General features: G+C 65.3%; 55 protein-coding genes, 1 tRNA gene and 1 other RNA gene (2 of these 57 running past the window's edge). 16 read left to right on the top strand and 41 right to left on the bottom strand.

The genetic code is table 11. The annotated features are described in order from the left end of the window. Together secD and yajC are read right to left on the bottom strand one after the other, a co-directional pair. On the bottom strand, positions 1-1,597 hold the 5' portion of the coding sequence (secD, locus tag FG91_RS20255; RefSeq protein WP_037518804.1) for a protein translocase subunit SecD. It extends 17 nt beyond the left edge of the window; only the first 1,597 of its 1,614 coding nucleotides appear in the window; its start codon is at positions 1,595-1,597; the stop codon falls past the left edge of the window. A gap of 55 nt (positions 1,598-1,652) precedes the next feature. Continuing rightward, positions 1,653-1,982 carry a preprotein translocase subunit YajC gene (gene yajC, locus FG91_RS20250; RefSeq protein ID WP_052182143.1) on the bottom strand — a complete coding sequence of 110 codons (330 nt, stop codon included), beginning with the start codon at positions 1,980-1,982 and terminating at the stop codon, positions 1,653-1,655. 258 nt (positions 1,983-2,240) lie between these two features. On the opposite strand from yajC, the gene FG91_RS20245 reads away from it, so the two are divergent. The 3 genes from FG91_RS20245 to FG91_RS20235 all read left to right on the top strand — a co-directional run bounded on the left by FG91_RS20245 (position 2,241) and on the right by FG91_RS20235 (position 4,402). Continuing rightward, positions 2,241-2,317, top strand: a tRNA-Pro gene (locus FG91_RS20245). A 179-nt stretch (positions 2,318-2,496) separates the two neighbouring features. After that, positions 2,497-3,552, top strand: a complete 1,056-nt coding sequence (locus FG91_RS20240) for a proline racemase family protein (protein ID WP_037518802.1) — start codon at positions 2,497-2,499, stop codon at positions 3,550-3,552. Between the two features lie 76 nt (positions 3,553-3,628). Then, complete coding sequence (locus FG91_RS20235) at positions 3,629-4,402, top strand: TSUP family transporter (protein ID WP_037518799.1); 774 nt, start codon at positions 3,629-3,631, stop codon at positions 4,400-4,402. On the opposite strand, the gene FG91_RS20230 is transcribed toward FG91_RS20235, so the two are convergent. Next, positions 4,399-4,725, bottom strand: coding sequence for an EF-hand domain-containing protein (locus tag FG91_RS20230; RefSeq protein WP_037518797.1), 327 nt, complete (start codon positions 4,723-4,725; stop codon positions 4,399-4,401). The two genes, FG91_RS20235 and FG91_RS20230, sit on opposite strands and share 4 nt — an antisense overlap. A 97-nt stretch (positions 4,726-4,822) precedes the next feature. Next, positions 4,823-5,800, bottom strand: coding sequence for an NADPH:quinone oxidoreductase family protein (locus tag FG91_RS20225; RefSeq protein WP_037518794.1), 978 nt, complete (start codon positions 5,798-5,800; stop codon positions 4,823-4,825). 71 nt (positions 5,801-5,871) lie between these two features. Here FG91_RS20225 and FG91_RS20220 point away from each other — a divergent pair, with 71 nt between their 5' ends. Together FG91_RS20220 and FG91_RS20215 are read left to right on the top strand one after the other, a co-directional pair. Next, positions 5,872-6,441: a glycoside hydrolase family 108 protein gene (locus FG91_RS20220; RefSeq protein ID WP_052187974.1), complete on the top strand. Its 570-nt coding sequence runs from the start codon at positions 5,872-5,874 to the stop codon at positions 6,439-6,441. A 65-nt stretch (positions 6,442-6,506) separates the two neighbouring features. Continuing rightward, positions 6,507-6,920: a holin family protein gene (locus tag FG91_RS20215; protein ID WP_037518792.1), complete on the top strand. Its 414-nt coding sequence runs from the start codon at positions 6,507-6,509 to the stop codon at positions 6,918-6,920. Positions 6,921-7,021: 101 nt separating this feature from the next. Here the strand turns inward: FG91_RS20215 and FG91_RS20210 are convergent, their stop codons facing one another. The 12 genes from FG91_RS20210 to dapA all read right to left on the bottom strand — a co-directional run bounded on the left by FG91_RS20210 (position 7,022) and on the right by dapA (position 20,544). Further along, the gene (locus tag FG91_RS20210) at positions 7,022-7,504 is read right to left on the bottom strand and encodes an SRPBCC domain-containing protein (RefSeq protein ID WP_037518790.1); all 483 of its coding nucleotides are present in this window, start codon (positions 7,502-7,504) and stop codon (positions 7,022-7,024) included. Beyond that, positions 7,501-10,140 carry an alanine--tRNA ligase gene (gene alaS / locus FG91_RS20205; protein WP_037518787.1) on the bottom strand — a complete coding sequence of 880 codons (2,640 nt, stop codon included), beginning with the start codon at positions 10,138-10,140 and terminating at the stop codon, positions 7,501-7,503. Before alaS ends, FG91_RS20210 begins: the two co-directional genes overlap by 4 nt. A gap of 72 nt (positions 10,141-10,212) precedes the next feature. Then, a complete protein-coding gene (locus tag FG91_RS20200) occupies positions 10,213-10,722 on the bottom strand; it encodes a hypothetical protein (RefSeq protein WP_235212118.1) in 510 nt (169 codons plus the stop codon). A 67-nt stretch (positions 10,723-10,789) separates the two neighbouring features. After that, positions 10,790-11,416, bottom strand: a complete 627-nt coding sequence (locus FG91_RS20195; protein ID WP_037518783.1) for a glutathione S-transferase family protein — start codon at positions 11,414-11,416, stop codon at positions 10,790-10,792. Between the two features lie 9 nt (positions 11,417-11,425). Beyond that, a complete protein-coding gene (gene speB / locus FG91_RS20190) occupies positions 11,426-12,247 on the bottom strand; it encodes an agmatinase (RefSeq protein ID WP_037518781.1) in 822 nt (273 codons plus the stop codon). A 147-nt stretch (positions 12,248-12,394) separates the two neighbouring features. Beyond that, positions 12,395-13,474, bottom strand: a complete 1,080-nt coding sequence (gene recA, locus FG91_RS20185) for a recombinase RecA (RefSeq protein ID WP_037518780.1) — start codon at positions 13,472-13,474, stop codon at positions 12,395-12,397. 121 nt (positions 13,475-13,595) lie between these two features. Then, positions 13,596-13,949 (bottom strand): response regulator, encoded by a 354-nt coding sequence (locus FG91_RS20180; RefSeq protein WP_037518778.1) that lies wholly within the window; start codon positions 13,947-13,949, stop codon positions 13,596-13,598. Further along, positions 13,939-16,323, bottom strand: a complete 2,385-nt coding sequence (locus FG91_RS20175; protein WP_037518775.1) for a hybrid sensor histidine kinase/response regulator — start codon at positions 16,321-16,323, stop codon at positions 13,939-13,941. Before FG91_RS20175 ends, FG91_RS20180 begins: the two co-directional genes overlap by 11 nt. Before the next feature lie 89 nt (positions 16,324-16,412). Beyond that, the gene (locus FG91_RS20170; protein ID WP_052187972.1) at positions 16,413-18,467 is read right to left on the bottom strand and encodes a M13 family metallopeptidase; all 2,055 of its coding nucleotides are present in this window, start codon (positions 18,465-18,467) and stop codon (positions 16,413-16,415) included. Between the two features lie 96 nt (positions 18,468-18,563). Next, a complete protein-coding gene (locus FG91_RS20165; RefSeq protein ID WP_081940701.1) occupies positions 18,564-19,178 on the bottom strand; it encodes a DUF2062 domain-containing protein in 615 nt (204 codons plus the stop codon). Beyond that, a complete protein-coding gene (gene smpB / locus FG91_RS20160) occupies positions 19,175-19,660 on the bottom strand; it encodes an SsrA-binding protein SmpB (RefSeq protein WP_037518768.1) in 486 nt (161 codons plus the stop codon). The genes FG91_RS20165 and smpB overlap by 4 nt, the downstream gene beginning before the upstream one ends. An 8-nt stretch (positions 19,661-19,668) precedes the next feature. Then, positions 19,669-20,544: a 4-hydroxy-tetrahydrodipicolinate synthase gene (gene dapA, locus FG91_RS20155; protein WP_037518766.1), complete on the bottom strand. Its 876-nt coding sequence runs from the start codon at positions 20,542-20,544 to the stop codon at positions 19,669-19,671. Positions 20,545-20,644: 100 nt separating this feature from the next. Here dapA and FG91_RS20150 point away from each other — a divergent pair, with 100 nt between their 5' ends. From FG91_RS20150 to FG91_RS21905, 3 genes are all read left to right on the top strand, one after another. After that, positions 20,645-22,675, top strand: coding sequence for a lytic transglycosylase domain-containing protein (locus FG91_RS20150; RefSeq protein ID WP_037518763.1), 2,031 nt, complete (start codon positions 20,645-20,647; stop codon positions 22,673-22,675). Between the two features lie 6 nt (positions 22,676-22,681). Next, a complete protein-coding gene (greB, locus tag FG91_RS20145) occupies positions 22,682-23,170 on the top strand; it encodes a transcription elongation factor GreB (RefSeq protein WP_037518761.1) in 489 nt (162 codons plus the stop codon). 162 nt (positions 23,171-23,332) lie between these two features. Further along, entirely contained in the window at positions 23,333-23,941 is a 609-nt protein-coding gene (locus FG91_RS21905) for a hypothetical protein (protein ID WP_152568196.1), read from the top strand. Positions 23,942-24,090: 149 nt separating this feature from the next. Here FG91_RS21905 and FG91_RS22100 read toward each other — a convergent pair whose 3' ends face one another. The 9 genes from FG91_RS22100 to FG91_RS20105 all read right to left on the bottom strand — a co-directional run bounded on the left by FG91_RS22100 (position 24,091) and on the right by FG91_RS20105 (position 31,521). Continuing rightward, positions 24,091-24,246, bottom strand: coding sequence for a hypothetical protein (locus FG91_RS22100; RefSeq protein ID WP_156419570.1), 156 nt, complete (start codon positions 24,244-24,246; stop codon positions 24,091-24,093). Positions 24,247-24,322: 76 nt separating this feature from the next. Next, positions 24,323-24,711, bottom strand: an RNA gene (gene rnpB / locus FG91_RS21200) — RNase P RNA component class A. Between the two features lie 41 nt (positions 24,712-24,752). Further along, on the bottom strand, positions 24,753-25,442 hold the full coding sequence (locus tag FG91_RS20135; RefSeq protein WP_037518757.1) for an N-acetylmuramoyl-L-alanine amidase: 690 nt from the start codon (positions 25,440-25,442) through the stop codon (positions 24,753-24,755). A gap of 67 nt (positions 25,443-25,509) precedes the next feature. Then, complete coding sequence (locus FG91_RS20130) at positions 25,510-26,367, bottom strand: CheR family methyltransferase (protein ID WP_037518754.1); 858 nt, start codon at positions 26,365-26,367, stop codon at positions 25,510-25,512. Further along, positions 26,364-27,476 carry a chemotaxis-specific protein-glutamate methyltransferase CheB gene (gene cheB, locus FG91_RS20125; RefSeq protein ID WP_037518752.1) on the bottom strand — a complete coding sequence of 371 codons (1,113 nt, stop codon included), beginning with the start codon at positions 27,474-27,476 and terminating at the stop codon, positions 26,364-26,366. The genes FG91_RS20130 and cheB overlap by 4 nt, the downstream gene beginning before the upstream one ends. A 10-nt stretch (positions 27,477-27,486) precedes the next feature. Then, positions 27,487-27,861 carry a response regulator gene (locus FG91_RS20120; protein ID WP_037518749.1) on the bottom strand — a complete coding sequence of 125 codons (375 nt, stop codon included), beginning with the start codon at positions 27,859-27,861 and terminating at the stop codon, positions 27,487-27,489. Positions 27,862-27,937: 76 nt separating this feature from the next. Further along, positions 27,938-28,375, bottom strand: a complete 438-nt coding sequence (locus FG91_RS20115; RefSeq protein WP_052187970.1) for a chemotaxis protein CheW — start codon at positions 28,373-28,375, stop codon at positions 27,938-27,940. Continuing rightward, positions 28,372-30,762: a chemotaxis protein CheA gene (locus FG91_RS20110; RefSeq protein ID WP_037518744.1), complete on the bottom strand. Its 2,391-nt coding sequence runs from the start codon at positions 30,760-30,762 to the stop codon at positions 28,372-28,374. Before FG91_RS20110 ends, FG91_RS20115 begins: the two co-directional genes overlap by 4 nt. A gap of 117 nt (positions 30,763-30,879) precedes the next feature. Further along, complete coding sequence (locus FG91_RS20105; protein WP_037518742.1) at positions 30,880-31,521, bottom strand: histidine phosphotransferase family protein; 642 nt, start codon at positions 31,519-31,521, stop codon at positions 30,880-30,882. A 247-nt stretch (positions 31,522-31,768) separates the two neighbouring features. On the opposite strand from FG91_RS20105, the gene FG91_RS20100 reads away from it, so the two are divergent. Together FG91_RS20100 and rpoH are read left to right on the top strand one after the other, a co-directional pair. After that, a complete protein-coding gene (locus FG91_RS20100; RefSeq protein ID WP_037518739.1) occupies positions 31,769-32,725 on the top strand; it encodes an RluA family pseudouridine synthase in 957 nt (318 codons plus the stop codon). A gap of 83 nt (positions 32,726-32,808) precedes the next feature. Next, positions 32,809-33,708, top strand: a complete 900-nt coding sequence (gene rpoH, locus FG91_RS20095) for an RNA polymerase sigma factor RpoH (RefSeq protein WP_037518737.1) — start codon at positions 32,809-32,811, stop codon at positions 33,706-33,708. Between the two features lie 58 nt (positions 33,709-33,766). On the opposite strand, the gene FG91_RS20090 is transcribed toward rpoH, so the two are convergent. After that, on the bottom strand, positions 33,767-34,567 hold the full coding sequence (locus FG91_RS20090) for a transporter (protein WP_037518735.1): 801 nt from the start codon (positions 34,565-34,567) through the stop codon (positions 33,767-33,769). A 91-nt stretch (positions 34,568-34,658) separates the two neighbouring features. Here FG91_RS20090 and mtgA point away from each other — a divergent pair, with 91 nt between their 5' ends. Further along, positions 34,659-35,366: a monofunctional biosynthetic peptidoglycan transglycosylase gene (gene mtgA / locus FG91_RS20085; RefSeq protein WP_037518732.1), complete on the top strand. Its 708-nt coding sequence runs from the start codon at positions 34,659-34,661 to the stop codon at positions 35,364-35,366. 17 nt (positions 35,367-35,383) lie between these two features. Here the strand turns inward: mtgA and FG91_RS20080 are convergent, their stop codons facing one another. The 7 genes from FG91_RS20080 to FG91_RS20050 form a co-directional block, all read right to left on the bottom strand. After that, complete coding sequence (locus tag FG91_RS20080) at positions 35,384-36,277, bottom strand: hypothetical protein (protein WP_152568195.1); 894 nt, start codon at positions 36,275-36,277, stop codon at positions 35,384-35,386. Between the two features lie 76 nt (positions 36,278-36,353). After that, positions 36,354-36,890: a J domain-containing protein gene (locus FG91_RS20075; protein ID WP_037518727.1), complete on the bottom strand. Its 537-nt coding sequence runs from the start codon at positions 36,888-36,890 to the stop codon at positions 36,354-36,356. A 54-nt stretch (positions 36,891-36,944) separates the two neighbouring features. Further along, positions 36,945-37,730, bottom strand: coding sequence for a polyphosphate kinase 2 family protein (locus tag FG91_RS20070; RefSeq protein WP_037518725.1), 786 nt, complete (start codon positions 37,728-37,730; stop codon positions 36,945-36,947). An 85-nt stretch (positions 37,731-37,815) separates the two neighbouring features. After that, the gene (locus FG91_RS20065; RefSeq protein WP_037518723.1) at positions 37,816-38,688 is read right to left on the bottom strand and encodes an alpha/beta fold hydrolase; all 873 of its coding nucleotides are present in this window, start codon (positions 38,686-38,688) and stop codon (positions 37,816-37,818) included. Positions 38,689-38,691: 3 nt separating this feature from the next. After that, positions 38,692-40,482 carry an aspartate--tRNA ligase gene (gene aspS, locus FG91_RS20060; protein ID WP_037518721.1) on the bottom strand — a complete coding sequence of 597 codons (1,791 nt, stop codon included), beginning with the start codon at positions 40,480-40,482 and terminating at the stop codon, positions 38,692-38,694. A 105-nt stretch (positions 40,483-40,587) separates the two neighbouring features. Continuing rightward, positions 40,588-42,099 (bottom strand): FAD-binding protein, encoded by a 1,512-nt coding sequence (locus FG91_RS20055; protein WP_037518719.1) that lies wholly within the window; start codon positions 42,097-42,099, stop codon positions 40,588-40,590. Beyond that, positions 42,099-42,428, bottom strand: a complete 330-nt coding sequence (locus FG91_RS20050) for a hypothetical protein (protein ID WP_037518717.1) — start codon at positions 42,426-42,428, stop codon at positions 42,099-42,101. The genes FG91_RS20055 and FG91_RS20050 overlap by 1 nt, the downstream gene beginning before the upstream one ends. Before the next feature lie 109 nt (positions 42,429-42,537). Here FG91_RS20050 and rnd point away from each other — a divergent pair, with 109 nt between their 5' ends. Beyond that, entirely contained in the window at positions 42,538-43,713 is a 1,176-nt protein-coding gene (gene rnd / locus FG91_RS20045) for a ribonuclease D (RefSeq protein WP_037518714.1), read from the top strand. A gap of 79 nt (positions 43,714-43,792) precedes the next feature. Further along, positions 43,793-44,182, top strand: a complete 390-nt coding sequence (locus FG91_RS21175; protein ID WP_161785682.1) for an MliC family protein — start codon at positions 43,793-43,795, stop codon at positions 44,180-44,182. A gap of 5 nt (positions 44,183-44,187) precedes the next feature. Here the strand turns inward: FG91_RS21175 and FG91_RS20035 are convergent, their stop codons facing one another. The 4 genes from FG91_RS20035 to FG91_RS20020 are packed head-to-tail and all read right to left on the bottom strand — an operon-like array spanning position 44,188 to position 49,782. After that, positions 44,188-45,639: a Ppx/GppA family phosphatase gene (locus FG91_RS20035; protein WP_235212117.1), complete on the bottom strand. Its 1,452-nt coding sequence runs from the start codon at positions 45,637-45,639 to the stop codon at positions 44,188-44,190. 50 nt (positions 45,640-45,689) lie between these two features. Further along, the gene (locus FG91_RS20030) at positions 45,690-47,864 is read right to left on the bottom strand and encodes an RNA degradosome polyphosphate kinase (protein ID WP_037518709.1); all 2,175 of its coding nucleotides are present in this window, start codon (positions 47,862-47,864) and stop codon (positions 45,690-45,692) included. Next, positions 47,855-48,511 carry an HdaA/DnaA family protein gene (locus FG91_RS20025; RefSeq protein WP_037518707.1) on the bottom strand — a complete coding sequence of 219 codons (657 nt, stop codon included), beginning with the start codon at positions 48,509-48,511 and terminating at the stop codon, positions 47,855-47,857. Before FG91_RS20025 ends, FG91_RS20030 begins: the two co-directional genes overlap by 10 nt. Beyond that, a complete protein-coding gene (locus tag FG91_RS20020) occupies positions 48,511-49,782 on the bottom strand; it encodes a hypothetical protein (protein WP_037518705.1) in 1,272 nt (423 codons plus the stop codon). The genes FG91_RS20025 and FG91_RS20020 overlap by 1 nt, the downstream gene beginning before the upstream one ends. A gap of 85 nt (positions 49,783-49,867) precedes the next feature. On the opposite strand from FG91_RS20020, the gene purM reads away from it, so the two are divergent. Then, positions 49,868-50,974: a phosphoribosylformylglycinamidine cyclo-ligase gene (purM, locus tag FG91_RS20015; RefSeq protein WP_037518704.1), complete on the top strand. Its 1,107-nt coding sequence runs from the start codon at positions 49,868-49,870 to the stop codon at positions 50,972-50,974. Next, on the top strand, positions 50,967-51,917 hold the full coding sequence (gene purN, locus FG91_RS20010) for a phosphoribosylglycinamide formyltransferase (protein ID WP_037518702.1): 951 nt from the start codon (positions 50,967-50,969) through the stop codon (positions 51,915-51,917). The genes purM and purN overlap by 8 nt, the downstream gene beginning before the upstream one ends. A 57-nt stretch (positions 51,918-51,974) precedes the next feature. Here purN and ndk read toward each other — a convergent pair whose 3' ends face one another. The 4 genes from ndk to FG91_RS19990 form a co-directional block, all read right to left on the bottom strand. Next, entirely contained in the window at positions 51,975-52,397 is a 423-nt protein-coding gene (gene ndk / locus FG91_RS20005; protein ID WP_037518700.1) for a nucleoside-diphosphate kinase, read from the bottom strand. A 111-nt stretch (positions 52,398-52,508) separates the two neighbouring features. After that, positions 52,509-52,970, bottom strand: coding sequence for a hypothetical protein (locus tag FG91_RS20000; RefSeq protein WP_152568193.1), 462 nt, complete (start codon positions 52,968-52,970; stop codon positions 52,509-52,511). Positions 52,971-52,987: 17 nt separating this feature from the next. After that, positions 52,988-53,437, bottom strand: a complete 450-nt coding sequence (locus FG91_RS19995) for a DNA polymerase III subunit chi (protein WP_037518694.1) — start codon at positions 53,435-53,437, stop codon at positions 52,988-52,990. Positions 53,438-53,457: 20 nt separating this feature from the next. Continuing rightward, complete coding sequence (locus FG91_RS19990; RefSeq protein ID WP_037518692.1) at positions 53,458-54,903, bottom strand: leucyl aminopeptidase; 1,446 nt, start codon at positions 54,901-54,903, stop codon at positions 53,458-53,460. Between the two features lie 133 nt (positions 54,904-55,036). Here FG91_RS19990 and FG91_RS19985 point away from each other — a divergent pair, with 133 nt between their 5' ends. Continuing rightward, positions 55,037-55,911: the 5' portion of an LPS-assembly protein LptD gene (locus FG91_RS19985; RefSeq protein WP_037518690.1), read on the top strand. The gene runs 1,429 nt beyond the window's last position; only the first 875 of its 2,304 coding nucleotides appear in the window; the start codon lies at positions 55,037-55,039; its stop codon lies beyond the right edge, outside the window.

Genomic DNA, 55,911 nt, shown 5'->3' with positions numbered 1-55,911 from the left:
TCGGGCGCTTGGTGCGCAGCCAATGGGCTACGAACATGCGCGTGACAGTGACGGCGGTGAAAACGCTGGTGACGATGCCGATGGTCAGCACCACGGCGAAACCCTTGATCGGGCCCGAGCCGAACCAGAACATCAGCGACGCCGCGATGACGTTGGTGACGTTCGCGTCGAAAATCGCGCGGCTCGCTTCGGAATAGCCAAGCTCGACGGCCTGGAAGACCTTGCGCCCGCGCTTCAATTCCTCGCGTATGCGCTCGTTGATCAGCACGTTCGCGTCGACCGCGGCGCCGATGGTGAGCACGAAGCCCGCGATACCCGGCAAGGTCAGCGTGGCATTGAACCCCGCCATGATCGCGATGATCAGGAAGACGTTAAAGATCAGCGCGATACAGGCGTAGACGCCGAACCGGCCGTAAACGACGATCATCAGCACCAGCACCGACACCGTCGCGATGATGCCCGCGATCGCGCCCTTGCGGATCGAATCGGCGCCGAGTTCGGGGGTCACCGTGCGTTCTTCGACCACGGTCATCTTCACCGGCAACGCGCCAGAGCGCAGCGAAATCGCCAGCGCATTGGCGCTCGCGACGCTGAAGCTGCCCGAAATCTGCGCGCTGCCGCCCAGGATCGGCTCGTTGATCGACGGCGCCGACAACACCTTGCCGTCGAGCACCATCGCGAAGCGCTTGCCGACGCTCTGCGCCGTCACCTTGGCAAAGGTGTTCGACCCGCCCGAATCGAAGCGGATCGAAACGACCGGCTGATTGTTCTGCGGGTCATAGCTTTGCTTGGCGTCGATCAGCTGCTCACCGCTGATCATCACCTGGCGGCGCAGCACTTCGAACGCGGCGCCACTGCCCTCGCCCTCGGCATAGGGAACGATTTCGCTGCCGACCGGGACGCGGCCCGCGGCGGCTTCGGCGGGATCGGCGTTGGCGTCGACCATGCGGAATTCGAGGCGTGCGGTCTTGCCGATCAGTTCTTTCAGCGCCGCCGGATCCTGCAGGCCGGGGACCTGCACGACGACGCGGTCGTCGCCTTCGCGAATGATCGTCGGTTCGCGCGTGCCGAGCGCATTGACGCGCTTGTCGATGATGTCGCGCGCCGTATCCATCGCGTTCGCGACGGCCTGTGCCTGCCCGGCTCCCGTCGGGGTCATCTCGATCCGCGTCGAATCGACGACGGTGATGTTCCAGTCGCGCTGGCCCGTCAGCTGCGCACCGCGCGTCTCGCTGAACAGCCGCTCGCGTGCGCTGTCGAGCTTCGCGAGATCGCGGACGAGGAAGCTGATTTTGCCGCCCGTGGTCGACAGCTCGCCGATCGCGATATCGTCGTCGGGGCCGCTTTCACCCCGCATCGCGGCACGCACGGTCTTTTCCATATTCGCGAGCTGCGTCTTGCGCAGGTCGGCGATGTCGGCTTCGAGCAGCAAGTGGCTACCGCCGGCAAGGTCGAGGCCCAGATTGACCTTCGCCTGCAGGACCGACGGCAGGCTTTCCCGCGTCTTTTCGGGAAGGAAGCTGGGAACGGAAAAGAGGATACCCAGCAGCAGGATGATGCTGATGCCGATGGTTTTCCAGCGCGGGAAATCGAGCATGGTCTATAGATCCGATAGCAAGAGCGGGCCAGCGAGGAACGCGGGGCCCGCCGCGTCAGTCGTTGGCGGGCTTGCCACCGGGCTGGAGAACGTCGGCGAGGGTCGACTTGACGACCTTGATTTTCACGCCCTGTGCGATTTCGACATCGACGAAATCATCGTCGACGCGCGTGATCTTGCCAACGATGCCGCCGCCGGTCACGACCTGGTCGCGCGGCTTGACCGCCGCGACCTTGGCGCGATGTTCCTTGGCGCGGACCTGCTGCGGGCGGATCAGGAAGAACCAGAACACCGCAAAGATCAGCAGATAGGGAACCAGCATCAGGAAACCGGCAGCCCCGCCGCCCGATCCGGCCGCCTGGGTCAGAAGCAATTGCGTCGACATGAGTGAAAAACTTTCCGTTCGTAAGCATTGCCAATTCCCTTGCGGAACCGGCACGCAAATATGGCGCGGCGCCTATCACGCAGGGAAGCCCCGCGCAACCGGTCGCTGCGCCCCTCCCCCTTGGCAAGCGTGGCCGAAATGGGAATGATGCCCGCCATATCAACCCCGCCCCGTCAATCGAGGCAATAACGCGCCATCCCCGCTTGCATCGCCCGCCAACCCGCGCTAGGGGCCTCGCCTGCCCTTACGGGGGCCGGTCGGGACGTAGCGCAGCCTGGTAGCGCATCACACTGGGGGTGTGGGGGTCGGAGGTTCGAATCCTCTCGTCCCGACCAATTTTACGGACAATCTGGCAGCATGCTGACGGGATCGCGCACCATCGCACCGGGGGCGACGCGCACGCACGTCCGCGCCAGCCGCCGCTGGATCGTCACGATCATTGGCGCGACCTCCCTTGTTCCTGGCGGTCCAAATCGTGCTTGCCTGAAACGCCGCGCTCGACTGAGATACGGATATGACATCGAATCGCGAAACCTCGATCATCCGCATCGTCGACATGCACACCGCAGGCGAGCCCGTCCGTATCGTCGAGGCCGGATATCCCCCGCTCGCCGGCAACACGATCCTCGAAAAAAGGCGCGATGCCCAGACGCGCTTCGATCATCTGCGCACGATGCTGATGCTCGAACCGCGCGGGCATGACGGCATGTACGGCGTGATCCCGACCGAGCCCTGCGCAGCGGGGGCCGACCTTGCCGTGCTCTTCACGCATCAGGAAGGATACAGCACGATGTGCGGCCACGCGACCATCGCGATCGGCCGCTGGGCGGTCGACACGGGTCGCGTCGCGCGCGTTGACGGCAAGGCCCGCTTCGGGCTCGAGGCCCCTTGCGGCGTCATCCAGGTCGATGTCGAGGCGGACGAAGCCGGCGTCGCCCGCGTCGCATTCGAGAGCGTCGAATCTTTTGCGAGCGCGTTCGATCGGACTGTTGAGGTTCCCGGCCTCGGCCCGGTCCGCGTCGACATCGCTTTCGGCGGAGCCTTCTACGCGATCCTGCCCGCGAGCCGGATCGGCCTGTCGCTGATGGAAACGCCGCTGGCAGAGCTCGTGCAGGCCGCGACCGCGATCACCGAGGCGATCCGTGCCAACGGGCCCATCGTCCATCCGACCGAACCCGATCTCGGCTTTCTCTACGGCACGATCCTGACCGACGATGTGGCGCTCGGCACGCATGGCGGCCAGCCCAGCTACAATCTTTGCATCTTCGCCGATGGACAGATCGACCGCTCGCCGACCGGCAGCGGGGTAACGGCGCGTATCGCGCTCGCCGCCGCGAAGGACGAGATGACGGTGGGGGACAGCTGCGAAATCCGGGGCGTGTCGAGCGAAGGCTTCGTCGGGACGCTCGCCGCGACGAGCGGAACCGGACTCGATGCCGCGTCGCGCGTCCGGGTCGCCGGCCAGGCCTGGTATTCGGGGCGCAGCGAGATGATCGCGGAGCCCGGCGACCGCTTCGGTGCGGGCTTCACTCTCCCGCGCCGCCTTGCCGAGCTCGACACGCCGGTGTGACGCAGCGCGTCTGCCGCATTGCTATGCGGCGCCGCGATACTGGCCAAGCCGGGCGATCGCACCTAGGAGCGCCCGTATGGAGTTCGCCCCCGAAATCTTCGCCTTCTTGATCGGCGTCGCCTTTGTCGCCGGGACGGTCGACGCGATGGCGGGCGGCGGGGGGCTCCTCACCATCCCCGCGTTGATGGCGGCCGGAGTCCCGCCGGTCTCGGCGATCGCGACGAACAAGCTGCAAAGCACGATCGGCACCGGCTCGGCCTTCCTGACCTTCTGGCGCGAGGGGCATGTCGACCTTCGCCGCTTCGCCTGGCCCGCGGCGGGCGCCTTTGCCGGCTCGGTGCTCGGCGCGACCACGGTCCAATATGTCCGCTCCGATTTCCTCGCCGCGCTCGTCCCGCTGCTGCTGATCGCGATGGGGCTCTATTTCCTGCTCGCGCCGCCGATGAGCAGCGTTGACCGCCACGCGCGCGTCGGCCCGCTCGGGCTCACCCTCATCGTTACGGCGCTCGGCTTCTACGACGGCTTCTTCGGCCCGGGCGCGGGCTCGTTCCTGACGCTCACGCTCGTCGCGCTCGGCGGGCTCGGGCTCGTTCGCGCGATCGGCAACGCAAAGTTCCTCAACCTCGCGACCAATGTCGCCGGCCTGCTCGCGATGATCGTCGGCGGCCATGTCCTCTGGCTGCTCGGTCTGTCGATGGCGGCCGCCAATGTCGCGGGTAACCAGCTCGGCGCGCGGCTCGCGATCCGCTTTGGCGGGCGCGGGGTGCGGCCGCTGCTTGTGGTCATGTCCTTCGCCCTGACCGCGAAGCTGCTCGCCGACCCCGCCAACCCACTCTGGACGCTCTTTTAGGGCTGGCCCTCCTCGGCCGGCGGCGGCGGTTCCGCGCGCGCCTTTTGCTTCGCGGCCAGTTCCGCCTTGTCGACCACGCCGTCGCCGTTCGCATCGATAAACTTGATGAAAGCATCGACCTTTTCGGGCGAGGCCATCGTCGGATCGCCCTGCTGCTGGGCGCGCATTTCGGCCATCTTGGTGATCTCGGCCTTGTCGAGCTTGCCGTCGCTATTGGCGTCGATCATCGCGAACATGCGGCCGCCATCCTGCGGCGGCTGGGCGGCAGCGATGCCTGGAACAGCCATGCCGATCGAAGCGGCGATCATCGTCAATTTCTTCATTCCATGTCCTTTGGTCATATCGGCAATAGCGCCACGACGCCCCACCCCGGACATGGCAGCCCCCGTGTCGTAAAACTATGGCAGCGGCTTCGGCTCGTCACGGTTTCAGCACGACCTTGCCCACCACCTCGCGCCGCTCGAGCATCGCAAAGCCTTCGCGCCAGTCGGCGAGATCGAGCGACGCATGAACGTGCGGCCGGATTTTCCCCGCGGCCGCCAGCGCATCGATCGCCGCGACATTCTCCGCGCCGCGTTCGGGAAATCGGCGGCCATATTCACCCGCGCGCACCCCGACGACCGAAAAGCCCTTGATCAGCGGCATGTTCACCGACACCTCGGGAATGCGCCCCGACGCAAAGCCGACGACAAGCAGGCGCCCGCCGAACGCGATACAGCGCGTCGATTCGTCGAAGACGTCGCCCCCGACCGGATCGAAAATCACATCGGCGCCGGTGCCGCCAGTCAGCGCCTTCACCTCGTCGCGAAATCCGGGCCCGGCGGAAATCACCGCATCGGGCGCGTAGAGCCGCGCAATCGCCTCGCGCTTTTCCGCGCTGCTCGCCGCCGCGATCACGCGCGCACCCAGCGCCTTCGCCAGATCGACCGTCGCCAACCCGACCCCGCCCGCGGCGCCATGCACCAGCACCCACTCGCCCGGCTCGACCCGCGCGCAACGGACGAGCGCGACATAGGCGGTCAGATAAGCGACCGGATAGGCGGCCGCCGCGTCCCAGCTCAGTCGTTCGGGCTTCCGGCGCAGGTTTGCCGCCGGAACGACACTATATTCGGCCATCGCGCCGAACCGGTTGCCGCCGATCACCGCGTCGCCCGGCGCCCAGCCGTCGACGCCCTCGCCCACCGCATCAACCTCGCCCGCGAATTCCAGCCCGGACACGAACGGCAGGTCGGGCTTCAACTGATAGCCGCCGCCGGTCATCAGCAGGTCGGGGAAATTCACCGCCGCCGCGCGCACCCGCACGCGCACCTCGCCGGGTCCGGGCACGGGTAAAGGCAAATCCGCAAGCGCCGCCCCCGCATGATCGGAGAGCAATTCGCGTACCTGCAATGCCCGCATGGCGAAAACCCTTTCCTACAATATTCCCATATGGTTCGTTTTACCTGTTCAACAAACCACAGGAGCGAATCATGCCAAGACCCGATCCATCCACCTGCGCCGCCGACGCGCTGATCGATGCCGTCATCGACCGCGAAGGGCGATATGTAAACCACCCCGCCGACCGCGGTGGCCCGACTTGCTGGGGAATCACCGAGGCGGTCGCGCGCGCGCAGGGCTATGCGGGCGCGATGCGCGAGCTGCCGCGCAGCGAGGCCGCGTCGATCTATCGCCGCCTCTATTGGCTGCGCCCCGGCTTCGACAAGGTCGCGCTGCGTGCATCCAGGATTGCCGCCGAACTCTTCGACACCGGCGTCAACATGGGCACCGGCACCGCCGCGGGCTTTCTCCAGCGCGCGCTCAACGCGCTCAACCGCGCGGCGCGCGACTATCCCGATATCGCGGTCGATCGCGAGGTCGGCCCGCGCACGCTGTCGGCGCTCGACGGTTTCCTGAAAGCGCGCGGCAAGGACGGCGAAACCGTCCTCTTGCGCGCGATGGAGGCGCTGCAGGGCGAACGCTACATCGCCCTCGCCGAACGCCGCCCGAGCCAGGAGGCCTTCCTCTACGGCTGGCTCGCAAATCGGGTCGGAGATGGCTGACGGGTATCATTATACCGCAACGCAGTGTGACTTTTGAGACTTTCCGAAAAAAAGGACGTTCAGACATGAGCATTATCGAAGGCCTGATCGGCCCCATCGCCAAGCTGATCGACAAGATCATCCCCGATCCCGAAGCGCGCGACCGCGCCAAGCTCGAACTCCTCAAGATGGAGGGCAGCCAGGAAATGGAAGCGATCCGTACCCGGATGACCGCGATCGTCGCCGAGGCGAACAGCGCCGACCCGTGGACCAGCCGCGCGCGACCGAGCTTCCTCTATGTCATGTATGCGCTGCTGCTCTGGGCGATCCCGATGGGCCTGATCGCCGCGGCGCGCCCCGAGATGGCGAAGGGCATCGCCGACGGCATGAACGCCTATCTCGCGGGCATTCCGGAGTCGCTCTACGCGCTCTTCGGGACGGGCTATCTGGGTTACACCGCCGCAAGGGCGTGGGGGAAAGCGAAGGGCGTGGAGGGCTGACCTCCCCGTACCCCTGCGAAGGCAGGGGCCCATCTCCGGCCAGCGCTATTTTTAACCGGCAGGAGATGGGTCCCCGCCTTCGCGGGAACACGCGCAGCCTTCTAACGGCCGCCTTCCACCACCCCCGCCAAATTGGCGAGCGAGCTATTCAGCCCCTCAACATGGTCCTTCGCCGAAATCCCTGGCGGCACATGATGCGCGTCGATCGTGACCAGCGTGCCGCCGCCTTGCCGCGACAGATACCAGTGCATCTCCATCGTCCCCGAAAAGCGCGGATCGTCGGACTCGAATTCGACCTGCCACACCACCAGCCGCCCGTCATCGAGTGTCGGGATATAGACTTCCACGACATCGCTGTCGTCGTCGCTCTTGGTCTCGACATCGGCGTCGTCAAAGGTCAGCCGCATCAAAAAGCCGCCACCCGCGCGCAGGTCGACATGCTCGAAAATCCCCGTCGCCCCCTCGGGCGGCAACCATAAAGCGAGCTTCGCCGCGCTCGTGAAGGCCGCGAAGACATCGACCAGCGGCGCCGCGATCAGCCGTTCGGCATGATCGATGCGCCGCGTCTTCTTGGTCGGTTTCAAGCGAGCGCGGCTTTGACAGCGGCGACGGCGTCGTTCGCCGCGCCACCATCGGGTCCGCCGCCCTGCGCCATGTCGGGCCGCCCGCCGCCGCCCTGCCCGCCGAGCGCCGCGACCGCGGCCTTGACCAGGTCGACGGCATTATGCGCCACGCCCTCGGTAACTCCGACCGCGACCGAAGCGCGGCCGTCGTTGACCGCGATGAGCATCGCAACGCCGCTGCCGACCTGCTTCTTCAGCCCGTCGACCGTGCCGCGCAGATCCTTGGGATCGAGCCCTTCGACGACCTGCGCAAGGAACGCCGTGTCGCCAACCTGCTCGACCGCCGGCCCAGCCGCCGCGCCGCCACCGCCGCCCATTGCCAAGGCCTTCTTCGCATCTGCCAGTTCGCGCTCGGCCTTCTTCAACGCCTCCGCGAGCTGCGCGACGCGCGCCGGCACATCGTCGGGCGAGGTCTTGAGCGCCGCCGCCGCCGCCTTCAGCGCCTCGTCGCGGCCGTTCAGCCACTGGCGCGCCGCATCGCCAGTCAGCGCCTCGATACGCCGCACGCCCGACGAGACCGCGCTCTCGCTGATGATCTTGAACAAGGCGATGTCGCCAAGCGCCCGCACATGCGTGCCGCCGCAAAGCTCGACCGAATAGCTATGATCGTCCGCCGCACCCATGCTGAGCACGCGTACCTCGTCGCCATATTTCTCACCGAACAGCGCCAGCGCGCCCGCCGCGACCGCGTCGTCGGGAGTCATCAGCCGCGTCGTCACCGCCTCGTTGCCGCGGATCTGCGCATTCACATCCGCCTCGATGTCGGCGATCTCTTCTGCGCTCAGCGCCTTGGGATGCGAGAAGTCGAAACGGAAGCGGTCCTCGGCGACCAGGCTGCCCTTTTGCGTGACATGCCCGCCCAGCCGATTGCGCAGCGCCGCATGCACAAGGTGCGTCGCGCTGTGATTGGCGCGGATGCGGTCGCGCCGCGCCGCGTCGACCGACAACTGGACCGTATCGCCGACCTTCAACGTACCGGCTTCCAGCTTCGCCTGATGCGCATGCAGCCGCCCGAGCGGCTTGCCGGTGTCGCTGACCGAAGCCTTGGCGCCTTCAAGCGTCGCGATCGTGCCCGCGTCGCCCATCTGGCCGCCGCTCTCGCCGTAAAAGGGCGTCTGGTTGGTCAGCACGACCAGCTCGTCGCCCGCCTTGGCTTCGTCGACGGGCACGCCGTCCTTGACGAGCGCGATGACCTGTCCCTCGCCCGCGGTCGCGCCATAGCCGGTGAATTCGGTGCTGCCATTGGCTTCGGCGAGGTCGAACCAGATTTCCTCCGAAGCCTTCTGCCCGCTACCCTTCCACGCCGCGCGCGCCGCCGCCTTCTGCTGCGCCATCGCCGCATCGAAGCCCGCGCGGTCGACCGCGATGTCCTGCGTGCGCAGCGCATCCTCGGTCAGGTCATAGGGGAAACCGTAAGTGTCGTAGAGTTTGAACGCGACATCGCCGGGCAGCGTCGCGCCCGCGCTCATGCCAACGGTTGCCTCGTCGAGCAGCCGCAAGCCCTTGTCGAGCGTCTGGCGGAACTTGGTTTCCTCGCGCTCGAGCGTCTCGGCGATCAGCGGCTGCGCGCGGATCAGTTCGGGATAGGCAGCGCCCATCTCGGCGGTCAGCGACGGCAGCAGCCGGTACATCAGCGGGTCCTTGGCGCCAAGCAGATGCGCATGGCGCATCGCGCGGCGCATGATCCGACGCAGCACATAGCCGCGGCCTTCGTTCGACGGCAGCACACCGTCGGCGACAAGGAAGCTCGATGCGCGCAGGTGATCGGCGATCACGCGGTGGCTCGCTTGGCTTCCGCCCTCGGCCGGAACCCCGGTCAGGTCGACCGACGCCGCGATCAATGCCTTGAACGTGTCGGTGTCGTAATTGTCGTGGACGCCCTGCAACACCGCCGCGACGCGCTCCAGCCCCATGCCGGTATCGATGCTCGGCCGCGGCAGGTCGACGCGGTCGCCGGGGCCGCGCTGGTCGTACTGCATGAACACGAGGTTCCAGATCTCGACGAAGCGGTCGCCGTCTTCCTCGGGCGATCCCGGGGGGCCGCCCCAGATATGGTCGCCATGGTCATAAAAGATTTCGCTGCACGGACCGCACGGCCCCGTGTCGCCCATCGACCAGAAATTGTCGCTCGTCGCGATGCGGATGATCCGCTCTTCGGGCAGGCCCGCGATCTTTTTCCACAGGTCGAACGCCTCGTCATCGGTATGATAGACGGTGACGGTCAGCCGCTCGGGCGCAAGGCCCCAGGTCTTGGTGACCAACGTCCACGCATGATGGATCGCCTGTTCCTTGAAATAATCGCCGAAGGAGAAATTCCCCAGCATTTCAAAGAAGGTATGATGCCGCGCGGTGAAGCCGACATTGTCGAGATCATTATGCTTGCCGCCCGCGCGCACGCACTTCTGCGACGAGGCCGCGGTGCTGTACGGGCGCTTTTCCAGCCCGGTGAAGACATTCTTGAACGGCACCATCCCGGCGTTGACGAACATCAACGTCGGATCGTTGTACGGCACCAGCGGCGCCGACGGTTCGATATGGTGGCCGGTCCCCGCGAAATAGTCGAGGAACGAGCGGCGAATGTCATTGGTCGATGTCATGCGCGCGAATTAGGGATTTTGCGGCGATGCGACAAGCCGGTTCGTGTCGATGACGATCATCGACGCCATCAGTCAGAGATTGGTCGCGATCCCCTTGCCCAGATAACAGGGCAGTTCGCGCAGCACATCGGCCTTGGGCACCCCGTCTTCGATCAGGTTGGCGGGCACTTCGGACGTGTCGGTCCGCACGACCGTCCAGCCGGCAACCGGCGTCGCGCGGTGGACGACGACATAGCCGCAATCCATCGTCTTGTCCGCGCGATCACCGCGGAAATCGAAGGCCGCGTAGAGCCCCGGGGGCTGACCCGCGGGGTCGAGATACCAGCTCAGGCGCAAGATACGGATCGTGCCGTCGGCCCACAGCCCGGCGCGCTTGCGTTGGTTCATTTCCCATTCGAGCCGCGGGTTCGACGCCTGAAACGACAGCCGCAGCATCGCATAGGCGCTCGCATAATCGCGCTTCGCCAGCGCCATCGTATAGGCGGCGAACCGGTCGATCGCGCCTTCCTCATCGGTCGGGGTGGGCGCGAAGGTCACGCCCTCGGGCGCGACAACCTCGCGCTCAACTTCGGGCGCGACCACCGGCGGCGCAGCAAATGCGGCGGAAGCAGAGGTGAGTAAAGCAACGGCCGCCAGCAGAGGCCAGCAATCAATAACCATAATAGGCGCCGCCCTTTTCGCGCGCGCGCTGCCAGGCGGGACGGACATGACACGCGTTCACGAACGCCGCGAGCTTCGGATAGCGCGGCGCCATGCCCTGCATAATCGCGATTTCGGCCGGGAAGCTCAGCATGATGTCGGCGGCCGACAGGCTGTCGCCGATGAAGTGGCCGTTCTCCCCGACGCGGCTTTCCATATAGGCGAAATGCGAATCGAGCTGCTGCGAAATGCGCGGCTCGATCGGCGCCGCGGCTTCGCCAAGGCGCGCGGTATAGATACGCAGCAGGATCGGCGTCATCGCCGACCCCTCGGCAAAGTGCAGCCATTCGAGGTGGCTGATATGATCGTCGGTGCCGCGTTCGGGGACCAGATGCCCCCCGCCGTGCCGCTCGCACAGATACTCGGTGATCGCGCCCGATTCGGTGACGACGCGGCCTCCATCCTCGATCACCGGAGACTTGCCGAGCGGGTGGACCGCGATCAGTTCGGGCGGGGCAAGGTTCGTGACCGGATCGCGATCGTAGAATTTGATCTCGTACGGCGCGCCGATTTCCTCAAGCAGCCACAGGATCCGCTGCGAGCGGCTGTTGTTCAGATGGTGGACGATCAGGCTCATGACGCTCTCCTAGCGGGCGGTTTGCGGGGTTCCGTTGCGGTCGATCAGCGCGGCGAGTTCGCGAACGAGTTTGGCACCGAGGATCGCGGTGACGTCGCCGATGTCGCGACCCGGATGAAGCTCGACGATATCAGCGCCGATGATCGGCGCGGTCTGCTTGTGCAGCACGGCGAGTATCTCGCGCACTGTCAGCCCGCCAGGCTCGGGATGCGCGACGCCGGGCGCCGCCGAGGGATCGAGCCCGTCGAGATCGATCGAGATATAGAGCGGTCCATCGAGCACCGGCACCATATCGGCGGTGAAATCGGCCATCGGGATAATCTCGACTCCGAAGCGCGCGGCCTGTTCGCGGCAATGATTGTTGAGCGTTCGGATGCCGACTTGCACCAGCCGTTTGGCGTGGCCCGCCTCGCAGATGCGGGCGAAGGGCGAGGCGTGACTGCGCGGGTTGCCCGCGAAATCGTCGTAGAGGTCGGGGTGCGCGTCGAAGTGGAGGATCGTCACTGGCCCGAAGCAGGTTGCCGCGGCTTCGACGAGCGGGAAGGTCACCGCATGGTCGCCGCCGAGTGCGAGCGGAACTTCTCCATCTTCGCGCACAATGGCCAGATAGCGGCGGATGGCCGTGTCGTCGCTCGGCGTGTCTTCGGTCAGCGGCAGGTCGCCGTCGTCGGTGAGCGCGATGTCGGTGCCGATTTCGGGGCCGAGCTCGCTCGCCATATTGCCGCGATCGCTCCACAGGGCGGCGCGGATCGCGGCGGGGCCGGCGGCGGCGCCGCGTTCGAAGCTGCTGTTGATGTCGGTCGGCAAACCGAAGAGGCGGATCGCGGGCATGGCGCGTTGTACCTGCTTGCGGCGATCAGGCAAGCAATCAACGGCGGGCGGGCCGACCTGCGGGGAGAGGGGATTGCAGGTCCAAGGGGCATTGGCCCGCCGCCGTCGGCCGGCCGGTTCGAGCAAGGCGAACCGGCCGGAGGGCTATCAATTGTCGTCGTCGCCCTCATCGTCGGGGCCGGCCATCATTTCTTCGGCGACCGCCTCGGTCCGGCCGCGGATCGCGGTTTCGAGCCGCTCCATCAGTTCGGGATTATCCTTGAGGAAGGTTTTCGAATTTTCGCGGCCCTGCCCGATGCGGATCGAATCATAGCTGAACCAGGCACCCGATTTCTCGACGATGCCGGCCTTGACGCCCAGATCGAGAATTTCGCCGATCTTCGAAATGCCCTGCCCGTACATGATGTCGAATTCGACCTGCTTGAACGGCGGCGCGACCTTGTTCTTCACCACCTTCACGCGGGTGGTGTTGCCGACGATCTCGTCGCCATTCTTGATCTGGCCGGTGCGGCGGATGTCGAGACGGACCGAGGCGTAGAATTTGAGCGCGTTGCCGCCGGTCGTGGTTTCGGGGTTGCCGTACATCACGCCGATTTTCATGCGCAGCTGGTTGATGAAGATCACCATGCAGCGCGAGCGGCTGATCGACCCGGTGAGCTTGCGCAGCGACTGCGACATCAGACGCGCCTGGAGACCGACGTGGCTGTCGCCCATTTCGCCTTCGATTTCGGCGCGCGGAACGAGCGCGGCGACCGAGTCGACGACGAGCACGTCGATCGCGTTCGAACGTACGAGCGTGTCGACGATTTCGAGCGCCTGTTCGCCCGTGTCGGGCTGCGACACGATCAGTTCGTCGATGTTGACGCCCAGCTTGCGCGCATAGACGGGGTCGAGCGCATGTTCGGCGTCGACGAAGGCGACGGTGCCGCCGCCCTTCTGTGCCTCGGCGAGCGTGTGCAGCGCGAGCGTCGTCTTGCCCGAGCTTTCGGGACCGTAGATTTCGATGACGCGGCCGCGCGGCAGGCCGCCGACGCCGAGCGCGATGTCGAGGCCGAGCGAGCCGGTCGAGATCGCCTCGACCTGCATGGCTTCCTTCGAGCCCAATTTCATTACCGAGCCCTTGCCGAACGCGCGATCGATCTGCGCGAGCGCGGCGTCGAGCGCCTTCTGCCTGTCCGTGTTGTTCACTGATTTCCCCGATTCGACGAGTGACAATTGTCCGGCCATGACCGTCCCTTTCCAGCTCTAGAGCGACAGCAGAAGCATCGCAACGCCGGAACTATGTGCCACATTTGTTCTCATGGAACAAGTGGAGAACAAAATAAAACTCGCAGAGAACAGATGCGCCCTATTCCGCCGAAAAATCTCCGAGCGCCGCCTCGATATCGCTGATCCGGAACGGCTTGGTGATCAGCTTGCGATGCGCGTGCGCGGCCGGAATGACGTCGCCGCCACCCGACGTGAAGGCAAAGGGAATGCCGCGTTCGGCGAGCGCGTCGGCGACCGGCCAGCCCTTTTCCTCGCCGAGGTTGATGTCGACGAGCGCCCCGGCGAGCGGCTCGGCGGCGATGAGCGCGAGCGCCTCTTCATTGCTCGTCGCCTGCGCGGGTTCGGGAAGGTCGAGCGCGTCGAACATGTCGGCGAGCATCATGCCGATCAGCACATCGTCCTCGACGAGCAGGATGCGGGGGTTACTGGCCATTGGACACCCGATGCGCAGCCTCGTCGAGCGCCGCCGACGTCGCCTCGGCGAGCTGTGCGACCGAGAAGGGTTTGGGAAGGAAGGCGACATCGTCGATGTCGATCGACTGGCGGAGTTGCTCCTCGGCATAGCCCGACATGAACAGGACCGGCAGGTCGGGCCGCTTGGCGCGCATCGTCCGCACCATCGCCGGACCGTCCATCGTCGGCATCACAACGTCGCTGATGATCAAATCGACCTTCTCCATTTGCGCAAAACGCTCAAGCCCCTCTTCGCCCTGCGAGGCGGTGACGACGCTATAACCCGCACGGGTCAATGCGCGTTCCGCGACCGCGCGCACCATATCCTCATCCTCGACGAGCAGGATCGTTCCGGTGCCCCATTGGCTCTTCTTGGGCTTGGCGGGCGGCGGCACCACAACGGGGGCATCGCCGTCGGCACGGTGGACGGGCAGATAGATAAAGAAACTCGTCCCCTGCCCCGGCTTGCTTTCGGCGAAGATATAACCCGCCGACTGCTTGATGATCCCATAGACGGTCGAGAGCCCAAGCCCCGTTCCCTTGCCGACATCCTTCGTCGTGAAAAAGGGTTCGAAAATCTTGGGGAGCACATCGGCTGGAATGCCCGTGCCGGTGTCGCTGACTTTCAACGCGCAATAATCGGCGGGCGGCATGAACTCGTTGCCCATCTGCCGGACGTCGGCGGCCGACACCGGATAGGTTTCCATGGTCAGCGTCCCGCCGCCCGGCATCGCGTCGCGCGCATTGACCGCAAGGTTGATGATGACCTGTTCGAGCTGCCCCGGATCGGCCCGCACCGCGCCCAGCCCGCGACCGTGATGCACCGCCAGTTGGACCGTCTCACCGATCAGGCGCTTCAAGAGGTGCGACACTTCGGAAATCACATCGGGCAGTTGCAAGATTTGCGGGCGCAACGTCTGCTGCCGCGAGAAAGCGAGCAATTGCCGCGTCAGGCTGGCGGCGCGATTGGCGTTGCTGCGGATCTGCTGGATATCGTCATAGTCGCTGTCGCCGGGTGTATGGCGCATCAGCATCAGGTCGCACGCGCCGAGAACCGCGGTCAGGATATTGTTGAAATCATGCGCGACGCCGCCGGCAAGCTGCCCGACCGCCTGCATCTTCGACGCCTGCGCCACCTGTTGTTTCAGGCGTGATTCCTCGCTCGAATCCTTGAGGCTGAGCAGCACCGCGGCCTCGCCCAGTCCGCGCACGCCAACGATGCGCATCGACACGGGATCGCCGCTTTGCCCCGCGAGCCGGATCGACAGGTCGCCGCCGACCTGCTGGCCGCTGCTGTGGCGGCGGATCATGTCGGCAAGCGGCCCTTTGTCTTCGCCAACGACTATGTCGCCGGGATAACGCGGCATCTTGCCTTCGGGAAGGTTGGCAGCCCGTACAAATGCGCGGTTCACATAGAGGAAGCGCCCGTCGCGATCGACCATGGCGAGGCCGAAGGGAAGCAACGAGAGAAGGGTTTCGACATAGGTCTGCGCGGTGCCGCGGTCGGTGGGCCCCATTTCCTCGTCGAGCATCGCGAGCAGCATCGGCGTGTTGCCGTCGGCAGGCGCGAGCGGAATCTGGATCAGGCGCACCGGCGTCGCGCGGTCGCCCTCGCGCGCGAAATAGAGCGCGCCCGCATCGTCGAGCCGGATCATCGGCGCGACATCGCGGCCGGCATAATGGACCGCATCATCCTCACCCAGTGCGCGGAGCAGGAAAGCCTGGTTCGCGACGCGGAGGCGCCCTTCGGCACTGACGAGCGCGGCCATCACCCCGGCATGGCCGAGCGTGCGCCCCGCGGGACCGTCGAGATGACGGATGATTTCCGAAACAAGATCAAGCCGCTCGATCGCCGAGAAGCGCCAGACGAGATAATCCTCCGACTGCCCCGTACGCGTCACCTGCGCACGCAGTTGCAGCGGGCCGATCGCGATATCGTCGACCGACCCTTCGCCATCGCGCCAGGCGATGCGGCCGGCATTTTTCAGCAGGTCGGCGCCGCGCCCTTCGAGCGGCAGGCCGGGCGGCGTGACGAAGCCGCCCATCCAGGTTCCGAACAGATCATTCGCGCAGACCATCCGGCCGCCGCGATCGGTAACGGCAATCGCGACATCGTCGTGATTCACCGCCTGACGCAGCATCGTCCAGTCGGGTGCGACCGCCTCGCCCGTCACCGCCGCCGGGAACAGCCGCCGCGCGAGGATCACCCCGCCCACGGCAACCGCAAGCCCGGCCAGGAAGCCGACCGCCAGTATCGTATCGCGCGTCGCCCAGAACAGCAGCGCGGCGGACAATAGGGCCAGCCCGGCAAGCACCGCCTTGTCGAGGTGCGACAGGCCCGCCGGGGCCGACAACGGCCCGGCAGAACCCGCCCCCCTGATGAAATCACCATCAGCGGAGGGCAGGCTTTGCACGGTCAAGGATGGACTTTCCAGTTAACGCATCACCAGATGCGGACGCGGTCTTTCGGCTCAAGATAGAGTTTCTGACCCTGCTTGATCTGATAGGCCTTATACCAAGGGTCAAGGTTGCGCGAGACCCAAGTCCGCTGGATCGACGGCGAATGCGGATCGGTCGTGATCCGCTGCGACAGATTCTGCTCGCGATAGTTGCGGCGCCACACCTGTGCCCAGCCGAGGAAGAAGCGCTGGTCGCCGGTCAGCCCGTCGATCACCGGCGCTTCCTTGCCGCCGAGCGATTTCTTGTAGGCGTCATAGGCGACGGTCAGGCCCGCCAGATCGCCGATATTCTCGCCGAGCGTGAACTTGCCGTCGAGATGTTCGCCGGGCAGGATCTCATAGGCGTTATATTGCGCGATCAGGGCCTGCCCCGCCGCCTCGAACGCCTTCACATCCTCGGGCGTCCACCAATCGGCGAGCTTGCCGGTCTCGTCATATTTCGCGCCCTGGTCGTCGAAATGATGGCTGACTTCATGGCCGATCACCGCGCCGATGCCGCCATAATTCACCGCTGCGTCGGCATGCGGATCGAAGAAGGGCGGCTGCAGGATCGCGGCGGGGAAAACGATCTCGTTCATACCGAAATTGGCATAGGCGTTGATCGTCATCGGGGTCATGAACCATTCCCAGCGACGGATCGGGCCGCCGAGATGGCCGATATTGTCGTCATGCGCGAACTGGTTCGACCGCAGCGCATTGCCGAACAGGTCGTCGGCGCGGATTTCCAGCTTGCCATACTCCTTCCACTGATCGGGATAGCCGATCTTGGTGGTGAAATTGGCGAGCTTCTTCCGTGCTTTGACTTTCGTCGTCGGCTGCATCCAGCTCAGCCCGTCAATTCGGCTCCCCATGGAGGCCAGGACATTTTTCACCAGCGTATCCATTGCCGCCTTGGTTTCGGGCGGGAAATATTTCGCGACATAATCCTTGCCGACGGCGTCGCCGAGGTTGCCCGTTGTGAAGTCGACGCCGCGCTTCCAGCGCTCTTCCATCTGGGGCGTGCCCGACAGCGCCGTGCTGTAGAAGGAGAAAGCCTCCTTTGCGACGGCATCGGGAAGCACGCCCGAGAAGCCGTCGAGACTGCGCACGATCAGCAGGTCGCGGATCACCGCGATCGGCGCATCGGCGAGCAGCTTCGCCTCGCCCGTGAACGCGCTCGGCTGCGATACGATCAGCGTGTCTTCCTTGACCCCGATCCCGCGGATGAAGGTCGGCCAGTCGAAACCGGGTGCGGCCTTGGCGAGCTCGGCGATCGTCATCTTGTTATAGGCTTTGGTCGCGTCGCTGCTGTCATTCTTGTCCCAGTGGACGGTCGCGACCTGCTTTTCGAAATCATAGATCGCCTTGGCGCGCGCCGGCGCATTGGCCTCGCCCGCGAGCGTCAGGACGTTTTCGAGATGCTTGAGATACGCCGCCTGCAGAGCGGTGTTACGCTCATTGTCCTTCAGGTAGAAATCGCGATCGGGCATGCCGATTCCGCCCTGGAAAATGATATAGGTATAGACGTCGGGGTTCTTGTCGTCCTGTCCGACATAGCCGCCGAAAAAGTGCTGGACGCCGCTGCGATCGGCCTCGGCGAGCAGCGCGGCGAGACCCGGCTTTTCGACGGCGCGGATCTTGTTCAACCACGGCTGGATCGGCGCGAGCCCCTTGGCTTCGACCGTCGCCGAGTCGAGATAGGATGCATAGGCACGGCCGATCATACTATTCGGATCGCCCTTGGCGGCGTCGAGGATTTCACGCGTGCGCGTCTGCGACAGGTCGTTCAGCGCGGTGAACATGCCATAGTTCGACTTATCGTCCGGAATCTTCGTGTTCTTTGCCCAGGCGCCATTGGCGTAGGTGTAGAAATCGTCGCCCGGCTGGACGCTCTTGTCCATGCCCGTAAGGTCGAAGCCGAAATCGCCGATTTCGGGTTTTGCTGACGCGGTGGCGGGCGCGGTCGCGGCCTTTTCCTTGGCGGTCGCCGGAACGGCGGCGAGCATCAGCGCCCCAAGCGCGGCGGTCGCCATCAGGCGCGAAGAAATATGCAGAGTCATGATATTCCCCAGTTTTCGATATGAAGCGAAAATCCGCGCCGCGCAGGCACGGCGCAGATTAGCGATGCGACAGCTATACGCCTGCTGTTTGGGGGTTCAACCGGCCGCGGTGTCGCTGGTCGATGCCTCATGTCGTTGGTCGCGCGCGCGCGCCAGCTTGCGCCGCCAGCGGAGGCGAATCCAATTGTCCCAGAAGATCGAGGCGAGGATGTAGCCGACGACCGCCGAGACGAGCGAAATGACGAACAGCCCGGCGAGCATCGCGGGCGCGGCGTCCGAAAAGACCCAGCGCGCCCATTCGCCCGCCGACGCGCCATGCTCGATCATTGCCGAGAAGGTCGCGCTGTTGGCATGGAGCCCGAACAGCCAGTCGCCGAGCCACACCGACGCGAGGATGATGAACGGCGTCGTCACCGGATTGGAGAGAAAGGTCATCGCCGCGCCGATCGGGATATTGGCACGAACGGGCAGCGCGAGCAGCGCGACACCCAATATCTGCACGCCGGGGATCAGGAAAAAGATGCCGACGAACAGCCCCAGCGCGGTGCCGCGCGGCACCGAGGTGCGGGTGAAGCGCCACAAATGGCTGTGCGCGACGCGGTGGGCAAAGGGCTTGACGAAGCGGCTCTCCAGCAACTCTTCGCGCGTCGGCGAATTGCGGCGGATCCAGTTCATCACTGCCGCCTTGTCGCGCGGCTTGCCCCCGCTCATCCGCGTTCTTTCATCAGGCGCTGCTTGTCGCGCTTCCAGTCGCGCTCCTTGATCGACTCCCGCTTGTCATGCGCCTTCTTGCCCTTGGCGATCGCCAGTTCGACCTTGGCGCGGCCGCGACTGTTGAAATAAATGGACAGCGGGACAAGCGTCATCCCCTGCCGCGCGACCGCGGCGTGCATCTTGTTGATCTCCCGGCCGCTGAGCAACAGCTTGCGCGGGCGCTTGGGTTCATGATTGTGCCGGTTGCCGTGGCTGAATTCGGGGATATTGCTGTTCACCAGCCACACCTCGTGCCCCTTCACCTCGGCATAGCTCTCCGCAATCGTCCCTTCGCCAAAGCGCAGCGACTTGACCTCGGTCCCTTGCAACGCGATCCCCGCCTCGAACACCTCGTCGATGGCAAAGTCGAACCGCGCGCGCCGGTTCTCGGCGACGACTTTCTTCTTGTCGAATTCAGCGGCGGACTGGGGACGAGCCATTTGGGGACCTAGATTACTCCGGCCGCGGACAGCGCGGCATCGACGGCGGCGCGCGATGCTTCGTTCGCCGCGATGATAGGTAGGCGCACTTCGGGCGAAAACCAGTCGTGGATGCGCGACAGCGCATATTTAACCGGCCCCGGCGAGGTGTCGGAGAACATCGCCTTGTGCAGATCGAACAGCCGGTCGTGCAACACCAGCGCACGCGCCCAGTCGCTCGCGGCGGCGGCGGCGGCGAAATCCGCGCAGAGGCGCGGCGCGACGTTGGCTGTGACCGAAATGCAGCCGGCGCCGCCCATCACGGCATGTGGCAGCCACAAGTCATCGTTGCCGCTGAGCTGGCAGAAGTCGGCACCCGCACCCGCGCGGTGGATCGTGACGCGCGCCAGATCGCCGCTCGCATCCTTGATCGCAACGACGCTCGGGATTTCGGCGAGCTTGCACATCGTCTCGGCGCTGATGTCGGCGACGGTGCGGCCGGGGACGTTATAGACGACGATCGGCAGGTCGCTCGCGTCGGCGAGCGCCTGGAAATGCGCGATCATCCCGTCCTGGCTCGGCCGGTTGTAATAGGGCGCGACGATCAGCGCCGCGGTCGCCCCCGCGGCCTGCGCATGGCGCATATGCCGGATCGCGGTCGCGGTGTCGTTCGACCCGCAGCCCGCGATGACGGGGACACGCCCCGCCGCGGCCTCGATGCAGCTGTCGATCACCTGATAATGTTCGTCGTAGCCGAGCGTCGGGCTTTCGCCGGTCGTGCCGCATGGGACGAGCGCGCTGGTCCCCTCTTTGATCTGCCAATCGACAAGACGCGCGAAGGCCGGGGCGTCGAACGCCCCATCGCGAAATGGCGTCACCAAAGCGGGAATCGACCCCGAAAACATGCACCGCTCCTTTACAAGAACATGCCTCAGCCGATAGAATCCGGCCAGCGCGCCGCTATTGGACGTCTATTCAGCGCCCCGCAAGGAGTTTGGCATTACTATGGCAGCTATGATCTCGCTGACCCGTATCTCCCGCCTCGCGCTCGCCGCGACCCTCCTCATCCCGACCACCGCGCATGCCAGCGAGCTCACTCCCGAACAAATGGCCTGGTATCGTGCCCAGATGGGCCTAGCGGCGACGTCGGGTCCGCCGCCGTCGACGAGCTCGGTCGGCGATGCGGTGATGGAATGGCGGCGGTTGACGGCAAATACCGGCGCATCGTTCGACCAGCTTTCGCGCTTCCTGATGGCGAACAAGGGCTGGCCCGATAACGACAAGATGCGCACACGCGCCGAAAAAGCCATCTCGCTCGACAGCTATGATCCGCAGCGCACCCTCGCCTATTTCCAAACCTATCCGCCGCAGACCGCGAGCGGGCAGCTCCGCTATGCGCTCGCGCTCAACGCGTCGGGCCGCCGCGAGGACGCCAATGCCGCGGTGCGCCGCGCGTGGACGAGCGGGCCGCTCGACGATTATGAAACGAGCCGCGCGCTCGCCATGTTCCCCGGCGCGATCACGCCCGCCGACCATGACGCGCGCATGGACCGGCTGCTCTGGCTCGGCGCCACCCCCGCCGCGAGCCGCCAGCTCGCCTATACCTCGCCCGACAAGCGCAACGTCTTCGCGGCGCGCCTGGCAATGCGCAATGCGTCGGTCGACGCGGCCTTTCAGGCATCCGCCGTCGAAAGCGCCAATCCGGCGCTGACCCGCACCGATGCGGGCTATATCACCGACAAGGCGACCTGGCTGCGCAAGGCGGGCCGCGTCGGCGAAGCCCGCGCATTGCTCGCCGCGCCGCGCTCGCTCGCCAAGCCGCCGACCGATCCCGAGGAATGGCTGGAAACGCTGCTCACCAACGCGCGGCAGGCGAGCGAAGGCGGCGACAAGACGACCGCCTATAACATCGCGCGCCAGATCGACGATGCCTTCGCGCCCGGGACGGTGATCCGCGAGACGTCGCTTAGCGTGCGCGACGATTATACGTCGCTCGCATGGCTCGCGGGGCAGCTCGCCTATCGCGACCTGCGCCGTCCGGCCGAGGCGGTGCGCCTCTATCGCGCGTACGGCGAAGCCGCACGCTCGGCGCAGACGCGCACGAAGGGCTTTTACTGGGCCGGCCGCGCGGCGCTGGCGGCGGGCGACCGCTCGACCGCGAATGCGCATTTCACCGATGCCGCGCAGCATTATGACCAATATTACGGCCAGTTGTCGCTGGAGCGGCTGAACCGTCCGCAGCCCAAGCCGACCCCCGATCCGACCATTCAGGTCAGCAATGACGAGCGCCGCGCGTTCGAGGACGACCGGCTGGTCCGCGCCGCGCGCGCGCTCGGCGAGATTGGCGCGTGGCGCGAACAGTCGCAGTTCCTGCGCGCACTCGCGCAACAGGCGACATCGCCCGCCGACCATGTCCTCGCGGGCAAACTCGCGACGCAGATCGGACGCCCCGACCTTGGCGTGATGATCGGCCGCAGTGCGCAGGCGAACAGCCTCGATGCCGTCGAAGTTTCGGGCTTTCCGACCGTGCGCGTTCCCGCCGGACATGAAAGCAACTGGACCTTCATCCACGCGATCACGCGGCAGGAAAGCCAGTTCGACCGGCAGGCGATCAGCCACGCCGGCGCGCGCGGGATGATGCAGTTGATGCCGGGCACCGCGCGCGAAGTCGCGGGCAAGCTCGGCATGAGCTATGACATGGGCTCGCTGACCACCGACACCAATTACAATATGATGCTGGGATCGACCTATTTCCAGCAGATGCTGCGCTATTTCGGCGGCAGCTATCCGCTCGCGGTCGCGGCGTATAATGCCGGTCCCGGCAATGTGAACAAATGGCTGCGCGCCAATGGCGACCCGCGCGGCGGCGGGATCGAGATGGTCGACTGGATCGAGGCGATCCCGATCTTCGAAACGCGCAACTATGTCCAGCGCGTGCTCGAAAATGCCGTCGTTTACGATACGCTGCGCGATGGCAGCGGGTCGCGGCAGCAGGCGCCGCTGAGTTTCTACCTCGGCAAACGCACGCCCGGCTAAATCCGCATGGCGGGGGAGAAGACGAACATCATTTCGCCAGCGGGTTATGCTGCGCTGCGCTCCGAATATGACGTGCTGCTCGGTGACGAGCGGCCGAAGCTCGTCGAGGTGATCAGCTGGGCGGCGGGCAATGGCGACCGCAGCGAAAATGGCGACTATATCTATGGCCGCAAGCGGCTGCGCGAGATCGACCGGCGCCTCTCGTTCCTGGCCCGTCGCATGAAGGCGGCGCGCGTCGTCGACCCCGCCGAGCAGCCCGACAAGAGCCGCATCTGGTTCGGCGCGACCGTCGAACTCGCCGACGACGACGACGCGCGGCGCATCGTCACGTTGGTCGGCGACGATGAGGCCGAGGCGGGCGAAGGCCGGATCGGCTGGAACAGCCCCCTCGCCCGCGCGCTGCGCGGCGCCGCAATCGGCGATTTGCGTACCGTGCAGCTGCCTGCCGGGCCGAAAGAATGGGAAGTGATGGCGCTCAGCTATCCCGCGGCCTGATTTCCGTCTCGCTTCCCGCCTGCACCAAAACTTCGTTCGATAGGGAACGACCCGTTTCACCGGAAGCGGCGGTCCCAAGGTGATATAGTTGAATGAAAATAGTCTCGCTTCGACTCTTCACAGCGGGCATGAGGAGAGGCTGGATGAAGCGGGGAATGGGCAATGAACAGCGTGCTTTTGGTGATGCTTTCGGCGGCAATGGCTAATTCAGCTGTCGCGCAATCCCCTGCAACTGCCGAGAAGCCGCGCGGCACTGCCACGCTTGATTGGAATGCAAAGCCCCGTGCGTTCAGCACCAGCGACTACGAACAGCTCTTGTCCTGTACACTTTCACGGCACCCGAAAGAGACACGTGGATATGCCGAATATCATTTGCATTGGCGCGACATTCAAACCCCCGAACAGAATGAGCGCGATCCCAACAGCCAATTGTTGACGCCCGCGTTAGACGGCTGCTTGCAAATGGCAGACGGTGAACCATTTCCCTTCTCGCTCGATCGCTTGATCGCCGATTGGGGAAAAGCTCACAGCATGATTGTCGTGGACGCTGCTTCGCTTGCAAGCTGCGCCGCGCGCAACAACAACCTGGCAGCGACCGGTTACGTGGCGGTCGCGAAAGATCCGACCATGAAGGCGAAATCGCTCAACATGATGCAAACCGCGCTTACAATGCCGCCTTGCAGCCCTGTTAAGCCTTTTTCGGTGAAGCAGAACGAATTGCTTTCGTTGCTCACGAAAGAATTAGCTACGGTGAACGAACGCGATAATTGAAGAAGCTAAGGTAAGTCCGCCCACCCCGCTAAGCCGCCAGCGCCCCGGGCAATGCTCCATGCGCCGGCACCGACAACGGCTCGACGCCGGCTGTCCGAGGAAGAACTCGCCGGCGCGACGAAGGCGAAATAACTACGAAAGTAGAAGTGTCAGGGCTGCAACAGCACCGGGATGATCCAGATCGCGGACATTACGATAATCACCGCGACCAGCGAAAAAGCCAGCACATAGCGGACATTATGCCCTTTGACCCCGCTGCTCGCTTCGGTCTCGGTCACTTCGACATGGTCATCGACGACTTTCATGATGCGCTTCCCTTCCAACTCGTCTGCCTAGAACGCGGCCCAGGCTTGGGCGTTCCGCCCGGGTATTGGGGAGAGAGGTGCCAGAGGGTCTATAAGCCGGGTTCTGTCCATCCCCTTGCGGGGACTGTGCGATCATTCCTCTAGGCGGACGGTTACCCGAACGCTCAAGCAGTCAACCCGGACGGCTGGGCCGGAATCAGCCCTGGATAAATCCGTACCGTCCCTATTCGACCTTGCTCCCGGTGGGGTTTGCCGTGCCGCGCCTGTTACCAGCCGCGCGGTGCGCTCTTACCGCACCCTTTCACCTTTCGCCGGGCCGAAGCCTTTGGCGGTCTGCTCTCTGTGGCACTTTCCCTGAACCGGGCCGAAGCCCGATCCGCCGGACGTTATCCGGCACCGTGATTTCCGTGGAGCCCGGACTTTCCTCCCCATTCTTGCGAAAGCGGCGATCGCCCGACCCTCTGGCGGGAGCAAGTATAGCCCTCATCGGACGCTTTGACGAGGAATCAATTGCCTTCGGGCTGGGGAAGCAGCAGCGCGAGCAGGATCGCGCGGCATTCGCCGTCGATCGTGCCGTCGATCAGTTCGGGACGAAAGCGGCGCTGGAACGCCACCGTTGCCGCGAACCCGTCGGTCACATCGTAACCGAAGCGCTCAAGCGCGAGCAGGAAGCCCGCGTCGGTCCACAAGGGATCGGTGAGCTTCTTGGTCGGGCGCGGCAGCGCGAGGCGGCGGCGCGCAAGTTCCTCCCACGGGAACAGCTCGCCCGGATCCTGCTTGCGCGTCGGGGCGATGTCCGAATGGCCGATGACATTGCCGCGCGTGACCGAATGCCGGTCCTTGATCTGATGGACGAGGCGGACGACCGAGGCGACCTGCGGGTCGGGAAAGGGCACATAGCCCCATTCATGCCCCGGATTGACGATCTCGATCCCGACGCTCGCCGAATTGATGTCGCTGATGCCGCGCCAGTGCGACTTGCCCGCGTGCCAGGCGCGCCTCTCCTCGGGCACCATTTGAGTGATCTGCCCGTCCTCGCTGACGACATAGTGCGCCGACACGCTGGATTCGGGATTGGCAAGCCAATCAATGGCTTCGGCGCCGCTCTTCATACCGGTATAATGCAGCACGATCATCGAGATGGGCAGCGCGCGCTCGTCGAAGTTGGGAGACCAGCGTTCGATAAAATCGCTCATGCGCTCGGGGGACCCGTCCTGTGCTTGCCAAGCCGTCGATTGCGCCACTGGCGCGCAAAAAGCAAGGTCAGGCAGCCGCCGCGCGACGCACCTGCTGATCGGCGGGCTCGTAAAGGCCGCGCAGGCGCGGGCTCGCGACGAACTGGTCGGTCTGGCCGAGCACCGTCTCGCCCGCGCCGAGCACAAGGAAACTTTGCGGCGCCGCCATCGCGCGCAGCCGCGTAAAAGCTTTCTGGCGCATCGGCGCCGAGAAATAGAGCAGCAGGTTGCGGCAGAAAATCAGGTCGGCGGGGCTCGCGAGCGGCGGCCGGTCGGTGAGCATATTCTGCACCGAAAAATCGACGCGACGGCGCAGATCCGCCTTGGCGAGCCAGCCGCCCTCGGTCTGGTCGAACCAGCGCACCATGCGCTGCACGGGCAGACCGCGCTGGATTTCGAACTGGCTGTAAAGGCCGACGCGCGCGCGCGAAATCGCATGATAGCTGACGTCGGTGCCGACGATATCGACCTGCCACCCCGCCCATTTCGCGCCTTGCTCGGCGATCAGCATTGCGAGCGAATAGGCTTCCTGGCCGGTCGACACGCCACAATGCCAGATGGTCAGCCGGCGGCGCAGCTTGTTGATCTCGCGAATCCGCTCAAGCGCAGTGGCAGCAAGATCATCGAACACACTATATTCGCGATAAAAAAAGGTTTCGTTGTTGAGCATCGCATCGACGGTATCGTCGAGCAGTTGCCGGCTGTTCGAGGTCACCAGCGCGGCAACGAGCGCGTCGAGATCGGCGATGCCGTGGCGCTGCATCACGGGTTTCAGCGACATTTCGATCCGCCAGATGCGGTTCGGCGACAATGTCTGCCCCGTCCGCGATTCGAGCACCCCCATCAGGACGCGATAGGCCGATTCGCTGGCGCTTCCGTCCATCATGGCTTGCGGCGCCCCGGCCCGCGGCCTTGCAGGAAGCCGCCGAGCATCAGCGCGATCGCGTCGGGGTTCAGCGTCGCCGCGGCGATGCCCGCCTTGGCGACGGCGCCCGGCATGCCCCAGATCACGCAGCTTTCGGGCGCCTGCGCGAAAATCGTGCCGCCGGCCTCTTTCAGTCGCGCCGCGCCGATCACGCCGTCACGCCCCATGCCGCTGAGGATCACGGCTACGCCGCCCTTGCCATAGATTTCGGCGACCGAATCGAGCATCGGGTCGGCCGACGGGCAGCAGCCATTGTCGACGACACGGTGATCGAGCGCGATTTCGCGGCGGCGCCCATTGGCGACGACGAGCAAATGCGCATCGCCCGGCGCAAGATAGATGCAGCCGCGCTCGACGGCCATTCCGGCTTCGGCAACGCGGACGCGGCGCGTCGTCATCGTCGCGATCTGCTTGGCGTAAAATTCCATGAAGGCGTCGGGCAGATGCTGGGTGAGCAGGATCGGCGCGCTGATCCTGGGATCGAGGTGCGCGAGGAAATTGGCGAAGGCGGGAATACCGCCGGTCGATGCCGCGACCGCAATACAGTCGATTGGCTGGTCGGTGTCGATCGCGAAGGCGGCGGGCGCCGGCGCCGGGCGCTCGGCGACCGGGGCCGCTGCAGGGAAGTCGCGTTGATGGCCGAGCGTCATGATCCGCTCGGTCAGCACCTCGGCGAAACGCCCCGAAAAGCTGCCGCGCCCCGGTTTGGCCAGCGTGTCGCTGGCGCCGAGCGCGAGCGCGTCGATCGCGGCGGGACCGCCTTCGACGCAGTTCGACGACAGGATGAGGACGCGGGCCTTTTCGGCGCGCTCTAATATGTGCGGCAAGGCGTCGATGCCGTTCATCCCGGGCATCTCGATATCGAGCACGACAACATCGACGGGTTCGCGCGCCAGATATTCGAGCGCGTCATGCGCCGATGCCACCGAAGCGCAGATCTTGAGCCCCGGCCGCTGATCGACGATCCGTTCGAGGATGCTGCGAACGACGAGGCTGTCGTCGACGAGCATCACGCGCACGGTGCGGGCGGTTGGTTCGGGATCGGATATCAGGCGTTGTGGACGGGCCACCTAAAAAACCTCAGGCAATGCCGACGAGCTGCAGCTTTCCTTCGAGCGTTTCGCGGTCGAACGGCTTCATCACATATTCGTCCGCTCCGGCTTCGATCGCGGCGCGGATATGGTCGATGCTGTTTTCGGTCGTGCAAAAAACGACGCGCGGGCGTTCTTCGCGCCCATAGTCGAGATCGTTGAAGGCACCGAGGAACTCCATTCCGCTCATCACCGGCATGTTCCAGTCGAGCAGGATGACGTCGGGACGATTGGCTTGACAGAAGGTCAGCGCCTCCTGCCCGTCGGCCGCCTCTTCGACAGCGAAGGACATGCTTTCAAGGATATGACGTGCGACCTTGCGAATGACTTTGCTGTCATCGACCACCAGACAAGATTTCGACATTCAGTTAACTCCGACCCCCGGGATTTGGCCATGTATACGGTGAAGGCGTGTGCAGCCCGTTAATAGACGACCGAATTCATGCCGCTTTTAAGGCCGGCAGCGTGATAAAGTTGGATGGATCAACAACGAGCAGCGAACTACCCTGATGTTCGATCATCGCGTCGGCGACCCGCGCCCAGCCGGGAAGCAGCTTTCCGGCGATGCGCGTTTCGGGCGCGTCGATGAAACAGACATCCTCGATCTCGTCGGCTAGCAGCGCATAACCATGCTCGGCGACGTCGACGACGATCACGCGCTGTCCCGGCGCGACCGGCACCGCGGGCAGTCCGATGACGACATGCGGGTCGATGAGGGTGAAGACACGGCTGCGCAGCGCAAAGAGCCCGGCGACATGCGGCGGCGCGGCGGGCACTTCTACCGGCGTGCCGACGGTGACCACCGAATTGATCGCGCGGCTGCGCAGCGCGACGCGCGTGTCGGCGATGCGCGCGATCAGATAGAGTTTGTCCATCATGCGCGCTCTCCCCCGACCTGGCGGCGCAGCGCGTCGAGCAGCGCCTGGCGGTCATAACGATAGACGGTTTCGTCTTCGGGCCCGGCGGCCGCGATCGAGGTGCGCAGGCGGATCACCGGTACGTCGCCGTCGACATGTCCGAAAGGCTCGTTTTCTTCGGTGAGGCAGAGCAGGACATCGGGTGTTTCCTCCGACGGATCGTCGCCCAGAACGACGCGGTAGCCCGCATTGCGCAGGATCGGCGCGAGGAAATTGCCGCCCCAGCCGTCATGGTCGTCGGCAAGGCGGCAGAGCGGTTGACGCAGCGCGGGTGCGGGGGCGCCGGCGGCATATTGTTCCATCAGCCAGAAGGGATCGATCAGTTCGACCGGCTCGCCGCCGACGAGCACGACGCCCGCGATCAGGCCGGGCGCCGCCGACGGCTGGAGGGCGTCGGGCAAGCGGACGATGTCGATCACCTCGGCGATCGGATAGCAGAGCACCGACCGGCCGTCGTAGAGACGGAGGAGCTTCAGCGTCCCCTCGCCGCCGGGCAGCGCCGCGGCATGGACGGGGAAAATATCGTCGCCGATCTGCGCCTGCACGCGGCCCGCGCTTTCGAACAGCGCCGACGCAGGAACTTCCTCGACACGTTCGATGACCGACAGGCGGACACCGCGGACGCGGCTGTTCGTGTCGCGGAACAGCAGCAACTGCACGGCGTTGCGCGCCGCCGCGGCTTCGGCTTCGGCTTCGGCCATCCGGCCCTGGCTGCGGCCCGCTTCGCTGGCGTCAATGGCCGAAGTCGCCAGCAGGCCCTGGACATCGAGCAACAGGACGGGGCGGCCGTTGTCGGGCAGCGTCGTGCCGGCGTAGAGCCCGGTCGCCATGATCATCGGCGCCGCGGGCTTGATCACCAGTTCCTCATGGTCGTGGATCGCCGCGACGCTCAGCGCATAGCTTTGCCCCTGCCCCGGACGGACGATCACAAGCGCACGGTCGTCACCGTCGTCAGCCGCATCGCGCTCGCGGCCCAGTATATTTTCGAGGCGAAGGAGCGGAAATTGTTCGCCGCGCACCGTCGCGAGTTCACCGCCACCGAGCTGGTCGATGCGCACCGTATCGCCGTTTTCCAGCAGAATTTCGCGCACCGCGCCGCGCGGTATCGCGAAATACTGCCCCGCCGCGCGGACCATCAGCCCCGAAATGATCGTCAGCGTCATCGGCACGCGGAGCAGGATCGCGAGCCCGCGTCCTTCTTCATTACGCAGTTCGACGATGCCGCCGATCTTTTCGACATTCGCCTTGACGATATCCATGCCGACGCCGCGGCCGGAAACCGCGGTGATCTTCGCCGCTGTCGAAAAGCCGGGACGGAAGATCAGGTCGAGCTTGTCCTTTGGCGCCAGCGCGCGCGCCTCGGTCGCGGTCAGGAGACGCGAGGCGATCGCTTTCGCGGTCAGGGCATCGGGCGACAGCCCGCGGCCGTCGTCGCGCACTTCGATTTCGATCTGATTGCCCGACTGGCGCGCCGAGACCGAGATCGTCGCGGTGATGTCCTTGCCCGCCGCGACACGGTCCTCGAGCGGCTCGATGCCATGATCGATCGCGTTGCGGACGATATGGATCAGCGGGTCGCGGATATTCTCCATCATCTCGCGATCGAGCTCGACTTCGCCGCCGCTCGTCTGGAAGGCGATTTTCTTGCCCATATCCTTGGCCAGATCGCGGACGATGCGCGGCAGCGGGGCGAAGAGCTTGTCGATCCGCTGCATGCGCATCTGGCTGACCGACTGGCGCATCCCGGCGATCGAGTCGGAAAGACGGTCGAACGAGGCGATGACCGACAGGTCGGCCCCCGATTCGCGGAGCATCCGCGCGAATTCGTTGCGCGCCAGCACGATGTCGGTGACCCCGGTCATCACGCTGTCGAGCAACGGCAACGGTACGCGGATCGAGCGCCAGCTTTGCAGTTCGGCGCTGAAATCATCGTCGCGGCGGAGCGGAACGCCCGCGACCTCGAACGGCGCATCTTCGGGAATGTCACCGGCGAGCGCGCCGATGACATCGCGGTCGTCGCCGGCCGGCTCGATACCATTCTGGCTCAGCGCCGTGCAAAGATCGCCGAGCCGGTCGAGAATGCCGAGCACGCCGGTGACGAGCGTGGCGTTCGCCGGCCGGTTGCCGCGCCGTACCTGATCGAGCGCATCCTCGGCCGCATGCGACAAGGCGGTAACGCGCGGCAGGGCCAGAAAACCCGAGCTGCCCTTGATCGTGTGGACGAGCCGGAAAATCGCGTCGAGCTGCGCCCGATCGGCGGGGTCCGCCTCCCACGCGACAATGGCCCCGCCGGCTTCGGCAAGGATTTCCGCCGTTTCGGCCAGAAAGTCGTTCAGCAGATCGTCCATGAAGGTGTCGGTTCGCCCCAGAAATCGAGGCTCCACCATGGCGCACAATGGTTAAGGAGGGTTTTACTGGTGCGTGCGGCGAAGGGAAAAATCAGCGCCGCAACACAATGTTGGGGATTAGCGGCCGCGGAGAACGGCGCCGACCAGCAGCGACGTCGGCGTTTCGCGCGCCAGCATCACCGTGCCGTCATTCTGCCGCGCCACCGCCTGCACCAGCACCGCGGGCGCGGTGCGCGAGGTCATCGGGCTGGCGCCCTCGCCTTCGGCAAGGATGCGTTCGACATCGGCATCGAGGAAAATGCGCTCGGCCTCGACATGCAGCGCGATCTCGATGCCCTCTCCCTGCTTTTCGCAGCCGACATCGAGCCGTCCGCCGCGCACCAGTGCATCGACGAGGAGAAGCGACAGGTTGAGGATGATTTTTACCGCGGGCTTGGGCAGCGGATCGGTCCCGATCATCCAGTTGAGGTCGATCGCGCGGTCGCCGATGATGCCCTGGATCGCCGACTTCGCCTCGTCCGCCGGGACAAGCTCGCCGAACCCGCCCGCCGAGCCGAACGCGAGGCGGAAGAATTTGAGCTTGTTCGCCGAGGTCCGCGCGCTTTGTTCGAGCAGCTCAAAGCAACGCTCGCGCATCGCCGGGTCTTTCTCGTCGGCGAGCAGTTCGAGGCCGTTGGCGAAGGCGCCGACGGGGCTCAGCAGGTCGTGACACAGGCGCGAGGCCAGCATCGAGGCGAAATCGACGCGATCGTCGGACATGGATGAAATGGCTCCCCAGCGCAGTGTCCGGACATTTCCGGCATGGGCTGCTCCTAGGACAGGCATGGCGTTAAGGGCAAGCGCGATGCGCCGAAGCGCCCCATCCTTTTCCGTCGTCACCCCGGACTTCATCCGGGGTCCATGCCGCCGCCGCCGAATGGATGCCGGATCAAGTCCGGCATGACGAAGGGGATATGGACGATCCCGTACCCTTGAATTTCGGCGCCCGAAAACCACATTCCCATCAATGCAGGGGGATGACGACATTTTGACCGTGGCGCTGGACGATAGCGCGGCCGGGCTGCGGCTCGACCGGGCGCTCGCCGAAGCGCTGCCCAGCCTGTCGCGCGAGAGATTGAAGAGCCTGATCAAGGGCGGCCGCGTCGTTGGCGCCGACGGCAAAATTCTTTGGGATCCCTCGGCAAAAGCTGCCGCGCCGGCGACGATCGAGGTCCGCCTGCCCGCCGCCACGCCCGCGCATAATGTCGCACAGGATATGGGGCTGGTCATCGCCTACGAAGACGAGCATCTGATCGTCATCGACAAGCCCGCGGGCATGGTCGTCCATCCCGCCGCGGGCAATCTCGATGGGACGATGGTCAACGCCTTGCTCCACCATTGTGCGGGGCAATTGTCGGGGATTGGCGGCGTCGCGCGGCCAGGGATCGTCCACCGCATCGACAAGGATACGAGCGGACTGATCGTCGCGGCGAAGCACGACAAGGCGCACGAAGGCCTCGCGAAACAATTTGCAGCGCACAGCATCGACCGCCGCTACCTCGCGATCGCTACCGGCCGGCCGATGCCGGCGAACGGCACGATCGACGCAGCGCTCGGGCGCTCGACGACGAACCGCAAGAAGATGGCGGTCGTCGCCGAAGGGCGCGGCAAGCATGCGATCACCCATTACCGGACGATCGAGCCGCTGAAGAATGCGACTCTGGTCGAGTGCCGGCTGGAAACCGGACGCACCCACCAGGTGCGCGTCCACATGGCGCATATCGGCCATCCGCTGGTCGGCGACCCGGTCTATGGACGCGTCAGAAAGCCTTTGTCGGAGGTGCTGAAAGCGCGGAATTTCGTGCGGCAGGCATTGCACGCGGCCCATTTGGGCTTTATTCATCCGGTGACCGGTAACACCATCGCGCTCGACAGCGAACTCCCAAGCGACATGCGGGAACTGATCGATGAATTGCGCGTTTAGGTTTCGAATGAAAATCTATCTCGACCGCTGGAAGCAACCGCGGCATATTCTGACTCAAGATTCTAAAGGGAAGACGCTCTCCAATGGCTAAAAGCAATGTTCCGGCCACGGTTCCAGCGCTTGGCGGCGAAGCCAGCCTGAATCGCTATCTGGCGGAAATCCGCAAATTCCCCCTGCTGACCCCCGAGCAGGAATATATGCTCGCGCGCCGCTTTCAGGAGCATGGCGACAATGAAGCTGCGGCGCAGCTCGTCACCTCGCACCTCCGCCTCGTCGCAAAAATCGCGATGGGTTACCGCGGCTATGGCCTGCCGGTCAGCGAGCTGATCAGCGAAGGCAATATCGGCCTGATGCAGGGCGTGAAGAAGTTCGATCCCGAACGCGGATTCCGCCTCGCGACCTATGCGATGTGGTGGATTCGCGCCTCGATCCAGGAATTCATCCTGCGCTCGTGGAGCCTCGTGAAGATGGGCACCACCGCGGCGCAGAAGAAGCTGTTCTTCAACCTTCGCCGGATGAAGAACAACCTCGCGGCGTTCGAGGACGGTGACCTGTCGCCCGAACATCTGACCAAGATCGCGACCGACCTCGGCGTCACCGAGGAAGAGGTCACCAGCATGAACCGCCGCATGTCGATGGGCGGCGACACCTCGCTGAACGTGCCGATGGGCGAGGATGGCGACAGCCAGTGGCAGGATCTGCTGGGCGACGAGGGACCGCTTCAGGACGAGCGCGTCGCCGAGGCGCAGGAACGTGACGTGCGCCATTCGCTGCTGAATGAGGCGCTGGAATCGCTCAACGAGCGCGAGCGCCACATCCTGACCGAACGCCGCCTGACCGACGACCCCAAGACGCTCGAAGACCTGAGCCAAGTTTACGACGTCAGCCGCGAACGCGTGCGCCAGATCGAAGTGCGTGCGTTCGAAAAGCTGCAGAAAGCGATGCTGAAGCTCGCCGGCGACCGGCGGCTGGTGGGCGCCTGATCGGCGCCCATCCTTTGCGCCCAAGCCGACATGGGAATGCGGCAGCGGCGCGCAAACGTCAGAAGCGGCGCACGAAGCCGAAATAGAGTTCGACGTCGGGGCTGTCGCGATTGAGGCCGACGTTGGCGCCCAAATCCCACTGGCTGTCGGCATCAGGCTGCCAGCCGGCCGAGAGGCCGGCGAGCGCCTCGGTTGTGTGCCCGCCGGGGTCGCGGTCGCGGGTCAGCGACACTTCGGCCGCCATCGAGACATCGTCGGACAAGCCGAACCCAAGGCCGACCACCGAGCCATAGGCCGTATGCCGCCCGTCGCCGTCGCTATCGACGGCGGCGTCGACATGCGGCGTGAAGCCCAGCGACACGGCGCCGAGTTCGAAGCTGACCGGTACGATCATCCCCGCCCCCCAATCGCCCGCACCGACGCCCTCACCGCCCAGCGGCAGCGTGGCATAGGGCATCAGCGCGACCGAAAAGCCCGCCCCGTCGGGATTGCTCAGGTTCTGCCGCAACGCGAGCGTCACGTCGCCCGTTCGCGTCCGGCGGGTCACGTCGCCCGTCGCCCGGTCGCGTTCGCGCGCATGGCCGAGCATCGTCCAGCCAAGCTGCACCTCCAGCGACGAGGTCAGCCCGGCGCGCAGCAAGGCGTCGCCAAAGGCCCAGCTATCGCTCCGGCTGTCGGCGGTGCGATCGAGCGTCCAGTCGGCCAGGCCGATCTCGAACAGCATCGACCCCGGCTCGACCGTGCAGGCGGGTGTACCCAGCCCCGGCCGATCGGGGCAAAGCTCGCGGCGATCCTCGTTCGCGAAGGCGGGCGCAGCGGCCGTCGCGGCGGCTAGCAGCAAGAGGGATCGAAGCGGCATGCGGGGTCTTTCCTTCATCGGACAGCAGGGTTTTTTGCTCCACAAGATCAAGCCCGCTTGCCTCGAAATCGCAAGCGGCTAATTTGCCCGCATGGTAACGTCCTCCCGCGCGAAGAAGCGCAAGCTCCCCTGGTATCTGCGGCCGTTCAAATGGCTGTTCTGGTTCATTGCCGCCACCGTCTTGTGGGTGCTGCTCTATGCCGTCGTGCCGCCGCCCGTGACGTTCACGATGCTGGCCGACAGCAACGGGATCACCAAGGACTGGGAGAGCCTCTCGAACATCGACCGCAACATGGTGCGCGCGGTGATCGCGGCGGAGGACGGCAAATTCTGCAGCCATAACGGGTTCGACCGCGACGCGATCGAACAGGCGATCGAGCGCAACGCCAAGGGCAAGCGCATGCGCGGCGGATCGACGGTCAGCCAGCAGACCGCGAAGAATGTCTTCCTGTGGCAGGGGACCGGCTGGACGCGCTATGTCCGCAAGGTGCCCGAAGTGTGGTTCACCTTCCTGATCGAGAAGATCTGGGGCAAGCGCCGGATCATGGAAGTTTACCTCAATGTGGCCGAGACGGGGATCGGCACCTATGGCGTCGAGGCGGGGGCGCAGCGCTATTTCAACCATGGCGCGGGCAAGCTGACCCCCGCCGAGGCGGGGCGCATCGCCGCGATCCTGCCGCTGCCCAAGAAGCGCGCGGCGGTGAGCCCGTCGGGCTTTACGCGCCGTTACGGCAACACGATCCGCGCGCGCATCGGTGTGGTGAAACGCGACGGGCTGGACAGCTGCGTCTATAAATAGCGCGGACGCGTTCGACCCTAGCGTCGGACACGCGCACGCGTTTCGAGGTCCACGATACGGCGCTCAAGATAGTTCCGGTCATCGCTGCTCGGCGTCGTGCGGGCATAAGCGGCGTCGAGACGGATCAGGTCGCCGGCTTCGACGCGGACCTGTGCCTGCGCGGCGGCGGTGAGGCCGCTGGCGCGCAAGGCAGCGTCGATGTTGGACAGCCGAGTGCGGTTGTCGAGCACAGCGGGGCCGCCGCCATAGGCGGTATCGCCGACGCGGGCGTCGAGCGCATCGAGGCGCGCATCGAGATCTTCCTGTTCCCGGTCGCTGATCCCGTCGCGGGCGTAGGTGGCTTCGGTCTGGATCAACGCGGCATAATCGCGCTTAAGACTTGTCGCCTGCGTACGGCTCATACCGCGGGCGGCGACTCTTGCGTCCACGCGCCGGTCGAACTCGGCACGGCCGTCCGCAACCGACAATGTCGTCGAACCGCCGTCATCGGCATAGCCGCCCTCGGTCAGCGCCTGCGTCAGCGCGCCATAGCGGTCGCCGAGGTCGGTACGTTCCTGCGTCGTAAACCGGCCGTCGGCTCCATAGCGGGCTTCAAGCGCGACAAGCTCGTCATACTCGGCTTTGACGCGCGTTCCGTTGCGCGCGGTCAAGGTGCCCGATCGGACATCGGTATCGATGCGGGTGTTGAATTGGGTGCGCTGGGTCGCCAGCGGCTTGCGACCCGCCGCCCATTGCCGCTCGATCGAGGTCGACGCGCCAAGCCGATCGCCGAACAAGGTCCCAAGGATCGCGCCCACACGGTCTTCCTGGGTGGTCGACTGCTGGGTGGAATCGGTCTGCGCCAGCGCAGCGGCAGGAGCGAGGACCAAAGCCCCGGCGGCGAGTGCGGTAAAGGTTCTGATCGTGGTCACGCGACATCTCCTTGTTAAGCTTGAACAAGGAACGCCCGGTCGGGAGTGTGGTTGCTTTGGAGGCAAAGGCGACGCGTTACGCCGGCTTCCAGCTTTTACGTTCTTCGGCCTGCTTCAACACCTCGAACGCCGCCTGTCCTGCGGCAAAGCGCTTCGCGGCCTCGGCGTCGCCGGGTTTCACATCGGGGTGTGTTTCCTTGGCAAGATTGCGCCACGCCTTTTTCGTCGCTTCGAAATCGGCATCGGGTTCGAGGTCCAATATTTCGAGCGCGCGCATTTCGTCGGCGCTGCGGCTGCCATCGCCCGACCCGCCCCAGGCGTAATGTTGGGCCTTGGCATAGGCCCCGGCGTCGCGCGTCTCATTGGCCGCGCGCTCGGCGGCATCTTCGGCGCTCAATCCTTCGAAATAGTCCCAGCCGCGGTTATATTCGGCGGCGTGCGTCTCACAGAAATACCAGCGTTCGGGGCTGTTCGGCGATTTGGGCGCAGGGCAGTTGCCGGGGTTGGTGCAGCCGTGGCGATCGCAGAGGCGCACCTTCTGCGTCTCGCGCGACGAGCCATAGGGGCGCCAGCGGGGAAAACCCCAATCATCGGATCTCTTGGCGCGGCTCATCACCCCCATGTAGCGGCTGGGGCGCACGATTGCTAGCCAAGGAGGCCGAAAAACCTAGTCTTTGGGCTTGTAACCGAACGCCTTGCCCGCGAGTTTGACGACCGCAGGGTCGAGATCGGGCGGGGTCATCGGCACGATCGCCTCGAGCGCTTCGGCGATATGGGTCAGCGCCGCGATGCGCGCGGCCTTTTTATTGTTGCCGTCGATCACCTTCCACGGCGCCCAGCGCGTGTTCGTCTGCGCGAACATATCCTCGATCGCGGCAAGATAGGCCTTGCGCTTCGACCGGTTGCGATAATCCTCCGTCCCCGTCTTCCACCGCTTCCACGGATCGTCGAGGCGGTCGGCGAAGCGCTTGTCCTGCTCGTCCTGCGTGATGTGGATGAAGAGTTTCACCAGATTCGTGCGGCTGCCGGTCAGCTGCGCCTCGAACTCGTTGATCTCGTCATAGCCCTTGCGCCATTCGGCCTCGCTTGCATACCCCTCGACGCGCTCGACGAGGACGCGGCCGTACCAGCTGCGGTCGAAGATCGATATCTCGCGATTGCCCGGCAGGCGTTTCCAGAAACGCCACAGGAAATGGCGCGCCTTTTCCTCCTCATTCGGCGCGGCAATCGGCCATACCTCGAAATAGCGCGGGTCGAGCGACGCGGTCAGCCGCTGGATAATCCCGCCCTTCCCCGCCGCGTCCCAGCCCTCGAACATGATGATGCTGCGCTGGCCGTGGATGATGTGCGCGGCCTGGAGCCGTTCGAGGCGATCCTCGAGCGCGGCGAGATCGTCGGAATAGTCGCCCTCATATTTGGCGCCGGTTTCATAGTCAGAGAGCGAGATCGTCATGCCCCCTCCCCTAGCGCAAGCGGGCGCCTTCCACCAAGCCGGCGATGGCCGGTGTCATTTTCTGGCACAGGATGCGCGGGTTTGGTTACGTAGCGAGGTCCGCGAGCAGCGCGGCGACGCGCGCGGGGTCTTCCATCGGGATGAAGTGGCTGTGCTCGGCCCAGAGTTCATCGCGCGTCGCACCGATCGCCGCACCAAGCCCCGTCCAGGTCGGGCTCAGCGAGAAGTCGAGCTCGCCGCCGCGCTCGCCGGTCGGGGCGCGGATCACCGTCGAGGGAACCGCGAGATAGTGGAGCCACTCGTGCGGGCTGGTGCGCAGCGCATTCTGATAGACCGAGGCTTCGAGCGCCGGGGGGCAGGCCAGCTCCAGCGCTTCGCCGTCCGTCGCCGGAAGCAGACCATGGGTGCAATAGTCGGCAAGGACGCGCGGGTCCCAGTTCGCATAGGGCGGCCGGTCGGCGAAGCGCGCGCGCATCTCTTCGGCACTCGTCCAGCTGTTGCGGCGGCGCGCGACGGGATGCTCGGCGGGATCGGGGATCGGACTCGCTTCGACCGGATAAAAGGCCGGGTCCATGATCACCGGATCGATCAGCACGAGATGGCGGAAGGCGGCCGGCCGCTGCGACGCGAGCCGCGTCAGCGCATAGCCGCCCATGCTATGCCCACAGCCGACGAGCGGATGCCCGCCGAGCCCGTCGAGCAGCGGCAACAGCGCGTCGGATGTCGCCGCCCAGTTGGCGAGCGTCGCGGGACGGTAACTGCGCCCATGCCCGCGATGATCGGGCGCGATGACGTGCGTGCCGGGCGGCAGCGCCGCAACGACCTGATCCCAAAGCCGCGCGTGAAAGCCCGTCGCATGGAGCAGGAACAGCGAAGCGCCCTCACCGCGCTCACCCCATTCGAACCAGCAGATATCGCCTTCCGGCGTTTCCAGCCGGTGCTCCCGGGATTCGCTCACGCTTTAGTTCTTCGGACCGTCGACGAGCCGGATGCTCAGTTCTTTCAGCTGCTTTTCGCTGACCGGCGCCGGGGCGCCCATCATCAGGTCTTCGGCCTTCTGGGTCATCGGGAAAACAATGACTTCGCGGATGTTGGGCTCGTCGGCGAGCAGCATCACGATGCGGTCGACGCCCGGTGCCGATCCGCCGTGCGGCGGCGCACCGAACTTGAAGGCGTTGATCATGCCGCTGAAGTTCGCATCGACATCGGCCTGCGAATAGCCCGCGATCTCGAACGCCTTGTACATGATGTCAGGGCGATGGTTCCGGATTGCGCCCGACGACAGTTCGACGCCGTTGCAGACGATGTCATACTGGTAAGCGAGGATATCGAGCGGATCCTTGCCGGTCAGCGCGTCCATCTCGCCCTGCGGCATCGAGAAGGGATTGTGGCTGAAATCGATCTTGCCGGTGTCCTCGTCCGCCTCGAACATCGGGAAGTCGACAATCCAGCAGAATTCGAAGCGGCTCTTGTCAATCAGGTCCAGCTGATCGGCAACGCGCGTGCGCGCGAGGCCGGCAAGCTTGGCGGCCTTGCCTTCGACGCCCGCGGCGAAGAAGATGCCGTCGTTCGGCCCCAGCCCCATCGCATCGGCGATCGCCTTCATGCCTTCCTGACCGTGGTTGTTGGCGATCGGACCGCCGAACACGCCGTCCTTCTGGGTTGCGTAGCCGAGGCCCGGGAAACCTTCCGACTGCGCCCAGCTGTTCATCTCGTCGAAGAATTTGCGGCTCTTTTCGTGCGTTTCGGGCGCGGCGACGGCGCGAACCACCTGGCCTTCCTCGACCATCGACGCAAAGCGGCCAAAGCCCGATCCCTTGAAGAAATCGCCCACGTCATGGACGAGCAGCGGGTTGCGCAGATCCGGCTTGTCGCTGCCATATTTCAGCATCGATTCGCGGTACGGAATGCGCTTGAACGGCAACGGCGACACGGTGCGGCCCTTGCCGTCGAAATCGGCGAACTCCTCGAACACGCCGTGCAGGACGGGCTCGATGGCGTTGAAGACGTCGTCCTGCGTGACGAAGCTCATCTCGAAATCGAGCTGGTAGAATTCGCCGGGCGAACGGTCGGCGCGTGCGTCCTCGTCACGAAAGCAGGGTGCAATCTGGAAATAGCGATCGAAGCCCGCGACCATCAGCAGCTGCTTGAACATCTGCGGCGCCTGCGGCAGCGCATAGAATTTGCCGGGGTGGACGCGGCTGGGAACCAGATAGTCGCGCGCGCCCTCGGGGCTGCTCGCGGTCAGGATCGGCGTCTGAAATTCGGTGAAGCCCTGATCGATCATCCGGCGGCGCAGCGACGAAATCACGTTCGAGCGCAGAACGATATTCTTGTGCAGGCGCTCGCGGCGGAGATCGAGGAAACGGTTCGTGAGGCGGATTTCCTCCGGATAGTCGGTTTCGCCGAACACCGGCAGCGGCAGGCGATCGGCGGCTGACTGGACGGTCACCGCGCTCGGATAGATTTCGATCTCGCCGGTCGCGAGCTTCGGGTTGAGCGTCTCGGGCGACCGCGCGGCGACCTTGCCCGTGAAGGTCAGAACGGATTCGGGACCGAGGGCGTTGACGGTGGGATAGAGGTCCGAACCGGTTTCCACCACGATCTGGGTAATGCCGTAATGGTCGCGAAGATCGACGAAGAGCACATTCGCATGCTCGCGCGTGCGATGCACCCAGCCCGAAAGACGGACTTCCTCGCCGACGTTGGCGGCGCGAAGATCTGCGCATGTGTGGGTGCGATAGGCGTGCATTATGTTCGTCTTTCAAATGTCCGGAGGGGCGCGCAGGAAAACGCGCCGATATGGCCGCGCCTAAGGCAGGTCGGCGAGCGATTTGTCAAGGGTAGAGGGCGCAAATCAACAGGTCAGGCCGAGGTTATCGAGCACCTCGCTGCCGAACAGCGCGCGGTGCGCCGGATCGGGGAGCAGCCGGTCGCGTGCCGCGCGCCAGCGGCGGAAATCCTCGCCATAATCGGCGGCAACGCGTGCGGCGTCGAGGCGGCAGCTTTTGGCCCAGTGGCGGGTGAAGGTGATGCCCTCTGCATCGAGACATTCGACGACGCGGGCATAGGCGTCGGCGGTGCGCTGGCTGCGCGGGCCGTCGAAATCGATCACGGCATTGTGCGTAAAGCGCGCGGGGGCGAGCAGCCCCTGCGCGCGCTCCATGAAACGTATGGTGACGACGGTCGAGCCGCCGTGGCGCGCATAGACCGCGCAGATGCGTTCGAACGCGCGCGCAAGGTCGGCGCGGTCGATGGTGACCGAGGCGTTGAACAGGTCGGCGAGCGGTCGGTGCGTATCGAGCCCCTCCCCCCAGCTGCCATAGACCGGCGGCGCGTCGATATCGGGGCCGCTGGCATAACCCTGCTTCATCGCGAACTGGAGCAACGGCCCGCGCGCCCACGGATAATCGTTGAGCAATCGGCCGAGCAGGCTGAGCGCGTCATAACCGGCGCCGAGCTGGCCGGGGGTCGCGCGGGGATAATCGTCGCGCCACGGTTCGCGATAGAGGAAGCGCAGCATCGCCGGCCGCTTGAACGGCTTGTACGGATTGACGATCATCTGGACGAAATCGGGATCTTGATCGAGCGCATAGGCGGCCGAGAATCGGCGGAAATCACCCGCGGCGAGCCAGTCCAGCGCCGCCCGATCGACCTTGCGCAGATTCTGGATCGGACGGACGAGGAATTTCGGCACGCTGTCGACGACGAGCGCCGTCACGATACCAAGCGAGCCCACGGGAAGCTGCGCCGCGGCGAACATATTGTCGTCACGCAGCGCCGTCGATCCGGTCGCGGCGATGAAAGCGTCGCTCATCACGCCCGCGTCGGGCTCGATCCAGCGGATGCCGGCGGGCGTGACGATCTGCAGCGCGCGGATATGATCCTGGATGCCGCCGCGCGCGATCATCGATCCGTGGGTGCCCGTGGCAGAGGCGCCTGCGAAGGTCTGGCCATTGCCCGCGCCGCTGGTCCACAGCGAGCGGCCCTGCTCCTCGAACTTGTCCGACACCTCGTCGACGAGCGCGCCCGCTTCGACGAGCATCAGGGCGCCCGCGTCGATGCCGGGGCGGACGTCATCGGCGCCCATGCGAAAGCAGCGGTTGAAGCGGCGCGTGTGGAGCAGCCAGCTTTGCGAGCTGATATTGACGTTCGACGGCGACCAGCCCGCGCCGAGCGGCCGGACGCGGCGCTTCTCGGCCGCCGCTTGCGCCAGCCAGTCCTGCACCGACTTCGCGGCGATCGCGATCTCGTCGCGCCCGCGCTCCGCGTCACCGCTGCGCAAGGCAAAGCGGGTCGCCGCCTCGCACGTGCCGGTGCCGTGATAATTGGTCCAGCGTCCTTCCTCGCCGAGCTTCACGATCGGCATCAGGCGTCCCCCAGCGGCAGGATGCCGGCATTCGCCCGCCACGCGACGGTCACCGGGCGGAGGAAGCCGAAGGTCGCGATCGCCACCAGCATCTGGCGTCGCGTCGCGAACAGCCGCACATCGCACAGGCCGTGATCGGATTCGGGCGTAACGAACGGCTGCGCGGCCTGGGCGGCGAAGCCCCAGCCCTTCAGCGTGACCACCATCGATTCCTCATCGAGCGGCCGCGGGTTGGCGATCGATACGAATATATCCGCCTGCCCCGCGGCATATTGCCCGAAAATCAACGCAAAACCGAGCGCGGCGAGCGCCCAACCGAGCCACATCATGCCCCAAATCCCTTCGTCTTTTTCCCCAGCCGGTGTTCCGGCTTTGCGACCCGAAGAGCACGGGCAATTTTTCCTGCCCGTTCCCATCAACTAGCTGTATAGGCGCGCTATGCAAGTCCATCCGTTGATCGAAACCAACGCCGCGCTCGTCGAATTCTGCGACCTCATTCGGAACAGCGATTTCATCGCGGTCGATACCGAATTCATGCGCGAAAACACTTTCTGGCCAGAGCTTTGCCTGATCCAGGTGGCCGACCGCGACCATGCCGCGGCGATCGATCCGATGGCGCCGGGGATCGATTTGAAGCCCCTGCTCGACCTGCTCGTCGACAATGAGGATATGCTGAAAGTCTTTCATGCGGGCGGGCAGGATGTCGAAATCATCTTCAACCTGACCGGCAAGACGCCGCACCCGATCTTCGACACGCAGATCGGCCAGATGGCGCTCGGTCAGGCCGAACAGGTCGGATATTCGAACCTGGTCGAAGCATGGATCGGGCTGCAGCTCGACAAGGGCGCGCGTTTTACCGACTGGAGCCGCCGCCCGCTCGACAAGCGCCAGATCGACTATGCCGTCGGCGACGTCACCCACCTCGCCAAGATTTTCCCGATGATGCTCGACAAGCTGATCAAGACCGGGCGCGGCCATTGGCTCGACGAGGAAATGGAAAAGCTCGCCGATCCCGCGAACTACAGCGTCGATCCCGACAAGGCGTGGCAGCGAATCAAGGTCCCGACGCGCAAGCTCGACGTGCTCGGCCGGCTGCAGTCGCTCGCGGCGTGGCGCGAACGCGAAGCGCGGCAAAAGAATCTGCCGCGCGGCCGGATCGTCAAGGACGAGACGCTCGCCGACCTCGCCGCGCATCCGCCGAAGGATCAGGACGGGCTGGGCCGCGTGCGCGGACTGTCGGCGACGTGGCGCACGAATGATATCGGCGGCCGGCTGATGGACGCGATCGCCAATGCCAAGCCGATGTCGAAGGACGACATGCCCGAACGCGCGCCGCGCGGCCCGGGGCTGGGCAAGGAAGGCACTTTGGTCGCCGACCTGCTCAAGCTGCTGCTGAAAATTCGCGCGCGCGAACTGAACGTCGCGGCGCGGTTGATCGCGCGCAGCGACGATTTGGAAGCGCTCGCGGCGGGCGCGCGCGAGGGAATCCAGATGATGGACGGTTGGCGTTACGACGTGTTCGGCCACGCGGCGCTCGATCTGGTCGAAGGCCGGATGGGCTTTGCGGTCAAGAACGGCAAGCTTGTGATGAGCGAGATCGACGGCGCCGCCTGAGAAGCTACAGCCTTGCTATTGCACGGCATTGGCCGTTGCCCCATAATCGGGCGGCAGTGATGTTATGAAGGAGCAGGTCATGCGCATTCCCGTCGCCATCGCCCTCGCAATCGGTGTTGCAGGCTGCAACACCGCGCCGACAAAAACCGAAACCCCCGCCGCGGACACCGCGCAATCGACCGCGCCCAAGGCCGAAGCACCCGCAGCGGCTGCCGCGCCCGTTCGCTACAGCTGCGCCGATGGGACGACCGTCGAAGCGCGCTATCCGACCACCGACACGGCGCAGATCGTCGTCGCGGGCAAGACGGTCGACTTGAAAATCGCGACGTCGGCGAGCGGTGCCCGCTATGTCGGTGGCGGCTGGCAATGGTGGACCAAGGGTATGACCGACGGCATGTTGGCGCCGATCAAGCCCGGTGAAGAAACCGCATCGGCGGCCGGGACGACCTGCACCGCGCCCGCGGCCTAGGTCGCTCAGCCGCCTTCGAGCAAATCCACCACGGGTTCGGTGTCGAGCGCGTTCGCGAGCGCGCGCAGTCGCCGCTCGACCGCCTCGCCCATCAGATGGTGCCATTCGCGCGTGAGCGTGAGCCGTAGTTTGCCGTCGTGCATCGCGATCGAACTGCCGCCCAGCGGCGCCTGAATACCGCCGGTCAGGCGCTGCGCCAAACGGATCGCGAGCCCCCATTGGCGCGCCCGCGCCAGGCGCTCGGGCGTCACGAGACTGCCCATCGCGGGAAACTCGGCGTCGGTGCCGCCAAAGCCCGCGTACAGCGCGCGGGCAAGGAGGATGCGGCCCGGAATATCGATGCTGCGCCAGTTGCCGTGCAGGCCGATCTCGGTGCCGCGCTCGGCGCGAAAATCGGGATTCGCCGACCAGGCGACATCGCTGAGCAGGCTGGCCGCCAGGCGAACGCGGCTGTCGGCGGGAACCTCGTCAACAAACAGCGGCGCGATCCATTCGGCGATCGCGCGGCCGTGCGGCGCGAACCGCGCGAGGCGTCGGCCCTCGAATTCGGCGGCGACGATCAGCGGGTCCTGCGCGCGCGTTTCGGCATCGAGCGCCTGATAGAGCAGGCCTTCGCGAAGCCCCGACGACGACACGGTCATTTCCGGCACGTCGAGGATATTGACGAGCGCCGCGAGCAGCGCCGCCGCATCGGGCAAGGCCGCGGCGCGGTTCGACGCCATGCCCGGGATGGCGCGGAGCTCTTCGAAGCTCAACCTTTTGGTCGCGCGGAGCAGGCGGCGCAGCGCGCTGCGCGGCAATGTGTGCTGATCGAGGACCGCGAGCGGGTCTTTGGTGAGTTCGAGATCGAGGCGTGAGAGCGCGCGCCACGAACCGCCGACCAGATAGAGCGGGAGGCCGGTCAGCCCCTCTCCCGGCCAGCCCGCGGCGCGGAGCATCTTGCGGATCGCGCGTTCAAACGCCTGCTCGCCATCCTTGCGCAGCGCGGGGAGCCGGAGCACGCCGAGCGGGAAAGAGGCGCGGCGGCCGACCTTGCCGCGGGACACTTCGGCGAGTTCGAGGCTGCCGCCGCCAAGATCGACCGCGACGCCGTGCGCGTCGGGGATCGCCGACAGCACGCCATGCCCCGCAGCCTCGGCCTCCTCCTCGCCCGACAGCAGCCGGATATTCAGCCCCGCCTCGGCCGCGGCGGCGATGAAGTCGGGACCATTGACCGCATCGCGCACCGCGGCGGTGGCGACGCATTGCACGTCCTGGACGTCCATATGCTCGGCGAGCAGCGCGTAGCGCCGCAGCGCGACCAGGCCGCGTGTCGCGTCCGCGGGCGCGATGCGGCCATCGATGGCGAGCCCGCGGCCAAGACCCGCGGCGACCTTTTCGTTGAAGATCACGGCGGGTGCGCGCGCCGGTCCTTCATAGACGACGATGCGGACCGAGTTGGAGCCGATGTCGATCACGGCGGATCGACTGACCGCCTGTTTGGAGGAGCGCTGTGGGGTCAATTTGGTCAATCTTCGCGTACGTCGAAGGCGAGCGTCGGCACGTCCTGACGCTTGTGAAGCGCGGTGCCGCGGCCCGACAGTGACGGGTTGTTCATGAAATAATGGTGCAAGTTAAATGGCTTGTCGCCCGGAGCAACGCGTATCGAAGTGCCGTCGGGCTGAAGAATCCAGCTTTGTTCATTGTCGATCAGGTTCGCGACGAGCACCTGGTCCAATATCTGGTCGTGGACGGTCGGATTTTCGATCGGGATCATATATTCGACACGGCGGTCGAAGTTGCGCGGCATCCAGTCGGCGCTGCTGATATAGAGTTTCGCCGCCCGATGCGGCAGCGGCGCGCCGTTCGCGAAGGCCCAGACGCGGCTGTGTTCGAGGAAGCGCCCGACCACCGATTTGACGCGGATCGTTTCGGACAGCCCCGGAACGTCGGGGCGCAGGCAGCAGATGCCGCGCACGATCAGCTCGATCGGCACGCCCGCGGCGCTCGCCTCGTAAAGCTTGTCGATGATGTCGGGATCGACGAGGCTGTTCATCTTGGCCCACACGCCCGACGGCAGCCCCGCCTTCGCCGCCGCCGTCTCGGCGTCGATCAGTTCGGACAGATGCGTGCGCATATTGAGCGGCGACATGGTGATGAGGTCGAGCCGTTCGGGTTCGACATAGCCGGTGATATAGTTGAACAGCTGCGCCGCGTCGCGACCCGCGCGCGGGTCGGCGGTAAAGAAGCTCAAATCGGTATAGATGCGCGCGGTCACCGGGTGATAATTGCCCGTGCCGAAGTGGCAATAGGTGCGATACCCCTGCCCCTCGCGGCGGACGACCATCGAGATTTTGGCGTGCGTCTTCCACTCAATGAAGCCGTAGACGACCTGTACGCCGGCGCGTTCGAGCTGGTTCGCCCAGAGCAGATTCTGCTCCTCGTCGAAGCGCGCCTTGAGTTCGACGACCGCGGTCACCGACTTGCCCGCCTCGGCCGCCTCGATCAGCGCGCGGATGACCGGCGACTGGTTGCCCGCGCGGTAGAGCGTCTGCTTGATCGCGACGACGTCGGGATCGGCGGCCGCCTGCCGCAGGAAGGAGAGGACGACGTCGAAACTCTCATACGGATGATGGACGACGATGTCCTTTGAGCGGATCGCCGCGAAACAGTCGCCGCCATGTTCGCGGATCCGTTCGGGGAAACGCGCCGAATAGGCCGGAAATTTGAGGTCGGGCCGGTCGACATCGACGAGCGCCGACAGCGCCGCAAGCCCGATAAAGCCGCCGATCTTGGCAACGATCGCCTCGTGCCCCTGAATATCGGCGTTGAGCACTTCGGCGATTTCGCCGGGCATGTCAGCTTCGAGTTCGAGCAGGATGACGCGGCCGCGGCGACGGCGGCGGATCGCGGTGCGGAACAGGCGGACGAGATCCTCGGCCTCTTCCTCAAGCTCGATATCGCTGTCGCGGATGATGCGGAAGACACCGAGCGAGCGGATGGTGAAACCGGGGAACAGGAGGTCGCCGAAAATCTCGATCAGATATTCGATCGGTACGAACGCGCCCGGCTGCCCCGGCACCGGCACGAAGCGCGCGAGCGAGGAAGGGATCATCACCAGTTCGCGGATCGTCTCACCCGTCGCCTTGCGCTGAAGGTCGAAGATGACGCCGAGGCCGCGGTTCGGGATGAAGGGAAAGGGATGCGCCGGATCGAGCACCTGCGGCGTCAGGATCGGGAAAATCTGGTCGATGAAATATTGGCGGAGCGCGGTGCGCAGCGCCTCCTTATCCGACCCCGTGCCGTGGACGACAATGCCCTGTTCGCCGAGCTGGCGGTGGAGCAATTGCCATTCGCTCTGCTGCTGGTCGACGAGGCGGTTCACCTCGGCCTCGATCTCGGCAAGCTGCTGCCCCGGCGAGCGGCCGTCGGCCGAAGGGTCGTCGATCCCCTGAAGCTGCTGCCCCTTCAGCCCCGCGACGCGGACCATGAAGAATTCGTCGAGGTTGCTGCCCGAGATCGACAGGAAGCGGAGACGTTCGAGCAAGGGATGCGCAGGGTTGCGCGCTTCTTCCATCACCCGGCGGTTGAAGGCGAGCCAGGAGAGTTCGCGGTTGAAGAAGCGTTCGGGGCCAAAGCTGGGCGGCGTCGCCGCGGTATCGGCATCATTGTCTGCGCGTAAGGGGCCGCCGGTTATCGACATGTCGCGTCATCCTGTCGTTCGAGCAAATCGGGATCGATGAGCCCCTGTGACAGTAATGTTTCACGCGTAAGACGAATACTAATGCCGCCGCCCTTTTCGAGCGACGCGGCGTCGAGCGCGCCGACGATGCGGTGGATCATCGCATAGCTGCGTTCCATGCGCGGCACGATATAGGAGGCGACGCCGGGCGCAAGCGCCATGCCGCGCTGCGCGAACAGCGCTTCGATCAGGTCGCGCGCGAGGCAGTCGTCGGGATCGCCGATCGTCAGCACGGGTACGGCCGCAAGGCGCGAACGAAGGTCGGGCAGCGCGACATTCCAGTCCGACGGTGGCGCATCGGCGATGATCAGCAACGGCGAGCCGCTGGCCTGCGCGGCGTTCCACGCGTGGAAAATCTCTTCTTCCGATACGCTGTCATGGCCGTCGATGACCTTCCCGCCGGTGTCGCGCGCGAAGAGGCGGCCCATCAGGCTGCGCCCCGAACCGCGCGGTCCGGTGAGCACCGCGGTACGGACGGGCCAGGTGGCGACATGGCGCAGATAGCGCACGGCATCGGCGTTGCTGGTGCCGACGATCAGCGGACCGTCGTTCGACCCGCCTGCGCTCCAGTCGAGCGGCAGGGCGATCTGTCCCGGTGCGCGCGCCATCAGCGGCTGATCCTGAGCTGGCCGCCGCCTTCCTGCACCTTGAACCCGCGTGCGGCGAGCGCCGCACTGAGCGCGGCGAGGTCACCCCGGAAACTGACGCGCATCACCGAGGTGCCGCCGAGCGCGAGGCTGGTGGTCGAGGCCGACTGGACGCCCGCGGCGCCCGCGACGGCACGTTCGGTCGCGGTGACCGAATCGACGTCGGGCGAACTGTACTGGACGGTGAAGCTCTGCACGCCGGGCGCAGCCGTCGTCGGCACGCTGGCGTCGATTTCGCTGGGCAGCACCTCTTCGTCAGTCGCGGCCTCTTCGGGCAGGTCTTCCTTCTCGACGGGCTTTTCGAGCACGAGATAGGTGTCGGTGCGCAGCACACCTGCCGCCAGCGCGTCAATATAGATGCGGTCCATCCGTGCGACCGCCTTTTCCATCATGTCGGGGAGCGCCGCGGGGCTGGGGCCCGTCATCGTGAAGCTGGAGATCAGCTTGCTGTCCGGGCCGAACCGCGCGGTGAAATAGCCTTTGATCGGGCCGCCGGGATAGGAATATTCGACGCGCGCGATCGGCGTCAGCACGTCGGCGGCGCCATATTGATCGAGGATCACGCGCCACCAGACGCGGCCGCGGCGGCCGGTCTGCCCCGCGTTGATCAGCAAGGTATCGGCGCCGGTGCCCGCGGTGCGGACATAATCGATCGCGCTCTGCCCCGTATTATATTCGGCCCACGCGCGCTGCCAGGCGCTGCGCTGTTCGAACACCTGCGGGATGCCGTCGATCGAATAGACGGGGATGACGAGCAAGGGCGGCGAACGGAGCGTGCGGCCGCTGACGCCGAGAATCTGCCCCGCGCGCACGCGGTCGAACTGGACGCCGAGCCGCGCGACATAGCGGCGCGGGCCGATCTGTTCTTCCTCGACGACGATCGCGGTCACGATTCCGTCGAGCACCGAATCGCCGAGTTTGGGGCCGTCGCTGCCATTCAATTTGCGATAGAGCTGGGTCCAGGCCAGGCGCTGCGCCTCGCGCCAGCCCTTGGTCCGCGCATCGTCGGCATTGTCGCCGGTGACATCGACCATGATGCCGCTCGTAAGGAAATCACCGCTGCTGTTGATCGGGGTGATGCCGCGATTGCCGCGGGTGATCTGGCCATCGACGATGCCGGCGAGCAGAATCGCGAAGAAAAGGCCGAAAAGAGCGGCCCAGCGCCAATCGCGGCCACGCAGGGCGTCGAAGGCGAAGGTGGGAGCGAAGCGGGGGAAAGCAGCCGAAATCATATCTTCTCTATGCTTTGCCCAAAAGCGCGGGCCCCGACAAGGAAATCATGGCATTTGTCGGCCGGAAGCGTTAGTCGCGCGGGCCATGGATTCCAAGCACAACCAACCCGGCTCCTACACTTATGCGCAGGCCGGCGTATCGATCGAGACCGGCAATGCGCTGGTCCGTGCCATTGCTCCGCTCGCCCGTGCGACGCGCCGACCCGGCGCCGACGCCGATCTTGGCGGCTTTGGCGGCTTTTTCGACCTGAAGGCGGCGGGGTTCAACGATCCTTTGCTCGTCGCGGCGAACGACGGGGTGGGCACCAAGCTCAAGCTCGCCATCGAATCGGGCAAGCATGACGGGGTCGGGATCGACCTGGTCGCGATGTGCGCGAACGACCTGATCGTGCAGGGCGCCGAGCCGCTGTTTTTCCTCGATTATTATGCCACCGGCAAGCTCGATAACGATGTCGCGACCGAAGTCGTCGCGAGCATCGCCGAGGGCTGCAAACAGGCCGGGTGCGCGCTGATCGGCGGCGAAACCGCCGAGATGCCGGGCATGTATTCGGACGGCGATTACGACCTTGCGGGCTTCTGCGTCGGCGCGGTCGAGCGCGACCAGGTGTTGACCGCCGACAAGGTCGCGGCGGGCGATGTGATTCTCGGCCTCGCTTCGTCGGGCGTGCATTCGAACGGCTTCTCACTCGTCCGCCGCCTCGCCGCCGACAAGGGGTGGAAGCTCGATCGCCCTGCGCTGTTCGACCAGACCATCCTGCTGATCGACGCCCTGATGGCGCCGACGCGCATCTATGTGAAGAGCCTGCTCCCGCTCGTGAAGACCGGCAAAATCCATGCGCTCGCACATATCACCGGCGGCGGGCTGCTCGAGAATATCCCGCGCATCCTGCCCAAGACGCTGCACGCGCATGTCGATGCCGATGCATGGGAACAGCCGCGACTGATGGCGTTCCTGCAGGCGCAGGGCAATATCGAGCCCGAGGAAATGGCGCGCACCTTCAACTGCGGGATTGGCATGGCGGTCGTCGTTGCTGCGGGCGATGTCGCCGAGGTGACCGCGGCACTCGAAGCCGCGGGCGAGACGGTGTTCCGCATCGGCCATATCGCCGAGGGCGAAAAGGGCTGCACCGTGACGGGCAGCGCCGAAACGTGGAGCGCGATGGGGGCATGGAGCGCCACGCATAATGGCTAAAGCGCGTGTCGCGGTCCTGATTTCGGGCGCCGGCACCAATATGGCGGCGCTGCTCTACGCCGCGAAAGCCGCCGACTGCCCCTATGAACTGGTGTTCGTCGGCAGCAACGACCCCGGCGCGCCGGGGCTGAAGATTGCCGAGGCCGAAGGCATCGCGACGTGGGGATTGTCGCACAAGGGCATGAACCGCGATGCGTTCGACGCGCTGGTCGACGAGCAATTGCGCGCGGCGGGCGCTGAATTCGTCGCGCTCGCCGGCTATATGCGCATCCTTTCGGATGATTTCGTCGGCCGCTGGACGGGCAAGATGATCAACATCCACCCGAGCCTGCTGCCGCTTTACAAGGGGCTGAACACGCACCAGCAGGCCATCGAGGCAGACGATAAATTCGGCGGGTGCAGCGTCCATATCGTGACGCCGGGCGTCGACGAGGGTCCGGTGCTCGCGCAGACGCCGGTCGCGATCCTGCCCGGCGACACAGTCGAAACGCTGGCGCGGCGGGTGCAGTTCGCCGAGCATCAGCTCTACCCCGCCACGCTCGCCGCGTTCGTGACGCGCGAGCGGTCGCCCGACTATCTGCGCGGCCGCGTGCGCGAACTCGCGATGGCGCTGCCCGAGGCCGACGAGGTGGTGTCGCACGGCATGCCGTGCTTCGGCATCGTGAAAGGCAAGAAATTCGCCTATTTCACCGAGGATCATCATGGCGACGGCAAGGTCGCGATCCTGGTGAAGATCAGCGGCGGCGACGAACAGGCGGCGCTGATCGAACTCGACGAAGAGCGCTATTACCGCCCCGCCTATTTCGGCGACGGCTGGGTCGGCATTCGCCTCGACCTTGGCGACACCGACTGGGACGCGATCGGCGAATGGCTGCGCAAGAGTTGGCTGTCAGTGGCGCCGAAGAAGCTCGCGGGGTTGATGGGCGTCGCGGACGAATTCTAATGAAAAAGGCCGCCGGATCGCTCCGGCGGCCTCTTCAATTTTGCTGTGCCCTCGGGCTTAGCCGACGATTTCTTCGGGCTTGAAGAAATAGGCGATTTCGATCGCCGCATTCTCGTCGCTGTCCGAACCGTGGACGGTGTTCGCTTCGATGCTTTCAGCGAGTTCCTTGCGGATCGTGCCGGGAGCGGCGTCCTTGGGGTTGGTGGCGCCCATGATGTCGCGGTTCGCCTGCATCGCGTTCTCGCCTTCGAGGACCTGGACGACGACGGGGCCGCTGATCATGAAATCGACGAGTTCGCCGAAGAAGGGGCGTTCCTTGTGGACCGCGTAGAAGCCTTCGGCCTGTTCGCGGCTCATGTGGATACGCTTCGAGGCGACGACGCGGAGGCCGGCGTCTTCGAGCATCTTGGTGACGGCGCCGGTGATGTTGCGACGCGTGGCGTCGGGCTTGATGATCGAAAAGGTGCGAGTGACCGCCATGGGGGAAGCTCCTGTGTTATTATGGTCTGCGATGCGCGCGCCTCTAGCGGCGCTTTTGCAGCGCCGCAAGGTGGAAGGCCGCGGATGCTGCTGAACCGTGACAGCTTGCTGCTATTTCCCCATCACCGCGCCCATGACGCGATCGCCCGACTGGATGATGGTGAATTTCACATTGTCACCCGATCCATCGGGCCGGTCAGCCACGAAGATCGTTGTGCTGCCTCCCTCGACCTGACCGGTGATCTTCATTCCCTGCGCTTCGGCCTGCTTCCGGAAATGCGCCATGACGTCGGCCACCTTGGCCTCGACCTCGAAACTCGCGACGGTACCGCCGTCGCTGACCGAGGCCGAGAAGTTTCTGGCCGGCCTCGACCCCGGATAGGGCGAGAAGCCCTTGGGGTATTGCTGGTTATCGGCACCGATCTTCACGGAGCTTTGGCTGTCTTCCATGGGCCGGTACGCAACGGGTCCACCGGCTGACCGACCGTCGAGGCCATCGTTTGTAACGACCTGATCGTCGCCGCTACTGCAAGCCATCAGCAGCAGCGCCGCGACCGAAACCAATTCTCGCATTTCGTTTCCCCCGATATTTACGGCCCTTCGGACCAGCGGCCGTTTTCGTCCTGTTTCCAGAAGCGGTTGTCGACGTCGTCGCGCGCCGCCAGCGTACGCCAGAGCGCGCGCGCGTCGTCGATGCGGCTGTTGTCGAAGAGCAGGAAGATACGTTCGAAGCCGAGCGCCTCCTCGCGCCATTCGCCGTCGGCGAGCGCGACGAGTGTCGCGCGGTTGGGCGGTGACGGGTCGAGCGTGCCCGCGATCAGGATCGGCTCGATCTCCTCGTCGGGCGAGCCCGCGTGCCCGTGCGGCAGAAAGCTCGCCGGGGTCAGCGTCCACAGCGCCTCGTCGATCGCCTGGCGCTGCATCGCGGGCGCGGCGACGATCAGCAGGCGGTCACCGTTCGCCAATATCCGCGTCGCGAGCGCGGGGAGCACCCGTTCGACCGGGTCGCGGGTCAGCCGGTAAAAGTCGACGCGCGCCATGCTCCCCTGCCCCGTTTCGTTCAGCCTTCGTGGTTGGCGGCGATGTAGCGGTCGAGCAGGCGCACGCCGTAGCCGGTCGCACCCTTCGCCCACACCGGGCCGTCCTTGTCGGCCCACGCCATGCCCGCGATGTCGAGATGCGCCCAGGCGACACCTTCGTCGACGAAGCGCTTGAGGAACTGCGCCGCGGTGATCGAGCCGCCCTCGCGCGGGCCGATATTCTTCATGTCGGCGATCGGGCTGTCGATCAGCTTGTCGTAGGCGGGTGACAGCGGGAAGCGCCACAGCTTGTTGTTGCTGGCCTCGCCAGCGGCGAGCAGGTCGGCGGCGAGCTTGTCGTCATTGGCGAAGATGCCCGCATATTCATGGCCGAGCGAAATCACCATCGCGCCGGTCAACGTCGCGAGATCGACGATCACCTTGGGATTATAGGCGCTTTGCGCCCAGCTGATCGCATCGCAGAGGACGAGGCGGCCCTCGGCGTCGGTGTTGAGCACCTCGACCGTCTGACCCGACATGGTGGTCACGATGTCGCCGGGGCGCATCGCATTGCCGTCGGGCATGTTTTCGACGAGGCCAACGACGCCGACGACGTTCGCCTTCGCCTTGCGGCCCGCGATCGCCTTCATCGCGCCCGCGACGGCGCCCGCACCGCCCATGTCCCACTTCATCATGTCCATGCCCGCGCCCGGCTTCAGGCTGATCCCGCCGGTATCGAAGGTGACGCCCTTGCCGATGAAGACGACGGGGGCATCGCCCGCGTTGCCGCCGTTCCAGCGCATCGCGAGCAGCCGCGGCGGACGGGTCGAACCCTGCGCGACGCCGAGCAGCGCGCCCATGCCGAGCGCCTTCATCTGGCGTTCGTCGAGCACTTCGAGTTCGACGCCGAGGTCCGCAAGATGCTGGCAGCGCTCGACGAAGCTTTCGGGATAGAGGATGTTCGGCGGTTCGGCGACAAGCGTCTGGGTCAGCGCCACGCCGTCGGCAATCGCTTCATTTTCGGCCCAGCGGCCGGACAGATCGCCGTGCGGCGACGCGATCGTCACCGTCTTCAGGCTCGGCTTCGCCTTGTCGGTGAGGCGCGTGCGATAGGTATCGAGGCGCCAGTTGCGCAGGCGCGCGCCCATCGCAAAGGCGAGGACATCGTCGGCGTCGCTCTGCCCTGCGCTCGCGAAATCGACGTGGACCGCGGTCGCGCCGCTCGTCTGCAGCTTTGCCGTCAACGCCGCGCCACCGCGCTCAAAATCCTGCTCGCTGCCCTCGCCGACCCCGACGAGCAGCAGGCGCTTCGCCTGCTCGCCATCGATCGCCGCGGTCTCGGCAATCGCGCCCGCGGCGCCGTCGAAGCGTGCCTGCGCCGCCGCGGCGCCGAGCAATGCGCCGAGCGCGCCCGCCTCGCCCTTGCGGACCGGAAATGCGACGACGTCGGCAGACGCATCGATTTGCGCGACAAACTGAATGTCCATGCCTTAACTTTCTTATGCGATGATTGATTGGAACGTGGCGGACCGATAGGGGTTTCGCTTGCGAGTTGCAAAAACAAAGCTGCCGGTCCAAGCCGGGTGGACGCTAAATAAGGTGCGGGACAAAGATATCAAAATGAGCTGGGCTTTGTTCCAACAAGCAGCGCGCGCACGGCCGTTCTGGCTGGCGACGGCGAGCGGCGCGGCCTTGGCCGCGTGCCCCGTGCTGGCCCAGACCGAAGCGAATCCGGCCCAGCCGGAAGAGATGGTGGGCAAGCCCGACCTGCAGACGCCCGACGTCGTCCCGACCACCACCGATGCGCCCGCGGTCAAGGACGAAGACCAGATCGGTTTCGCCGCCGATAACCTCAATTACGACAGCGACACCGAAGTCGTCGTTGCCGAGGGCAATGTCCAGATGAACCGCGAAGCGATCGAGATGCGCTCCGACAAGGTCACCTGGAACCGGAAGACGGGCCAGGTCTTCGCCGAGGGCAATGTCGTCATCAAAAACCCCGAAGGCGACACCGCCTATGGCGACAAGATCGAGCTGACCGACAGCTTGCGCGACGGCGTGGTCGAGAATCTGCTTGTCGTGCTCGACAATGGATCACGCCTCGCCGCGATCAAGGGCACGCGCTTCGACAATGGCAATATCGAGCTGGAGAACGCGGCTTACACCCCCTGCCCCGTCGAGGATGACGAAGGCTGTCCCAAGAACCCGAGCTGGCAGATTCGTGCGGTCCGCGTGCTGTACGACCGGGCGAAGAACAAGGTGCGTTACAAGGGCGCGCGCGTCGAGATTTTCGGCCTGCCGCTGATTCCGCTCCCCGGTCTCAGCCATTCGATCAACAACGAGCCGAGCAGCGGCATATTGGTTCCCGAAATCCGGCTCGACCGCAGCAACGGGTTCGAAATCGCGGTTCCCTATTATCTGCGGCTCGCGTCGGACCGCGACATCACGATCACCCCGCATGTCTACACCAGCGCGGCCCCGATGTTGGAAGGCGA

Source organism: Sphingopyxis sp. LC81 (assembly GCF_000756375.1).
Lineage (GTDB): Bacteria > Pseudomonadota > Alphaproteobacteria > Sphingomonadales > Sphingomonadaceae > Sphingopyxis.
The sequence above is the reverse complement of the archived record's forward strand: the minus strand, read 5'-3'. Positions and strand labels throughout refer to the sequence as shown.

Bases quoted from the DNA above. Each gene is read 5' to 3' on its own strand.
- yajC (WP_052182143.1), bottom strand. From the start codon at position 1,982: ATGTCGACGCAATTGCTTCTGACCCAGGCGGCCGGATCGGGCGGCGGG.
- FG91_RS20240 (WP_037518802.1), top strand. From the start codon at position 2,497: ATGACATCGAATCGCGAAACCTCGATCATCCGCATCGTCGACATGCAC.
- FG91_RS20235 (WP_037518799.1), top strand. From the start codon at position 3,629: ATGGAGTTCGCCCCCGAAATCTTCGCCTTCTTGATCGGCGTCGCCTTT.
- FG91_RS20230 (WP_037518797.1), bottom strand. From the start codon at position 4,725: ATGAAGAAATTGACGATGATCGCCGCTTCGATCGGCATGGCTGTTCCA.
- FG91_RS20225 (WP_037518794.1), bottom strand. From the start codon at position 5,800: ATGCGGGCATTGCAGGTACGCGAATTGCTCTCCGATCATGCGGGGGCG.
- FG91_RS20220 (WP_052187974.1), top strand. From the start codon at position 5,872: ATGCCAAGACCCGATCCATCCACCTGCGCCGCCGACGCGCTGATCGAT.
- FG91_RS20215 (WP_037518792.1), top strand. From the start codon at position 6,507: ATGAGCATTATCGAAGGCCTGATCGGCCCCATCGCCAAGCTGATCGAC.
- alaS (WP_037518787.1), bottom strand. From the start codon at position 10,140: ATGACATCGACCAATGACATTCGCCGCTCGTTCCTCGACTATTTCGCG.
- FG91_RS20195 (WP_037518783.1), bottom strand. From the start codon at position 11,416: ATGAGCCTGATCGTCCACCATCTGAACAACAGCCGCTCGCAGCGGATC.
- speB (WP_037518781.1), bottom strand. From the start codon at position 12,247: ATGCCCGCGATCCGCCTCTTCGGTTTGCCGACCGACATCAACAGCAGC.
- recA (WP_037518780.1), bottom strand. From the start codon at position 13,474: ATGGCCGGACAATTGTCACTCGTCGAATCGGGGAAATCAGTGAACAAC.
- FG91_RS20180 (WP_037518778.1), bottom strand. From the start codon at position 13,949: ATGGCCAGTAACCCCCGCATCCTGCTCGTCGAGGACGATGTGCTGATC.
- FG91_RS20170 (WP_052187972.1), bottom strand. From the start codon at position 18,467: ATGACTCTGCATATTTCTTCGCGCCTGATGGCGACCGCCGCGCTTGGG.
- FG91_RS20165 (WP_081940701.1), bottom strand. From the start codon at position 19,178: ATGAGCGGGGGCAAGCCGCGCGACAAGGCGGCAGTGATGAACTGGATC.
- smpB (WP_037518768.1), bottom strand. From the start codon at position 19,660: ATGGCTCGTCCCCAGTCCGCCGCTGAATTCGACAAGAAGAAAGTCGTC.
- dapA (WP_037518766.1), bottom strand. From the start codon at position 20,544: ATGTTTTCGGGGTCGATTCCCGCTTTGGTGACGCCATTTCGCGATGGG.
- FG91_RS20150 (WP_037518763.1), top strand. From the start codon at position 20,645: ATGGCAGCTATGATCTCGCTGACCCGTATCTCCCGCCTCGCGCTCGCC.
- greB (WP_037518761.1), top strand. From the start codon at position 22,682: ATGGCGGGGGAGAAGACGAACATCATTTCGCCAGCGGGTTATGCTGCG.
- FG91_RS21905 (WP_152568196.1), top strand. From the start codon at position 23,333: ATGAACAGCGTGCTTTTGGTGATGCTTTCGGCGGCAATGGCTAATTCA.
- FG91_RS22100 (WP_156419570.1), bottom strand. From the start codon at position 24,246: ATGAAAGTCGTCGATGACCATGTCGAAGTGACCGAGACCGAAGCGAGC.
- FG91_RS20135 (WP_037518757.1), bottom strand. From the start codon at position 25,442: ATGAGCGATTTTATCGAACGCTGGTCTCCCAACTTCGACGAGCGCGCG.
- FG91_RS20130 (WP_037518754.1), bottom strand. From the start codon at position 26,367: ATGATGGACGGAAGCGCCAGCGAATCGGCCTATCGCGTCCTGATGGGG.
- FG91_RS20120 (WP_037518749.1), bottom strand. From the start codon at position 27,861: ATGTCGAAATCTTGTCTGGTGGTCGATGACAGCAAAGTCATTCGCAAG.
- FG91_RS20115 (WP_052187970.1), bottom strand. From the start codon at position 28,375: ATGATGGACAAACTCTATCTGATCGCGCGCATCGCCGACACGCGCGTC.
- FG91_RS20110 (WP_037518744.1), bottom strand. From the start codon at position 30,762: ATGGACGATCTGCTGAACGACTTTCTGGCCGAAACGGCGGAAATCCTT.
- FG91_RS20105 (WP_037518742.1), bottom strand. From the start codon at position 31,521: ATGTCCGACGATCGCGTCGATTTCGCCTCGATGCTGGCCTCGCGCCTG.
- FG91_RS20100 (WP_037518739.1), top strand. From the start codon at position 31,769: ATGCAGGGGGATGACGACATTTTGACCGTGGCGCTGGACGATAGCGCG.
- rpoH (WP_037518737.1), top strand. From the start codon at position 32,809: ATGGCTAAAAGCAATGTTCCGGCCACGGTTCCAGCGCTTGGCGGCGAA.
- FG91_RS20090 (WP_037518735.1), bottom strand. From the start codon at position 34,567: ATGCCGCTTCGATCCCTCTTGCTGCTAGCCGCCGCGACGGCCGCTGCG.
- mtgA (WP_037518732.1), top strand. From the start codon at position 34,659: ATGGTAACGTCCTCCCGCGCGAAGAAGCGCAAGCTCCCCTGGTATCTG.
- FG91_RS20075 (WP_037518727.1), bottom strand. From the start codon at position 36,890: ATGAGCCGCGCCAAGAGATCCGATGATTGGGGTTTTCCCCGCTGGCGC.
- FG91_RS20070 (WP_037518725.1), bottom strand. From the start codon at position 37,730: ATGACGATCTCGCTCTCTGACTATGAAACCGGCGCCAAATATGAGGGC.
- aspS (WP_037518721.1), bottom strand. From the start codon at position 40,482: ATGCACGCCTATCGCACCCACACATGCGCAGATCTTCGCGCCGCCAAC.
- FG91_RS20055 (WP_037518719.1), bottom strand. From the start codon at position 42,099: ATGCCGATCGTGAAGCTCGGCGAGGAAGGACGCTGGACCAATTATCAC.
- FG91_RS20050 (WP_037518717.1), bottom strand. From the start codon at position 42,428: ATGATGTGGCTCGGTTGGGCGCTCGCCGCGCTCGGTTTTGCGTTGATT.
- rnd (WP_037518714.1), top strand. From the start codon at position 42,538: ATGCAAGTCCATCCGTTGATCGAAACCAACGCCGCGCTCGTCGAATTC.
- FG91_RS21175 (WP_161785682.1), top strand. From the start codon at position 43,793: ATGCGCATTCCCGTCGCCATCGCCCTCGCAATCGGTGTTGCAGGCTGC.
- FG91_RS20030 (WP_037518709.1), bottom strand. From the start codon at position 47,864: ATGTCGATAACCGGCGGCCCCTTACGCGCAGACAATGATGCCGATACC.
- FG91_RS20025 (WP_037518707.1), bottom strand. From the start codon at position 48,511: ATGGCGCGCGCACCGGGACAGATCGCCCTGCCGCTCGACTGGAGCGCA.
- FG91_RS20020 (WP_037518705.1), bottom strand. From the start codon at position 49,782: ATGATTTCGGCTGCTTTCCCCCGCTTCGCTCCCACCTTCGCCTTCGAC.
- purM (WP_037518704.1), top strand. From the start codon at position 49,868: ATGGATTCCAAGCACAACCAACCCGGCTCCTACACTTATGCGCAGGCC.
- purN (WP_037518702.1), top strand. From the start codon at position 50,967: ATGGCTAAAGCGCGTGTCGCGGTCCTGATTTCGGGCGCCGGCACCAAT.
- ndk (WP_037518700.1), bottom strand. From the start codon at position 52,397: ATGGCGGTCACTCGCACCTTTTCGATCATCAAGCCCGACGCCACGCGT.
- FG91_RS20000 (WP_152568193.1), bottom strand. From the start codon at position 52,970: ATGCGAGAATTGGTTTCGGTCGCGGCGCTGCTGCTGATGGCTTGCAGT.
- FG91_RS19995 (WP_037518694.1), bottom strand. From the start codon at position 53,437: ATGGCGCGCGTCGACTTTTACCGGCTGACCCGCGACCCGGTCGAACGG.
- FG91_RS19990 (WP_037518692.1), bottom strand. From the start codon at position 54,903: ATGGACATTCAGTTTGTCGCGCAAATCGATGCGTCTGCCGACGTCGTC.